Annotated in this window: 54 protein-coding genes, 1 pseudogene and 1 riboswitch (1 of these 56 running past the window's edge); of the genes and pseudogenes, 47 read left to right on the forward strand and 8 right to left on the reverse strand. The window is 54.5% G+C overall.

Features of this window, described 5'->3' with window-relative positions; all coding sequences use genetic code 11:
- The coding region (locus C230_RS20155) for an S-layer homology domain-containing protein (RefSeq protein WP_040393425.1) at positions 1 to 263 on the forward strand (263 nt) is incomplete at its 5' end.
- 123 nt (positions 264 to 386) lie between these two features.
- Here C230_RS20155 and C230_RS0111145 read toward each other — a convergent pair.
- Entirely contained in the window at positions 387 to 1,454 is a 1,068-nt protein-coding gene (locus C230_RS0111145) for an S-layer homology domain-containing protein (protein WP_018132117.1), read from the reverse strand.
- A gap of 197 nt (positions 1,455 to 1,651) precedes the next feature.
- Here C230_RS0111145 and C230_RS21395 point away from each other — a divergent pair, with 197 nt between their 5' ends.
- From C230_RS21395 to C230_RS0111170, 4 genes are all read left to right on the forward strand, one after another.
- The gene (locus tag C230_RS21395; RefSeq protein WP_018132118.1) at positions 1,652 to 3,514 is read left to right on the forward strand and encodes an S-layer homology domain-containing protein; all 1,863 of its coding nucleotides are present in this window, start codon (positions 1,652 to 1,654) and stop codon (positions 3,512 to 3,514) included.
- A 106-nt stretch (positions 3,515 to 3,620) separates the two neighbouring features.
- Positions 3,621 to 3,926 (forward strand): hypothetical protein, encoded by a 306-nt coding sequence (locus C230_RS0111160; protein ID WP_018132119.1) that lies wholly within the window; start codon positions 3,621 to 3,623, stop codon positions 3,924 to 3,926.
- Positions 3,927 to 3,963: 37 nt separating this feature from the next.
- On the forward strand, positions 3,964 to 4,962 hold the full coding sequence (locus tag C230_RS0111165) for a glycosyltransferase family 2 protein (RefSeq protein WP_018132120.1): 999 nt from the start codon (positions 3,964 to 3,966) through the stop codon (positions 4,960 to 4,962).
- Entirely contained in the window at positions 4,959 to 5,387 is a 429-nt protein-coding gene (locus tag C230_RS0111170) for a GtrA family protein (protein WP_018132121.1), read from the forward strand. The genes C230_RS0111165 and C230_RS0111170 overlap by 4 nt, the downstream gene beginning before the upstream one ends.
- Before the next feature lie 42 nt (positions 5,388 to 5,429).
- Here the strand turns inward: C230_RS0111170 and C230_RS0111175 are convergent, their stop codons facing one another.
- Positions 5,430 to 6,752, reverse strand: a complete 1,323-nt coding sequence (locus C230_RS0111175; protein ID WP_018132122.1) for a glycosyltransferase family 39 protein — start codon at positions 6,750 to 6,752, stop codon at positions 5,430 to 5,432.
- Between the two features lie 157 nt (positions 6,753 to 6,909).
- On the opposite strand from C230_RS0111175, the gene C230_RS22580 reads away from it, so the two are divergent.
- From C230_RS22580 to C230_RS21405, 3 genes are all read left to right on the forward strand, one after another.
- The gene (locus C230_RS22580) at positions 6,910 to 8,406 is read left to right on the forward strand and encodes a S41 family peptidase (protein WP_018132123.1); all 1,497 of its coding nucleotides are present in this window, start codon (positions 6,910 to 6,912) and stop codon (positions 8,404 to 8,406) included.
- 43 nt (positions 8,407 to 8,449) lie between these two features.
- Complete coding sequence (locus C230_RS0111185) at positions 8,450 to 9,793, forward strand: ArnT family glycosyltransferase (RefSeq protein ID WP_018132124.1); 1,344 nt, start codon at positions 8,450 to 8,452, stop codon at positions 9,791 to 9,793.
- Between the two features lie 215 nt (positions 9,794 to 10,008).
- The gene (locus C230_RS21405) at positions 10,009 to 11,634 is read left to right on the forward strand and encodes a stalk domain-containing protein (RefSeq protein ID WP_018132125.1); all 1,626 of its coding nucleotides are present in this window, start codon (positions 10,009 to 10,011) and stop codon (positions 11,632 to 11,634) included.
- Positions 11,635 to 11,681: 47 nt separating this feature from the next.
- On the opposite strand, the gene C230_RS0111195 is transcribed toward C230_RS21405, so the two are convergent.
- The 3 genes from C230_RS0111195 to mrdA all read right to left on the reverse strand — a co-directional run bounded on the left by C230_RS0111195 (position 11,682) and on the right by mrdA (position 15,868).
- Entirely contained in the window at positions 11,682 to 12,836 is a 1,155-nt protein-coding gene (locus C230_RS0111195; RefSeq protein ID WP_156807435.1) for a hypothetical protein, read from the reverse strand.
- Positions 12,837 to 12,921: 85 nt separating this feature from the next.
- On the reverse strand, positions 12,922 to 13,794 hold the full coding sequence (gene galU, locus C230_RS0111200) for a UTP--glucose-1-phosphate uridylyltransferase GalU (protein ID WP_018132127.1): 873 nt from the start codon (positions 13,792 to 13,794) through the stop codon (positions 12,922 to 12,924).
- 160 nt (positions 13,795 to 13,954) lie between these two features.
- The gene (gene mrdA, locus C230_RS0111205; protein WP_018132128.1) at positions 13,955 to 15,868 is read right to left on the reverse strand and encodes a penicillin-binding protein 2; all 1,914 of its coding nucleotides are present in this window, start codon (positions 15,866 to 15,868) and stop codon (positions 13,955 to 13,957) included.
- Positions 15,869 to 16,124: 256 nt separating this feature from the next.
- On the opposite strand from mrdA, the gene C230_RS0111210 reads away from it, so the two are divergent.
- From C230_RS0111210 to C230_RS22585, 15 genes and pseudogenes are all read left to right on the forward strand, one after another.
- Positions 16,125 to 17,741, forward strand: a complete 1,617-nt coding sequence (locus C230_RS0111210) for a CPBP family glutamic-type intramembrane protease (RefSeq protein ID WP_018132129.1) — start codon at positions 16,125 to 16,127, stop codon at positions 17,739 to 17,741.
- Between the two features lie 317 nt (positions 17,742 to 18,058).
- Positions 18,059 to 19,051, forward strand: coding sequence for a LacI family DNA-binding transcriptional regulator (locus C230_RS0111215; protein WP_018132130.1), 993 nt, complete (start codon positions 18,059 to 18,061; stop codon positions 19,049 to 19,051).
- Positions 19,052 to 19,255: 204 nt separating this feature from the next.
- Positions 19,256 to 20,545 (forward strand): ABC transporter substrate-binding protein, encoded by a 1,290-nt coding sequence (locus tag C230_RS0111220; protein WP_018132131.1) that lies wholly within the window; start codon positions 19,256 to 19,258, stop codon positions 20,543 to 20,545.
- A gap of 149 nt (positions 20,546 to 20,694) precedes the next feature.
- Positions 20,695 to 22,005 carry a carbohydrate ABC transporter permease gene (locus C230_RS0111225; RefSeq protein ID WP_018132132.1) on the forward strand — a complete coding sequence of 437 codons (1,311 nt, stop codon included), beginning with the start codon at positions 20,695 to 20,697 and terminating at the stop codon, positions 22,003 to 22,005.
- Between the two features lie 37 nt (positions 22,006 to 22,042).
- A complete protein-coding gene (locus C230_RS0111230; RefSeq protein ID WP_018132133.1) occupies positions 22,043 to 22,870 on the forward strand; it encodes a carbohydrate ABC transporter permease in 828 nt (275 codons plus the stop codon).
- Positions 22,871 to 22,921: 51 nt separating this feature from the next.
- Positions 22,922 to 23,944 (forward strand): Gfo/Idh/MocA family protein, encoded by a 1,023-nt coding sequence (locus tag C230_RS0111235; RefSeq protein WP_018132134.1) that lies wholly within the window; start codon positions 22,922 to 22,924, stop codon positions 23,942 to 23,944.
- A gap of 38 nt (positions 23,945 to 23,982) precedes the next feature.
- Positions 23,983 to 24,951: a sugar phosphate isomerase/epimerase family protein gene (locus C230_RS0111240; protein ID WP_018132135.1), complete on the forward strand. Its 969-nt coding sequence runs from the start codon at positions 23,983 to 23,985 to the stop codon at positions 24,949 to 24,951.
- Between the two features lie 166 nt (positions 24,952 to 25,117).
- Complete coding sequence (locus tag C230_RS0111245) at positions 25,118 to 26,209, forward strand: Gfo/Idh/MocA family protein (protein ID WP_018132136.1); 1,092 nt, start codon at positions 25,118 to 25,120, stop codon at positions 26,207 to 26,209.
- A gap of 638 nt (positions 26,210 to 26,847) precedes the next feature.
- Positions 26,848 to 27,249 (forward strand): hypothetical protein, encoded by a 402-nt coding sequence (locus C230_RS0111250; protein WP_018132137.1) that lies wholly within the window; start codon positions 26,848 to 26,850, stop codon positions 27,247 to 27,249.
- A 116-nt stretch (positions 27,250 to 27,365) separates the two neighbouring features.
- Positions 27,366 to 28,214: a hypothetical protein gene (locus tag C230_RS20175; RefSeq protein ID WP_018132138.1), complete on the forward strand. Its 849-nt coding sequence runs from the start codon at positions 27,366 to 27,368 to the stop codon at positions 28,212 to 28,214.
- Entirely contained in the window at positions 28,207 to 28,872 is a 666-nt protein-coding gene (locus C230_RS0111260) for an ABC transporter ATP-binding protein (protein ID WP_018132139.1), read from the forward strand. The genes C230_RS20175 and C230_RS0111260 overlap by 8 nt, the downstream gene beginning before the upstream one ends.
- Positions 28,873 to 28,947: 75 nt before the next feature.
- The gene (locus C230_RS0111265; RefSeq protein WP_156807436.1) at positions 28,948 to 29,739 is read left to right on the forward strand and encodes a hypothetical protein; all 792 of its coding nucleotides are present in this window, start codon (positions 28,948 to 28,950) and stop codon (positions 29,737 to 29,739) included.
- Positions 29,740 to 29,741: 2 nt separating this feature from the next.
- A complete protein-coding gene (locus tag C230_RS0111270; RefSeq protein WP_156807437.1) occupies positions 29,742 to 30,569 on the forward strand; it encodes a hypothetical protein in 828 nt (275 codons plus the stop codon).
- Positions 30,570 to 30,726: 157 nt separating this feature from the next.
- Entirely contained in the window at positions 30,727 to 32,373 is a 1,647-nt protein-coding gene (locus C230_RS0111275) for a putative polysaccharide biosynthesis protein (protein ID WP_169332845.1), read from the forward strand.
- Positions 32,370 to 32,465: pseudogene (locus tag C230_RS22585) on the forward strand (TIGR00266 family protein); the annotation flags it as partial. The gene C230_RS0111275 and the pseudogene C230_RS22585, both read left to right, overlap by 4 nt.
- Before the next feature lie 134 nt (positions 32,466 to 32,599).
- On the opposite strand, the gene C230_RS20185 reads toward C230_RS22585, so the two are convergent.
- On the reverse strand, positions 32,600 to 33,457 hold the full coding sequence (locus C230_RS20185; RefSeq protein WP_018132144.1) for a polysaccharide deacetylase family protein: 858 nt from the start codon (positions 33,455 to 33,457) through the stop codon (positions 32,600 to 32,602).
- A gap of 42 nt (positions 33,458 to 33,499) precedes the next feature.
- On the reverse strand, positions 33,500 to 34,597 hold the full coding sequence (csaB, locus tag C230_RS0111290) for a polysaccharide pyruvyl transferase CsaB (RefSeq protein ID WP_018132145.1): 1,098 nt from the start codon (positions 34,595 to 34,597) through the stop codon (positions 33,500 to 33,502).
- A gap of 236 nt (positions 34,598 to 34,833) precedes the next feature.
- Here csaB and C230_RS0111295 point away from each other — a divergent pair, with 236 nt between their 5' ends.
- The 9 genes from C230_RS0111295 to C230_RS0111335 all read left to right on the forward strand — a co-directional run bounded on the left by C230_RS0111295 (position 34,834) and on the right by C230_RS0111335 (position 43,480).
- Positions 34,834 to 35,562, forward strand: coding sequence for a WecB/TagA/CpsF family glycosyltransferase (locus tag C230_RS0111295; protein WP_018132146.1), 729 nt, complete (start codon positions 34,834 to 34,836; stop codon positions 35,560 to 35,562).
- Positions 35,563 to 35,657: 95 nt separating this feature from the next.
- Positions 35,658 to 35,885 carry an alpha/beta-type small acid-soluble spore protein gene (locus tag C230_RS0111300; protein ID WP_018132147.1) on the forward strand — a complete coding sequence of 76 codons (228 nt, stop codon included), beginning with the start codon at positions 35,658 to 35,660 and terminating at the stop codon, positions 35,883 to 35,885.
- Positions 35,886 to 36,081: 196 nt separating this feature from the next.
- Positions 36,082 to 37,278 (forward strand): methionine adenosyltransferase, encoded by a 1,197-nt coding sequence (gene metK / locus C230_RS0111305; protein ID WP_018132148.1) that lies wholly within the window; start codon positions 36,082 to 36,084, stop codon positions 37,276 to 37,278.
- A 239-nt stretch (positions 37,279 to 37,517) separates the two neighbouring features.
- Positions 37,518 to 38,675 carry a sensor histidine kinase gene (locus C230_RS0111310; protein ID WP_018132149.1) on the forward strand — a complete coding sequence of 386 codons (1,158 nt, stop codon included), beginning with the start codon at positions 37,518 to 37,520 and terminating at the stop codon, positions 38,673 to 38,675.
- 2 nt (positions 38,676 to 38,677) lie between these two features.
- Positions 38,678 to 39,382: a response regulator gene (locus C230_RS0111315; RefSeq protein ID WP_018132150.1), complete on the forward strand. Its 705-nt coding sequence runs from the start codon at positions 38,678 to 38,680 to the stop codon at positions 39,380 to 39,382.
- Positions 39,383 to 39,436: 54 nt separating this feature from the next.
- A complete protein-coding gene (locus tag C230_RS0111320; protein WP_018132151.1) occupies positions 39,437 to 39,868 on the forward strand; it encodes a glycosyltransferase in 432 nt (143 codons plus the stop codon).
- Positions 39,869 to 39,951: 83 nt separating this feature from the next.
- A riboswitch (cyclic di-GMP riboswitch) is annotated at positions 39,952 to 40,038 on the forward strand.
- 317 nt (positions 40,039 to 40,355) lie between these two features.
- A complete protein-coding gene (locus tag C230_RS0111325; protein ID WP_026174279.1) occupies positions 40,356 to 40,871 on the forward strand; it encodes a phosphatase PAP2 family protein in 516 nt (171 codons plus the stop codon).
- Between the two features lie 28 nt (positions 40,872 to 40,899).
- On the forward strand, positions 40,900 to 42,039 hold the full coding sequence (locus tag C230_RS0111330; protein WP_018132153.1) for an MGDG synthase family glycosyltransferase: 1,140 nt from the start codon (positions 40,900 to 40,902) through the stop codon (positions 42,037 to 42,039).
- A 67-nt stretch (positions 42,040 to 42,106) separates the two neighbouring features.
- A complete protein-coding gene (locus tag C230_RS0111335; protein ID WP_018132154.1) occupies positions 42,107 to 43,480 on the forward strand; it encodes a UDP-glucose dehydrogenase family protein in 1,374 nt (457 codons plus the stop codon).
- Between the two features lie 119 nt (positions 43,481 to 43,599).
- Here the strand turns inward: C230_RS0111335 and C230_RS20190 are convergent, their stop codons facing one another.
- Positions 43,600 to 44,493, reverse strand: a complete 894-nt coding sequence (locus C230_RS20190) for a patatin-like phospholipase family protein (protein WP_018132155.1) — start codon at positions 44,491 to 44,493, stop codon at positions 43,600 to 43,602.
- Between the two features lie 287 nt (positions 44,494 to 44,780).
- On the opposite strand from C230_RS20190, the gene C230_RS0111345 reads away from it, so the two are divergent.
- From C230_RS0111345 to C230_RS0111415, 15 genes are all read left to right on the forward strand, one after another.
- A complete protein-coding gene (locus tag C230_RS0111345) occupies positions 44,781 to 45,902 on the forward strand; it encodes an ABC transporter substrate-binding protein (protein ID WP_018132156.1) in 1,122 nt (373 codons plus the stop codon).
- A 10-nt stretch (positions 45,903 to 45,912) separates the two neighbouring features.
- Positions 45,913 to 46,752: an alkaline phosphatase family protein gene (locus C230_RS0111350; protein ID WP_018132157.1), complete on the forward strand. Its 840-nt coding sequence runs from the start codon at positions 45,913 to 45,915 to the stop codon at positions 46,750 to 46,752.
- Between the two features lie 13 nt (positions 46,753 to 46,765).
- Positions 46,766 to 47,617 carry an ABC transporter permease gene (locus C230_RS0111355; protein ID WP_018132158.1) on the forward strand — a complete coding sequence of 284 codons (852 nt, stop codon included), beginning with the start codon at positions 46,766 to 46,768 and terminating at the stop codon, positions 47,615 to 47,617.
- A complete protein-coding gene (locus C230_RS0111360) occupies positions 47,614 to 48,408 on the forward strand; it encodes an ABC transporter permease (protein WP_018132159.1) in 795 nt (264 codons plus the stop codon). Before C230_RS0111355 ends, C230_RS0111360 begins: the two co-directional genes overlap by 4 nt.
- Positions 48,405 to 49,442 (forward strand): ABC transporter ATP-binding protein, encoded by a 1,038-nt coding sequence (locus C230_RS0111365; RefSeq protein ID WP_018132160.1) that lies wholly within the window; start codon positions 48,405 to 48,407, stop codon positions 49,440 to 49,442. Before C230_RS0111360 ends, C230_RS0111365 begins: the two co-directional genes overlap by 4 nt.
- Positions 49,443 to 49,452: 10 nt before the next feature.
- A complete protein-coding gene (locus C230_RS0111370) occupies positions 49,453 to 50,253 on the forward strand; it encodes a DeoR/GlpR family DNA-binding transcription regulator (protein ID WP_018132161.1) in 801 nt (266 codons plus the stop codon).
- Positions 50,250 to 51,245, forward strand: a complete 996-nt coding sequence (locus C230_RS0111375; RefSeq protein ID WP_018132162.1) for a histidinol phosphate phosphatase domain-containing protein — start codon at positions 50,250 to 50,252, stop codon at positions 51,243 to 51,245. Before C230_RS0111370 ends, C230_RS0111375 begins: the two co-directional genes overlap by 4 nt.
- 104 nt (positions 51,246 to 51,349) lie before the next feature.
- Positions 51,350 to 52,237, forward strand: a complete 888-nt coding sequence (locus C230_RS0111380) for a phosphate ABC transporter substrate-binding protein (RefSeq protein WP_018132163.1) — start codon at positions 51,350 to 51,352, stop codon at positions 52,235 to 52,237.
- A gap of 186 nt (positions 52,238 to 52,423) precedes the next feature.
- Positions 52,424 to 53,260, forward strand: a complete 837-nt coding sequence (gene pstC, locus C230_RS0111385; RefSeq protein WP_407635579.1) for a phosphate ABC transporter permease subunit PstC — start codon at positions 52,424 to 52,426, stop codon at positions 53,258 to 53,260.
- Positions 53,257 to 54,114, forward strand: a complete 858-nt coding sequence (gene pstA / locus C230_RS0111390) for a phosphate ABC transporter permease PstA (protein ID WP_018132165.1) — start codon at positions 53,257 to 53,259, stop codon at positions 54,112 to 54,114. Before pstC ends, pstA begins: the two co-directional genes overlap by 4 nt.
- Complete coding sequence (gene pstB, locus C230_RS0111395; protein WP_018132166.1) at positions 54,114 to 54,878, forward strand: phosphate ABC transporter ATP-binding protein PstB; 765 nt, start codon at positions 54,114 to 54,116, stop codon at positions 54,876 to 54,878. Before pstA ends, pstB begins: the two co-directional genes overlap by 1 nt.
- A gap of 38 nt (positions 54,879 to 54,916) precedes the next feature.
- The gene (phoU, locus tag C230_RS0111400; RefSeq protein WP_018132167.1) at positions 54,917 to 55,576 is read left to right on the forward strand and encodes a phosphate signaling complex protein PhoU; all 660 of its coding nucleotides are present in this window, start codon (positions 54,917 to 54,919) and stop codon (positions 55,574 to 55,576) included.
- A 129-nt stretch (positions 55,577 to 55,705) separates the two neighbouring features.
- Positions 55,706 to 56,317, forward strand: a complete 612-nt coding sequence (locus tag C230_RS0111405) for a DUF47 domain-containing protein (RefSeq protein WP_018132168.1) — start codon at positions 55,706 to 55,708, stop codon at positions 56,315 to 56,317.
- Positions 56,318 to 56,330: 13 nt separating this feature from the next.
- Positions 56,331 to 57,317 carry an inorganic phosphate transporter gene (locus C230_RS0111410; protein ID WP_018132169.1) on the forward strand — a complete coding sequence of 329 codons (987 nt, stop codon included), beginning with the start codon at positions 56,331 to 56,333 and terminating at the stop codon, positions 57,315 to 57,317.
- Between the two features lie 33 nt (positions 57,318 to 57,350).
- Positions 57,351 to 57,671 carry the 5' portion of a response regulator transcription factor gene (locus tag C230_RS0111415; RefSeq protein WP_018132170.1) on the forward strand. The gene runs 375 nt beyond the window's last position, so the window shows 321 of its 696 coding nt (coding positions 1-321); its start codon is at positions 57,351 to 57,353; its stop codon lies off the right edge, out of view.

Genomic DNA, 57,671 nt, shown 5'->3' on the forward strand with positions numbered 1-57,671 from the left:
ATGAATTGATTCACGGGTACGGAGACGGATCGTTCAAGCCGGAACGGGTTCTCACTCGCGCCGAGGCTGCCGTACTGCTTGATAAATTGCAGGATAACGGCATTGTGATCGTGGGAGACCAAACCGGAACCAGCACTTCCGGCAACACTTCCGGCAACACTTCCGGCAACACTTCCGGCAACACTTCCGGCAACACTTCCGGCAACACTTCCGGCAACACTTCCGGCAACACCGTTTCCGGGCAGGCGAGCGGACAACAATAACCCACAACAACCAACAACCGGTTACTCGGTTGGAGAACCAAAAAAGGGCTGTGTCGCAAGTCGAAAGCAGACTGCCGCACAGCCCTTTCCTCCTTCATCCCCTTTAACCAGGAACCGGTAAGATTATTGCGGATTTGTGTGTTCCACGTTGTACATTTTCCATGTTCCTTCATCCGGCATCTTCTTCAGGAACACGGTGCCGCTCGAATCCTTGGTGATGGTTACGGACTCAGCACCTTTTGTTACGGTGACCTGATAAATGGCGCCTGTAAGCTCCACTGCGGCAAAGCGATTCGTCTTATTGAGTACATGGGCTGATAGTTGCCCTTTGAGGGTTGCCTCTACCGTATACCCTTCGGAAACCAAAGATTGAATGTCCTTGTTGCCCAACGCAACCCGTGCGTGGTAAAAACCGGTGTTGTAGTTTGCGTTCAGTTCATCCAGACGATTGTATTCCTTCTTTTGGAATGTGGACAGGCTTGCTTGTTCAAACCCAAGAACGACGTTTGTGAGTACTTGATCATCGGGAGCAGCGTTTTTCTCCATATTGAGGCCGTTTTTCAGCATTGCGACGGCTTCTGCGCGAGTGGCCGGGGCAAATGGTTTGAACTGTCCGTCGGGATATCCGCTTACGACGCCGGTGCTGGCCTTTTCAATATACGGTTTTGCCCAGTAATCAGGCACGTCGGTAAATGGTTTCGGCTGCCCATTAAAGGAAACGGAAGCAGAGAAAGCTTTTACCAGCAAAGTGGCCATCTCATCACGCTGAATCAGACGGTTTGGCTCAAAACGGGTGTCGCTGACTCCGCTCACAATACCCAGGGAGCTGGCGATGCGAACATATTCGGCATACCAGCTGCCGGCAGGTACGTCTTCAAACCTCTTTCCTGCCTGATCACTCTTCAAACCCAATGATTTCACCAGCAGGGTGACAAACTCCGCGCGAGTGATCGAGTTATTGGGTTTCACCTTAACGCTTCCGTCCGCCTCGGCATAACCGCTTACTACATCGGCGTACACGGCGTCATACAGCTTTTCCGTGGCCCAATGATTGTCGATGTCCACCGGGTGATATTTGGCCAGCAGATCTTCCGCCCCGATGGCATGTGCGGATGCGGCGGGGCCCAGAAAAAGGCATGCGGTCAAACATGTTTTCAACACTTTCTGAGTCAAACAACCGGATTTCTTCATTGGCAGCTCCTCTCCTATGTATGAGTCCATGCGGTCCACTAAAATTATAAAGGCAGATTTGCGAAATACAAGAATTTTACACAAAATAAATCATTGGTAATTGTTGGTGTGTTGAGAAATTTGTCATTTCAGACAGGATTTTGCCGCTTTCTTGCGAATCTATTAAGTCAGCAAATCCATTTGAGTGAGGTATGGAGATGGGAATCAAACGATCTTTGTATGTGTTTTCTCTGAGCGCCCTATTGGCCGGGGCCACCATTCAGGGTTCATTCGCCGGGAGTGTGTATGCGGCCGATTTTCGTCAGACGGTCGGAACGTTTCCGGCCGGGACGCAAGGAGTGATAACCGACACGGTCAACTTCCGCAGTGGCCCGGGGACCAGCTATTCCGTGCTATCCGTTTTGCAGCCGGGGATGGCTGTGAATGTGCTCAGCCGCAACGAGCAAAACTGGTACCAAATCCAGGTCGGAAATCAGACCGGCTGGGTGTTTGGCGACTACATCGCCCCCAAAACGCCGGATGATCCGAACATCTTTCGCATTACGCCGTATCCTGCTGAGCCCAATTTTTACGAAGTGAGAGACGGGGCGCTGTACCATGTGATCGGCACACCGGAAGCTCGCAGCGCCTCTTTCTATGTAGGGCCGGCTCCTGCGATGCTGCAGCCTGGCAATGTGTACGTCCGTGATGCGAACTACCAATTCTACCGTCGCGCGGCGGATGGGGACCTGCTGGTAGGCTCCTATACACCTCCCTACCTGACGCTCGATCTTCGCTTGCCAACCCGTGTACAGGCGGCAGACATTGATAATTTTATCCGCAGCGTTCGTCCTTCCAGCCCGTTGATTGGCAAGGGCCAGGCGTTTCTGGACGCGCAGGCGAAATACGGCGTGAATGCACACTATCTGGCGGCGCATGCCATCTTGGAAAGCGACTATGGCGAATCGATGATCGCAAAAGACAAAAACAACATATTCGGCTACATGGCATACGATTCCGATCCATATGGGTCGGCCGCTTATTTTGCCTCGATTGAGGACTGCATTAATTTTGTTGCCTATTTTGTTGCCACCCAGTATTTGAGTCCGACCGGAACTTGGTACGAAGGATCGACGCTGGCGGGTATGAACAAGCACTATGCGACCGATCCCTACTGGTCCGAAAAGATTGCCGGGATTATGGCGCGCATCCGCCCGTACAACGCAAACGACTATCAGGGAGTGAGCATTCTGCCCGTCACGGCACCGAAGCCGCCGGGCCCGATTCCGGCTCCGGTCAATACAACGCTGACTGAAACCTATCCGCAGGGAACGACCGCCGTTGTGACGGAAGATGTCAACTTTCGTACGCTGCCGTCGACGTCTGCGGGAAAATACGGGGTCTTGCCGCAAGGTACCACGCTGAACGTGCTGGGGAAAGGAATCGGCAACTGGTATAAAGTGCAATCCGGTTCCCAAACCGGGTGGGTGTACGGCGACTATATCAAGTTAGTGGAGCCGGGCGATCCGCTGCCCAGCCGGGGTGGCATGCCTGGCGGGAACCAGCCACTGTTTGCCGACATCCCGGCTGATCGCTGGTCGAAACCGTTTATCGAAGCGCTGGTCAACAAAAAGATTGTCAGCGGTTATCCGGACGGTACATTCAAACCGACCCAAAATATTACACGCGAACAAAGCGCAAAACTGTTGGTGAAGGCCCTGCAGTTGAACACGGGCAACCGACCCGCTCCGAATGTGACTGACCTGGATCCGAACAGCATCTATTACCAGGATATTGTGACCGTCCTGGCCGAGGGGATTTTTTCCGGGTATGACGGCAAGTTCCATCCGGGTGAATCGTTAACGCGCGGCCAGATGGCGTCCATCCTGGTCAAGGCATTCCGCCTGCAGGGGACAGGCAGTGACAAATTCAATGATGTAAAAGGCCACTGGGCGGCCAATGCGATCGGCATTCTGGCCGCGAACGGAATTGCCAGCGGGTATGGGGACGGGACATTCCGTCCCGACAATCCGATCACCCGCGAGGAGTTTGCCGCAATCCTGTCGAAACTGGTCAAGTGATCGTCCGAACGGGCAGGAAGATGCGCCAATAAGGGCTGACAACCGATAACCACCTGTGTAGCTGTCCGTGTGTTATAATAAATGAAAGTTACGGGGGGCGGTTGGGATGGACGAAACCAAAGTGCTGTTGAACAAAATTTTGGAACGGTTGGACATCCAAAGTGCCGAGATTAAGTCGTTGGAGGCCCGAATCAACGCGCGCTTTGAAGGGCAAAGTGACGCGATCAAGGCGTTGGAAGCCCGTATGAACGATCGATTTGAGGCGCTGGAGGACCGGATGAATGAGCGACTTGAGCAGCAAAACGCCGAGATCAAATCGCTCAGCGCGGAAATGAAGGCGATGGAGGAACGGCTTACAGATCGCTTGGATCAGCTGGAAGGAATGTGGAGTTTTCGGTTGTCTATGATATAGTTATAGGGGACGTGTAAAAGCAAGGGGTGAACGATGCATGAACACATATGAGGATGTACCTCCTGTCCTGACGATCGTGGTGCCCTGCTATAACGAAGAAGAGGTGCTGCCGGAAACGATCGGCCGGTTAAGCAAGGTGCTTGACGGACTGATCCGGGAACGCCTGATCGCCGAGGAAAGCACCGTCTTGTTTGTGGACGACGGGAGCCGGGACCGGACATGGGACATCATAGTGCAATACAACCAGTCCAATCCATATGTGACTGGACTTAAACTGGCTCACAATGCGGGCCATCAGAGCGCGCTGCTGGCCGGACTGATGAAGGCGAAACAGACGTCCGACTGCGTGATTTCGATCGACGCCGACCTGCAGGACGATGTCGATGTGATTCGCGAGTTTATCTTGAAGTTCCATGAAGGCTATGAGGTGGTGTACGGGGTTCGCAGAAGCCGTGCGACCGACACGGCGTTCAAGCGGTCCACCGCGTTGTGGTTTTACCGGTTGATGCAATGGATGGGCGTCGATATCGTGTACAACCATGCCGACTATCGGCTGACCAGCAAACGGGTGCTCGACAACCTGGAGAATTTTAAGGAAGTCAATTTGTTCCTGCGCGGCATCATCCCGTTGATCGGCTTCAAATCGACAGAGGTCTACTACGACCGGCATGAGCGGTTTGCCGGCGAGTCGAAGTACCCGCTGAAGAAAATGCTGTCGTTTGCGTTTGACGGAATCACGTCTTTCAGCGTGACACCGATTCGGCTGGTGACGGTTGCCGGCTTTCTGTTTTTCCTGATCAGCATTTTGGCTGGAGTGTACGTGCTGGTCGACAAGCTGCAGGGGGATACGGTGAGCGGATGGGCTTCCCTGATGATCTCGATCTGGTTTATCGGGGGAATTCAACTGTTGAGCCTTGGCTTGATCGGCGAATACATCGGAAAAATTTACAAGGAAGTGAAGCGGCGTCCTCTCTATATCGTGGAGGAAGAGCTGTCTTCCATTCGGAGTGCGGCACGGGAACGGGTTCGCGTATGAACCATTCGTTCGCTAGGTTTCTGTTGGTCGGCGTGTTGAATACGTTGGTGGGGCTGTCCTCCACGTACCTGCTGCTGAACGCGGTTGGATTGAACTATTGGTGGTCCACTTTTTTGGGGAACAGCATCGGGGCGGTCTGCAGTTATTTTCTCAACCGGAGCTTTACGTTTCGGTCGGATGTGAGCATCAAAAGCAGCTTTTGGAAGTTTGCTCTGGTGATTCTCACATGCTACGCCATTTCCTATTGGCTGGGATTGCTTCTGTCCTCACTCCTGCTCTCCGTGTTTGGCCGGACGGACAACAAAATCGTGGAAAATCTCGCCGTTCTCGTCAGCACCGGCGTTTATACGGTGACCAATTATCTGGGCCAACGATTTTTTGCGTTCCGACAGAAGCCGGGTGCAGCCGTTTTCGAGAAGAATTGACAACCAGAGTGGCGGAGTGTGCCTTTGCTCCGCCATTTTCCTTCAGGCCTGACTCCCGCTCTCCCTGGCCAAAACTCCGATGTACGAGACCGTTGCGATGATAAAAAACAGCAGCACCGGAAAATTGTAGCGGGGTTGTCCCTCCGTGACGAAATAGACGGCGGAGAAAAACGCGATGTTCAGCGTCACAACGGTCGTACCGAAGCCAATTGCGGATGATTTGCGAAACAGGCTTGCGGCAAGACGTTTCAAGTTTAGCAGCGTGTATACGAACCCGAACGAACTGAGCAGATACACGACCACGCTGCTGAACGACAGGAACAGATTGAGTGTTCGTTCGAACCGTACGCCGTGCGAAGGCTGCCGCAGCTGGTTCATGGTCCATTTTTCAATATCGGCCGCTCCATTGAAAAATGTATTTTTCAAACGGAGGGTCCCTAGCTGCAGGAACTCGATCGGATGGCTGAAAATCCACTGTTTGGCCGCTTCTTTATACAGCTCATCCGTCTGCGGCGGATGCTCGGGATAGGTGGTGCCTCTCTCCACAAACTTTTGTTTGAACTCGTCCGAAACTTGAATGTATTGCGGGTCCAGCCAGCCGCCGTGCCAGTTGTAGTCGTTGTTGTTGATAAACAGCACATAGCCGCCGTTGTGGGAGACAGGGATGAACAGGTGGAACGTCTGGTAATTGCGGTAGGTCCAGGGTGCAATCACGGCGGCCATCACGAGCGACACCGACAAAGTGGCGATTGCCGTTTCCCGCACCGATTTGCTGCGAATCCACTCGGCCGCCGCAAACGCGGCGGGGTAGGCGATGAAAAAAGGCCGTGTCAACGAGGCGAAAGCAATGAAAACACCGAGCAGCGGATATCGCAGACGTTTGTCAAAATTGGACAGCTGCAGCAGGAGTGTGACGGAAAGAAACAGGGTGAACAGGATTTCCGTCCCCACCACGCTTGTATAGGCAATGTAGTTCGGCAGCAGGGCGGTTGCAACATAGGCGGCATAGGTCCATTTTTTGTTTGGAAACAGCCGCCAATAAATGAAAAACAACACGGCCATCGTCAGGACGGACAAGGCCACGTTGAGATACTTTGCATAGATCAGTCCCGTTTGGCCGATCGCTTTAAAACACAGCCCCAGCACCAAAGGATACGCCATGCCTTGGAATGCAACCGGGTTTCCGTTCAAGCTGATGCCCTGGTCGTGGTAGACGCTTTCGGCGATTTTATAATACCCGAGAAAATCGGATTCCGGCACGTTCGGCACATGCACGATCCACAGATACCGCAGAATCGCGCCGATGGCTGTAATGAACGCGAAGCACATCGCGTCTGCTGCTTGCAACCGTGTTGTTGGTTTCATGGGTTCCCTCCTTCCGCTTTGCCACGCTAGATATGTATCATTATACTTTTTTTCCACTCTATGTATAAGGTCTTCAAACGAAAGGATAAAAGTCAGGGGATGTCGAATGTCCATAGGGAGATGGTACCAAAGCGTGGGGAGAGGAGACAGGAAGAGTATGTGGGAATGGTCATGGCGAAAGAAATGGACCGCGGCGGTGCTTGCAGCCGGCTTGGCAGTGCCGGCGGGAGCGGCCGTTTTCCCCGCATCGGTTCTGGCGGAAGAACAATCGATTAGCAAAAATGAGGCCACTCTGTTTCAGGTGTTCGAAACGCTGCGTGACCTGCACTGGTCGAATATCGGCGAGAACAAGCTGCTTCGGGGCGCTGTGCAGGGAATGCTGGATGCCCTGAACGATCCGTATTCGGAATATTTTACCGCGGAAGAATACCAAGAGTTCGTGAATGCGATTAACCAGAGTTACGCGGGGATCGGGATCCGGCTTGGACAGGACGAAAGCGGATACCTGGTCGATGAGGTATTCCCGTCGTCTCCCGCTGTATCGGCAGGATTGAAAAAAGGGGATCGGATTCTTGCGATCGACGGTCACGACACAAAGGGGAAACCGATCCAGGAAGTTTCCGGCTGGATCCGGGGGCAGGCGGGAAGTGCGGTCACGTTGACAATCGAACGGGCCGGACAAAACCCCTTTTCCGTAACGGTCACCCGGCGCGCGATCACACTTCCGGCGGTCACATCCACATTGTTGGACCCAGAGACCGGTTATATTCGCATCCTGTCTTTCAGCGAGTCGGCCGGGCAGGAGTTCGATCTCGCGCTGGCCGACCTGCAGCGCAAAGGCATCAAATCGCTGGTGCTGGATGTGCGGGGAAATGGCGGCGGACTGCTCGATTCGGCCGTGCATATTGCGGACCGCTTTTTGCGAGAGGGATTAATCGTTCAATTGAAGGAGCGGCAGTCGGAACAGCAAATCAACGCAGATTTGGAGGGCGTCGATCTGCCGGTGGCGGTGCTGGTTGATCAAGGGAGCGCCAGCGCATCCGAACTTTTGGCGGGCGCGTTGCAGGCAAACCACCGCGCAAAGCTGATCGGCCAGCGGACGTATGGCAAGGGGGTCATGCAGCGAGGGATGCAGTTGGCGAACGGCGATATTTTGAAGCTGACGGTCGGCCAGTTTTATTTTGCCGACGGCTCGTCGCCGCAAGGCAGCGGTCTCAAACCGGATCGATCGGTCGCCATCAAGGAACTGCAGGTGCCGGTTGCCCTGGAAACGCTTCATCCGGAGCGGAGCAAGGCGGTTCGATTTGATTTGACGAACCAGAAAACGTATGTGAATCAGGTTGAGGTGGCCGGTCAAAAGACGATCGTGAAAAATGGGAAACGGTACGTTCCGCTGCGTTTCGTGCTGGAGGCGTTGGGTTCGGAAGTCACATGGAATCCGCAGGAGCGGTCCATTTTGTTCCAATATAAAGGCCGGAATTACAAATTGTCGGTATCGAACGACGTGCTGTCGGTCAACGGCCAAGACCTGCAGATCAACACGCCGTTTTTCATAGAGTCGGGAGTTTCCTATCTGTCGATCGAGGCGGTTCAGGCTGCTTTGCAACCGAATCGTTTGAGCATTTCGCCGGATTCGATTGAGATTGCAGATTAAATCCCATCTCATGCGGGAGAACGCTAAAATGGGAGGTATAGTTTTGAAATTCTCGCGCTCCACGGCCTGCTTGTTGGCGATCCTGGCACTTGGCACAGGACTTCGCCTGCTGTGGATTTACTATGTGAACACGCAACCGGTATATGATTTCAAGCGGTATCATGATCTCGCGATGTCCCTGCTTCAGACTGGGCGTTATACACTGCCGGAAGGGCTTGATTATATCAAGTCCAACACCCTCTATATCCAGACAGGGGTTCATTATCCGACGGCGTTTCGGCCGCCGGGGTATCCATTTTTTCTGGCCGCGGTGTATGCGCTGCACCCTTCGATTTTGGCGGCCAAATTGGCAAATGTAGGGCTCAGCACGGTATGGATGGTTTGCATGTACCTGTTGGGGAGCAGGTTTTTCAGCGAACGGATTGGATTGTGGGCGGCGTTTCTGACGGCGATCTTTCCCCCCGCGATCAGCTACACCAGCGTGATCAGCACGGAGATTCTGTCTGCAGCCTTGCTGCTGGTCATCTTGTGCATTCATTTTTATCGGATCGGCCGGCCGTGGGTGAGACATCCGGTGCTCGGCTGCCTGATGGGTTTCCTGAGCCTCGTCAAACCGTATTTTATCGTGTTGCCGGCGATTTATGGCCTGCTGGTGTGGTGGCAGCAGCGGGAGCAGGACGCTGCGGCGACTATCAGGCGACGCATCGTCCGGATCGCAGTTCCGGTCCTGACGGTGACGCTGACGATGGCCGCCGTGATTTCTCCGTGGACGATTCGCAATTACCTGGTGTTCCACCGGTTTGTTCCGATTTCAACCAACGGCGATTTTGTACTGTATATCAACAACAATGACTTGAGCCAAGGCATCTATATGGATGTGATGAAAGTTCCGAATTCGATTTTCAAGACGGATCGCATTCTGAATGAGCAAGGAGAGTACAACGAGGCGGATGCGATGAAGCTGGCGCGGCAAGAGGCGATCCGCTGGATTCGGCTGCACCCGGACAAGTTCGTGCTGTTGGGGCTGACGCGGTTGGCCGTCAGTTATCTGAACGTGGGAGCCGAAATCTGGGAGTGGACCATGTCGCAAGCACAGTTGCGATTCGACCCCGTATGGATCCAGCCGCTGATTCAGGCGGAACGGGTATCCGGCCTGGTAGTGGTTGGAGGAGGGGCATTTTACAGCCTGGTGGTTCTCTTCAACTTGCTGCGCAGGCAGAAGATGAATCAACTGCATGTGATCAATCTTCTGTTTGTCGCTTTCTTTACGATGGTGATTTTCGCTTCTGAAGGACAGCCGCGCTATATGTTTGTGATGTTCCCGTTTTTTTTGCTGGGGATTGCGTGGATGGGGGCGCGGATGTCGGCCGCCCTGACAAACGACTGAGGTCCCTGGGGAGAATTTGCGAAGTGCTGCTATCACCCACGTTTCGTTCCTCCGCTTCGATGCCAGGAGTTGACAAAAACGTGATCAACGTGTCAGCAATTGACCGCTTTGCCTCAGCCAAAACAGGTACTGGGCGTTTGGCTGTCGAATGTATCCATTGTGGGTGGCAAGCCGACGGGCATCGCGCCAGGATACGGGGAAGAGGAGGACTGCTTATGAAGAATCGGTGGATACCCCTCAGGCTGAAACATTGGGTTGCTGGATTGGCGGTGATCGTCGGACTCTCTGCAGCGTCTCAGCCAACGCAGGCGGCAGGGCCGGATGTTGTGGTGTTATTGAACGGGAAGCCGCTCAGTTTTGACGTGCCGCCGCAGATCATTCAGGACCGGACGTTTGTCCCTTTCCGCGCATTGCTGGAAGCGTTGGGCGCCAATGTCTGGTGGGACGGGGCTACGAGAACCGCTTATGCGAATAAGGACGGGGTGACGGTCCGGATTCCCATCGGCAGCAAGCTGGTGTATCGCAACGGGCAGGCGATCCAAATGGATGTCGAGGCACAGCTGGTGCAAAACCGGACGCTGATTCCGTTGCGGTTTGTGTCAGAGGCGTTGGGAGCGCAAGTGGATTGGAAACCGGCGTCTGCCACCACGCCGTTGACCGTTTTCGTGCAAACCGCTTCCTCCGCGGCGAATGCGGAAACATCACCGCAGATCGAGGTGGTGAACGGGGACGGCAGGGTATCGCCGGACAAAATGCAACAGATTCAAAACTTGTTGCAAAACGGCCGTATCGGCCAGAAGGTCGCGCAAGCGTTTCGCCTGCGGTTCACGCAGCCGGTTCGTGTGTATCTGGCGGCCGACAAAGCAGGATACCGGCAAGTGATGCTCGCGCAACCCGCCCATCCCGTGAACGTGGACGAAGTGGCACAGTTTACTGATGGATTGGCCAAGGGGAATGACGTCTTCATTCCGTTATCGGAACATCCTGCGGAAAGCGATTTGAAAAATGTGCTGGCGCACGAATTGACACACGTTCTGTTTTTCCAAAACGGGCTGAACGTGATGCCGAGCTGGTTGAACGAAGGGCTCGCTTGGCACCAGGCGCTGCAGCTGGAATATGAAAATCTGCCCAATGTGGTGTCCGAAGGACGCAAGGCGGAGCTTAAGCAATATATACTAAAGGTGAAACAGGATGGCCGGCTGATCGGGTTGCTGAGCGATTCGGAGCAAACGATTGCCGCCCGCCCAGGCTACAATGTTGAGATCCAGGACTGGGCGGCAGTTGAGTACCTGATTGGGACCTACGGTTATGACAAGGTACTCGATTATTTGTCCCGTTCGAAACAATTGTGGCAGGATCCGTTTCGCTCTGTGTTTGGGCTGTCAGCCCAGAGTTTTGAAACAAACTTCAATGCGTATCTCGACAATCTGATCCAGCGAACTGACCGGGGAGTGCAAATCACATTCCGGGTGACGGATGAGTTCCACGGCCAATTCTTGCTTTTACCGAAAGGGCAGACGCAGTGGCGTGTGTATTCGCTGCCGCCCGGCGAGTATACGGTTACGGTATTACCGGATGGAACGGTCAGCGGTCTTAGCGGCGGCCAGCTGAGACAAGCGGCCGGCGCCGGCGAAATCGATGTGGTGTATGTGGGGCTTGCTCTGGAACAAGAGGTGGTGGAGCAGGGGAATGGGGTTCGTTTTGCCGGTTTTGCGATCCAGTACGGCTATGGGGAGTATTTTCTATTAAACGGGTGGAAGTCTTTCACAAACGGCTCCAACGATTACCTGGAAACCAATCGTCTATTAGGCATCGAAATCCTGCGAGTGCAATCGTTATAGCGAGCCGATGGGCAGGCCCTGCAAAAGTCATGCGGGGCCTTCCGTTGTTACGCCACCCAGCGATGCAGCGACCAGCTGTAAACGAACACCGTGAGCAGCAGCCCGAAAAGAAGGCAGAGGGCATAATACAGCCATCTATTTGCTTTGAAAAGTTCATACAGCCCCAAATAGAGCGGGAAAATCACCAAGGAATACCGCGTGTAACTGACGAAATAGTCGACCACTTGTCCTCTTGCGGGCGCGGATAAAGGAATCAGGAACAAAATCAACATCAAGATCCAATACGACAATCTCAGTTTGCGGAACGTGAACAACAGCACAACTGCGGTCAACAGAACGAACAAACCCTCCGCAAAAAAATAGATCCAGTACCAGTTAAAGGGATGCGTCAACAAATAGTTGAAGTTATAAGCGATCCCTTCGGTAAAAGTCAGCAACGGGTTGTAAAACCCTCTGCCAAACAGCGGCTGGGAGCGGGAGAACGCAAACGGATCGTGAAATTTCAACTGCAAATACGCCATATATGCAAAAAACGGAAGAAGCATGACCAACACGAGCAGAACCGACGCGCTCCGCTTGTTCAAAAATCGGCGAAATCCGCCGCGGAAGAACAGCCATACATCATTCCAGCTTTTCAGATTGAAATATTCCAGTGTATACGCAAGCGTTAAAAACACCCCCGTATTTCTTGTGATGCTCAGCAGCGAACCGCTCATTGCAGCTCTTGTCCACGAACTTGTTCGAATATAATAAAGCGTCATCAGCATCAGCATGAAATAGAGCGCTTCCGTATACACCGCCGAAAAAAAGAACGAAGTGGGGTAAACGGCAATCAACCACATGATTTTGCGAGTTTCCGTCTCGTCATAGTCGATTGCAATCAACTTGTAGGCAAAAAACAGCAGAACCAAAAAGCAACCGTTCGAAATCAGGACACCTGCTGCCGGAATGGACATAAAATGTTTGGCAGCAGCCAACAGGATCGGATAGAAAGGGAAAAATGCAGCGCTTTTCGGATCATAACCCCTCTCCGCAATCTGTCCGTACCAACCCGCATCCCAATAAAAGAAATTGTCGACCAATGCATAACGGAGACAGCCGGAAATCGAGAGTTCATCGATTCTGCCGCACGTTGCAAAAAAAGCGGGAATGACAACCAATAGTTTGTTGACGAAAAATACGAGAAGGATAAATGGAAACATGCGCAAAGATCCGCCCACTTCCTTTCAAATCGCTCCACATAGCGCGAACAGTCGGGTCTTCGTCAAACAAGGAACCTGACAGGCGTCAGATTCCTTGTTCGTTCAACAATCCCCGCAAATACTCCGCCAGCTTGTCTTTCATTTCGGACCGCTCTAGGGCAAATTCCAGATTCGCTTTCAGATAGCCGAGCTTGTCCCCGATGTCATACCGTTTGCCCGCGATCTCACATGCATACACTCGCCGGTGGCTGCACAGGGCGTCAATTGCATCGGTCAGCTGGATTTCGCCGCCGACGCCCGGTTCGGTCGCTTCCAGGTAGGCAAATACTTCCGGCTCAAGAATGTAACGTCCAATGATCGCAAGATTGGATGGCGGGTTGGAGATCGGCTTTTCCACCACGTGGCTGACCGGGAAGGCGCGATCCCCCTGGGCTGTCGGCGCCACAATTCCGTAACGATGCGTTTCCTCTGCAGGCACTTGTTGCACTCCGAGAACGCTGGCCTGATATTTTTCGTAAACGTCAATCAGCTGCCTCAGTGCGGGTGTGTGGCTGTTGACGATGTCATCCCCCAACAGCACCGCGAACGGCTCATTGCTGATGAAGTTCTTCGCGCAAAGCACGGCGTGTCCGAGACCGAGCGCCTCTTTCTGACGGATGTAATGGATGTTCGCCATATCGGAAATGTGGCGCGTTTCTTCCAGCAAATCCTTTTGATCTTTGCTTTCCAACAGCAGTTCCAGTTCGATGGAACGGTCAAAATGATCCTCGATCGCCCGTTTGTTGCGTCCCGTGATGATCAGAATGTCCTGGATGCCGGAAGCAACCGCTTCTTCCACAATATATTGAATGGTGGGCTTGTCCACGATCGGCAGCATCTCTTTCGGCTGTGCCTTGGTAGCAGGGAGAAACCGGGTTCCCAGTCCGGCAGCGGGTATGACCGCCTTGCGAATCGACATGAAAAATGACTCCTTTTTGATAGAGTGTTAAAAAGGTATTCGACAAAAAGTCAGGAATTCCTTTCTGGCAAAACAAGGACACCGGACAGCCGCCTCGCGGCAGCTCGAGCCACAAAACAGCAGCCATTGTGACCGGCGGTGCACAATGGCTGCTGCTTGATTATTCTTGCGGGGCGCTGGTCGGTTTCTTTTGATCCGGTTTGGTTTCCACGTTGAAATAAGCATCCAGCATCTTCTCGGCGATGGGCCCGGCCATTTCATACGAGTGCGCGTTGAGGGGCCCGTCGATCACGACGGTGGATACGACGATTTTCGGATTGTTGTACGGGGCGAATCCGACAAACCAATAGTTTTCCGTACCGCGGCCGGTTTCCGAGGTCCCCGTCTTGCCGGCTACGTCGTACGGTTTGTTCCCGAACGTATAGCTGGCAGTCCCGTAGGGGGCGTGCGTCACGTCCCGCATTCCGTCCCGTACGTATTGCAACAGTTCGGCCGGAAAAGACACGGTGTTCAATACTTCGGGCTGCGTTTCCTTGACGATTTTTCCGTTTGGATCCTTGATCTGCTTGACCAGATACGGTTTCATCCGCTTGCCGTTGTTCGCGATCGTGCTGACGTATTGTGCAATTTGCAGAGGCGTGAACGCCTCGTTCTGCCCGATCAACATAAACGGCAGGTTCACGGCTGTATCCTTGGCGTAATTGTAACGGCCGACGTCTTCGAACGGCAGATCGATGCCCGTTTTGACACCGAGACCGAATTCGTGCTGGTACTGCTTCAGTTTTTCAATTGCCGGCAGGTCATATTTTTGCGCCCAAGTTCCGACGCTCATCTGGGAAAGCAAATTCGTTTTGGCCAGCCGCATGCCAATGGTGTACATGTAGACGTCGCAAGACTCTGCAATCGCTTTTTTTCCATCGATCGAGCCATGCCCGCCCGGGTTCCAGTCGCCTGCCCTGTAGCTCGCAATGTTCAGGCTGCCGCCGCACCAGATCAGCTCGTTCGGCCGGATCACGCCTTCCTTGATTCCCATCAGGACGGACAGCATTTTGACGGTTGATCCCGGCTCAATGGGATATTCGGCCGCGTAGTTCCACTCGGCCTGTTGAAACAGCTTGTAGTTTTCGTCGGAAATCCCGTTTAACCAGTGGTTCGGATCGAACGGCGGGTAACTCGCCATTGCCAACACTTCTCCCGTGTTGGGATCCATGGCAACGGCAGCGGCGTGCTTCACGCCGCGCCCCTTCAGGGCATTGACCCGTTCCGCCAGCGCTTGTTCGGTTACTTGCTGCAGTTTTTTGTCGAGCGTCAGGACCAAATCGTCACCGGGTACCGGTTTCTCGATAAATTCGGCGCTGCCGCCCCGGTGCACCGGATCCCCGTAAATATTGACCTCGACCCGGGTCGCACCGTCTTTTCCGCGCAAGTAATCCTCATATTGCTTTTCCAACCCGGTGTAGCCGACCCGGTCGGTCATCCGGTAGCCCTTGTCTTTATACTCTTTCCACATTTCGGGTTTGATCGAGTTCAGGTAGCCAAAGACATGCGAGGCAAACGTTTTGTATCGATAGTCACGCAACGCTTCCGGAATCACGGTGATTCCGGGCAGTTCGTTCAGATGTTCCTTGACCCGGGCGACCTGCAGTTCGGTCGCGTTCACCTTCACCTTGCGCGGAGTCGACTTCGGCAGGTTGTCTTTCTTCCCTTGCATGATGGCGATCATTTCGTCTTTGCTGATTTTTTCCTTGTCATTCGGATCGTTCAGCAGTTGCACGAGCCGCTCGGCGATCGCCGGAATCTGTTTTTCCACCTGTTCGTCCGAATTGGTAAACTGAATCGTGAACGACGGTTTATTGGTAACCAGAATCTCGCCGTTGCGGTCCAAAAATTGACCGCGTGGAGCCGGCAGGACCTGCTGCACATAGCGGTTGGCTTCCGCCATCGCCGCATAATCTTTGCCTTTTCCCAGTTGGATGTAACTGAGACGCAACAGCAGCAGCACCAGCCCGATAAACAAAATCATAAACAGACTGTGCAAGCGTGCGCTGTGCTGCGACTGATTTTCCTTTTGCATCGGCAAGCCCCTTTCGATTCCGGATAGATGGACACGGTGACAATCCTATTCTACCAAGAGACCAGTGGATTTTGAACCGGATTTTGTGACAAAAAATGATAAAGTGTGAATGGTTGCCGGCGGAAATTAATAGAAAAAGTGCCGGGCGGCGGCCGAGGTGGCGGGAGAGACGGCGGATGTCCCGCTGTTCGCTGGAATTATCGGCCGAAATATGCTATATAATGCGGGAAGGCGATGAGCGAAAGGATTGGAGTCGATGCGGCGGATCAAGCACCCTGTGCTGTGGATTTTGGCTTTGCTTGGGTTGTCTGTGTTTGTTTGGATGTCAGGGCCGGATGAGACGCCGGTCGGCCAGGTTACGGTAACACGCGAAGCGGCCGGTTTGCAGGCTGCCGATTTTTTGCGGTCGAAAGGGGTTTCCGTCGAGCGGATGATGCAAACGGCTCTCTATGAGGGCGATTCGGAGATGGACGCCTACCTGAAACGGCACGGGCTGCATGGGGAATTCGCAAAGCAGGGCGGCCGCCGGCCCTTGGCCTATTGGGCTGTCACGTTCTTTCGGCCTGGGAAGGATTCCTATACGGTTTACGTGGATGAAACGAGTGGCCGGGTCTTGGGCTATGAGCTGATTCGCGAGGCGGGGCCGGATGAGCCGCTGCTGTCGGAACAGGAAGCGCTTGCTCTGGCGAAGCGGGAACTGGAACGGCACGGCGTTAAGACGGAGAAGCTGGTGCTTGCCGAAAGGGGCAGGGCAGCCTCGCGCGGCAATGATAGCGGTGCAGGGCAGTGGAGGGAGTATCAATTCGCATGGCGCGATACATCGTGGCACGTCGGGGATTCGCGGCTGATTTACGAAGTGGGGATTACGGGCGATCAGGTCACCGCCTATTGGACCGATTACGAGATTCCGAAAGCGGATCAGGAATGGTTTGCCAAACAGCGGACGCTCGGCGCGATTTTGACCGGGATCAGTCTCATCGGAACGATCCTATTGGTGATCTTTTCGTTGGTGGTGGCATTTGTGTATCCCAGACGGGAGGTCGATTGGCAGCGTGGTCTCGCGTCGGGGCTGGTTCTGCTGGGGGTTGCGGTGGCAACCGGCCTGAACGAGTGGCCGCAGGCGGCAACCGGCATTGTGGGACTTGATGTCCCGGTGGATGTGACGATGTGGCTGACGGCGGCCGGGATGACCGCGTTGGCTGTGCTGTCGAGCGGCAGCACTTATCTGACGGCTGTCGCCGGCGGGGTGCTGCAGGAACGGTTGTGGCCGGGAAAATGGTTGCGGTGGGGGGACGCCGGTTGGCCGCAACGGGTGCGCGCGGCCGCGCTGCGCGGGTACCTGCTGGCGCTTGTGTGGCTGGGGGTGCAGGCGATTTTTTATTGGGTGTCGGAAACCTATTTCGACGTATGGCAGGAGAACGATTTTACAATGACGCCGTGGAACTTCCTGGTGCCCGGTCTGTTCCCGCTGCTCGCGTGGACGGCCGGCATCGGCGAGGAAATCACGTTTCGCCTGCTGGGGATCGGACTGGTCAAGCGATATTGCCGCAGCACGTTCCTGGCGCTGCTGCTGCCCGCTATGGTTTGGGCGCTTGCGCACTCGCTTTATCCCGTGCATCCTTTCTACACGCGGTTTGTTGAATTGACGCTGCTCGGCATGTTGATCGGCTGGTGTTTTCTGCGTTACGACCTGGAGACGGTGATTTTTGCCCATGCGATTTTTGATACGGTGCTGATGTGTTTGCCTCTGCTGTTTGAGGGGACCTGGGCGGATCGCGCGTGGGCGGTCGGCTGGCTGCTGCTGCCAGCGCTGATCGGCCGCTACAGTCACCTGCTGCAGCCAAAATTGGTTCGGCAGCAGGCGGCAGCCTGACCGGAAGCGGGCCGCCCGGTGCGCCGACAGGTTCCGGTCAGACCGGAAATGTGCCGCCGGGTGGGCTTGTGATTTTTTTCGTTGGCACATCGGGTGATTCGGTTCAGCCCGTTTTCTTACTATTTTTGTTATTGACAGATGCCGTAAAACTATGGTTGATTTAGGTTGGGAGCCGGATAGACGAACATCATGCAGCATGCGAAACGTCTCGCATGCATATCTTGTAGTATTGGTGAAATCGTTTACAGTAATCGTTTACAGAAAACGATTACACCCGTATCTTGAGCAACAGCGTGAGGCCAGATGTGGAGGCGAACATGGCGACCATCAAAGATGTGGCAAGAATGGCGGGAGTGTCGACCGCAACAGTTTCGCGCGTACTGACCGGGAATGGCCCGTTTACGCCGGACACGCGGCGAAAGGTGATGGAAGCGATCGAAAAATTGAACTATCAGCCAAACGGACTGGGACGCTACCTGCGCAAGCAGGAGACGCGGACGGTGATCGTGGTGCTGCCGGACATCACAAACCCGTTCTTCTCGCAGATCATCCGCGGCATGGAAGATGAGGCACTGGCCCACGGATTCACGGTCATCCTTGGAAACACGGACAACCATGCGGACCGGCAGCGGAACTATGTGAAGCTGTTGGAAGAGCGGCGGGCCGACGGGATCATCCTGACCGCCGTCCGCAATCCGCAGCCGGAGATTGAAGCGATCCAAAAAATCGGCCCGGTCGTATTGGCCTGCGAGTACAGCTCCGGTATGTTTCAGTCGGTGGCGATCGATAACGAACAGGCCGCGTTTGAAGCGACGTCTCACCTGATTCGGTTGGGGCACAAGCGGATCGCCCATTTTGCCGGTCCTTCGGAGGTGGTGCTGAGCGGCGATCGCCTGCACGGGTACCAGCGGGCCCTGCGGGAGCACGGCATCGCGGAACAGTGGGTCGGCGAAGGAGATTTTTCGCTGGAATCGGGACGGCGCTTGATGCAGAAATTGCTGCAGGCGAATCCTCGTCCGACCGCGTTGTTTGCCGCCAGCGACAAGATGGCGATCGGGGCGATTCTGGAAGCGAAGTTGCACGGGCTGAAGGTGCCGGACGATTTGGCGGTCGTCGGATTCGATGATATTGAAATGGCGGAAGTCGTGGATCCGCCGCTGACGACGATCGTGCAGCCGAAGTATCAAATCGGCGTGGAAGCGATGCGCAAGCTGATCACGATGCTCGAGGGGCGCCCGGATCCGGCGCTGCAGACGATTTTGCCGCATACGTTGGTGATTCGACGTTCCTGCGGCGGCAGGCCGGAGTAATCCAGCCAACCGGGATTCCCATTTTGATCGAGACTGCCAGGAAAGGAGGGGGATGTCGGGATCGATTTCCATCCATGTTGCTAGAAAAATAGCTTTTGAGACACAACGATCAAACATCAGTAGAGGAAACTCGGCTAAAAGCGCCCGCGTCCGTGCGGGCAACACCGAGTTGATCGTCCGTGATCAAAAAAGGAGGTCAATCGAATGAAGTGGAAAAAAATCGCATTGCTGAATGCGGGACTTGCCATGTCGTTGGCGCTGACTGCTTGCTCTTCCGGGCAACAGGCGCAACCCCAACCAGGGGGAGACAAGCAAGGCGAAAAGGTGAAAATCGTGTTCGCTCGGGGCAAAGACGTGACCGGCGCGACGCAACAACTGGTCGAAGCGTTTAAAAAGACCCATCCGAACATCGACGTAGAAGTGCGGGAAATGCCGGCTGACACGGGGCAAAGTCATGACCAGTATGTGACGATGCTGAGTGCCAAATCGTCGGAGATCGATGTGTTTGACCTGGACGTGATCTGGCCTGCTGAATTCGCCCAGGCCGGCTACCTGCTGCCGCTCGACCGGTTTATCGAAGAAGACAAAATCAACCTGAAGGACTATATCCAGGGAGCGGTGGAAGCCGGCAACTTCGAGGGCAAGCAGTGGACAATGCCGAAATTTATCGATACCGGCCTGCTGTTTTACCGGAAAGATGTGGTCAAGCAGCCGCCGAAAACGTGGGATGAATTGATTCAGCAGGCAAAAAGCCTGAAAGGGCAGGGCGGAACGCAATTCGGCTATCTGATGCAGGCGAAACAGTACGAAGGGCTGGTCTGCAACTTCCTGGAGTTCATCTCTTCCTACGGCGGAAAAATTCTCGACGACCAGGGCAATGTCGTGGTCAACAGCCCGGAAACGATCAAGGGATTGAAGAAAATGATGGAAGTCGTCAAATCCGACTTCGTTCCGAAAAACATCACGACCTTCACCGAATTGGAGTCGCACACGGCGTTTATTGAAGGGCAGTCGCCGTTTATCCGTAACTGGCCGTATCAATGGGCACTCGCACAGGATCCGAAACAGTCGAAGATTGTGGATAAGGTCGGAGTGTCTCCGTTGCCGGCAGGGGACAAGGGTTCTGCTGCCACGCTGGGCGGTTGGATGTCGGGGATCAACAAGTACTCCAAGCATCCGAAAGAGGCTTGGGAGTTTCTGAAGTTTATGACCGGTCCGGAGGGGCAAAAAATCACGGCGGTCAAGGGTGGCAGCGCCCCCACCTATCTGCCTTTGTACGACGATTCGGAAGTGAAAAACGCGAGCCCGCTGTTTGCCAACAAGGATTTTGTGAAGGGCATCAGCGCGGCGGTTCCGCGTCCGACCTCGCCGGTGTATCCGAAGATTTCCGAGGTCATCCAGATCGAGGTGTCGAAGGCGCTGGCCGGACAACAAACGGCCGAGCAAGCGGTACAGAACATGGAAAAGAAAATCAAGGAAGTCGTCGGCAAGTAAACAGCATTTGAAGTTGCCCAATACCATGGGGGCTCCCGGGGGAGGCGGTGGGCGGCTCCTTTCGGGAATGCCCGACATGGTATTTTTCACTTGGCGGATGCGGGGTGGGCGGATGTTTTGGCCTGAAACGAAAGAAAGTGGGTGAGCGAATGAAAAAGCGCAAGGGCAGCGGCCTGTCGGAAAAACAGGCCGGGTATCTGTTGGTGTTTCCCGCCTTGTTGGTGATCCTGGTGATCGCGATCTGGCCGGTCGTTCGCTCTTTTTGGCTCAGTTTGCATGACATACGGCTGAATGACCCGACGAAAACGGAAACCCATGCGTCATACGGAATCGATCTGGAGCGGTATGTCAACACGATGCCGTATTTGCTGAAATCGCTGGACAAGGAAGTGCAGCAGGCGCAGGGAGGCACCCGACAACAGCTGGCGGATATTCGGGCACGGCTGGAAAACGCCCAGGCTGCAATCGGCGAAGAAAAGCAGGTGAAGGACCGTTACCAGCAGGTGAGCGATCTGCTGTATGATTTCAAACCGGTTCCGGCCCAGCTGAAATACGTGGACATCAGTGACGGGAAAGCGAAGCAGCTGAAAGAGACGGCGGAGCAGGCCGACAAACAGCTGGCGGAACTCGCTGCTGCCAAACAGCTGAAACGGCCGAACGACGTGACAGGACTTGTCAAGGGACTGGAGCTGTCCGTCATTGAGCCGAATTTTGTGGGATTGTCCTACTACAAGCAGTTTTTGACGGAAAAGCGCATGTGGCTGTCCCTGTTCAATACGGCTGTATTTACGGCGATTTCGGTTGCGGCCGAACTGCTCTTGGGGTTGTGGATTGCCGTTCTGATCAATAAACAGTTCCGGGGCAGGGGGCTGGTGCGCGCGGCCGTGCTGATTCCATGGGCGATTCCGACCGTCATTTCCGCCTTGATGTGGAAATTCCTGTATGACGGCCAAAACGGAATCGTCGCCAAAGCGTTTGCGACGGTCGGCCTGATCTCCGATATGAGCACGCTTCTGACCACCAAGTGGGGTGCTATGTTTTCGGTGATTTTTGCCGATGTGTGGAAAACCACTCCGTTTATGGCACTGCTCATTTTTGCCGGTTTGCAGACGATTCCGGATTCACTGTACGAGGCTGCCGACATCGACGGAGCCACGAAGTGGCAGCAGTTTTTCCGCATCACCTTGCCGCTGTTGAAGCCGGCGATTCTGGTCGCGCTTTTGTTCCGTACGCTGGATGCGTTCCGCGTATTCGACCTGATCTACGTGTTGACCGGCGGCGGTCCGGCGAATTCGACGGAGACCATCTCCATTTACGCGTACAAAACGATGTTTGCGCAGTTGAATTTTGGAGCCGGTTCCGCTCTTTCGGTGATCGTATTCGTGTGTGTGGCCCTGATCAGCATCGGGTTTATCAAAATTTTGGGCGCGGATCTGCTCGGGGACAGCAGAGCCCGGTAAACCGGATGCCTGGTACTCGGAAGGAGCGTGAGAAACGATGCAAAAAAAGGCGGGGCCGCTGTTTTACGTTTTCTTGGCCGGTTTCCTGTTTGTCGTGATGTTCCCGTTTCTGTGGATGCTGATCGCTTCGTTGAAGCCACCCAACGAACTGTTTGGCGCACGCGCATTTGATGCCTGGATCCAGCATCCAACCCTGGTCAACTATATCCGGGTATTTACGCAGCGGCCGTTTGGCACTTATTTGTGGAACAGTACAGTGGTCGCCGTGCTCACCACCTTGTACAGCATCATCATCGCTTCGATTGCGGCATACGCGATCGCCTGGTTGAAGTTCAGGGGAAAAACGGTCATTTTGGGGATTGTGCTGGCGGTCTCGATGTTTCCGCAAATCGCCACCATCTCGCCGATTTTCCTGTTCATGCAGTCAGTGGGACTGACCAATAGTTATCTGGGATTGATCATTCCCTACACCACGTTCGCTTTGCCGCTGGCAATTTGGAACCTGACCGTGTTTTTCCGCAAAATTCCCTACGATCTGGCGGAAGCTGCGAAAGTGGATGGGGCCAGCATCTTGCAAACGCTCATCCGGGTCTTTTTCCCGGTCGCGCTGCCGGGGGTTTTCACCACCGCCATTCTGGTGTTTATTGCGGCATGGAATGAATTTTTGTTTGCTCTGACGATCAACACGGAGGAAGCGATGAAAACGGTGCCGGTCGGCATCGCGATGTTCCAGGGGCAATACACGATGCCCTGGGGGGAAATTTCGGCAGCGTCGATTATCGTGACGGTTCCATTGATCATTATGGTTTTGATTTTCCAGCGGCGGATCATTTCCGGCTTGACGTCCGGCGCTGTCAAGGAGTAATTGAGCGGGTACGACTGTTTCAGCGCAAAAAACATTGGGGAGGAATGTTTCGTGGCAAAGCTGAAAATCGGGGTTATTGGCTGCGGCAGCATTGCGCAACACCGGCATTTGCCGGAATATGCGGCCAACCTGAACGCCGAAATCGTGGCGGTTTGTGATAAGGATCGCGAGCGGGTGCAGGAGGTGGCGGAAACATACGGGGCCAAGGCCTACACGGATTATCGGGAGTTGCTGCAGAATGAGGGATTGGACGCGGTGAGCGTCTGCACCCCGAACGCGCTGCATGCACCGATCAGCATCGCGGCTTTGGACGCGGGCAAGCACGTACTGTGCGAAAAGCCGATGGCCACCTCGCATGAGGAGGCGCTGGCGATGATCGCGGCGGCCGAAAAAAGCGGCAAGTTTTTGATGATCGGCCACAACCAGCGATTGATGCCGCCGCACAAGAAGGCGAAAGAGATCCTGGACAGCGGCGTGCTGGGACGGGTGTTGACGTTCCGCACGACATTCGGTCATGCCGGGCCTGAGATGTGGAGCGTGGAAGGAGCGGGCGGCTGGTTTTTCCAGAAACAGCAGGCATTTATCGGTGCAATGGGCGACCTCGGGGTGCACAAAGCCGATTTGCTACGCTTCCTCCTCGGCGAAGAGATTGTGGAGGTCGGGGCGTTTGTCGGAACGCTTGCCAAGCAAAACACGGATGTGGATGACAACGCGGTGTGTATTGTGAAAACGGAAAGCGGAGCGATCGGGACGCTGGTGGCCAGCTGGACGTATCAACCGAAGGAGGACAACAGCACTGTCTTTTATTGCGAGAAGGGGACACTGCGGTTGGCGGAAGATCCGACATACGGCGTCATCGTCGAGTTTGCAAACGGTGAACGGGCGCTGTATCAGGTGGGTGCTGTGGCGACCAACGAAAAACAAACGACCAGCGGTGTGATCGATGCGTTTATCGAGCATATCTTGACCGGCACCCGGCCTGCCATTTCGGGAGAGGAAGGATACAAGTCGCTGAAAGTGATTTTGGCGGCGTTGGAGTCGGCTGAAACGGGCCGGATCGTGCGGGTGGAGTAATTCATTGTGGAAGAGCTACTGGAAGGAGGCAATCGAAGATGAAACTCGGTGTATTTACTGTGTTGTTTCAAAACATGCCGTTTGAAGAAATGCTGGATCATGTCAAGGCGCACGGGTTGGACGCGGTCGAGATCGGAACGGGCAATTATCCGGGCGATGCGCATTGCAAGCCCGATGTGCTGTTGGAAGATGCGGACGCCCGCCGAAAATGGAAAAAAGCGATCGAGGACCGGGGCCTGATGATTTCCGCCCTGAGCTGTCACGGCAACCCGCTGCACCCGAACAAGGAGATTGCCAAAGGATTCCATGAAACGTATGTGAAAACGGTCAAACTTGCTCAATTGCTGGAAGTTCCGGTGGTCAACGTATTCTCGGGCTGCCCGGGCGACCATGAGGGGGCGAAGTACCCGAACTGGCCGGTCTCCGCCTGGCCGCACGACTATACGGAAGTGCTCGAGTGGCAATGGCGCGAAAAAGTGATTCCCTATTGGCGGGAATGGGGCAGCTTTGCGGCACAGCACGGTGTCAAGCTGGCGTTTGAAATGCACGGCGGATTTTCGGTGCATTCGCCGGCCACCCTGCTTCGTTTGCGCGACGCGGTTGGGGAAGTGATCGGGGCCAATTTCGACCCAAGCCACATGTACTGGCAGGGGATCGATCCGATCCAGGCGATTCGCGTGCTCGGCAAAGTAAATGCGATCCATCATTTCCACGCGAAGGATACGGCAATCGATACGTCCAATGTCAACATGCACGGCCTGCTGGACACGCAAAGTTTCACCCGGGTGCAAAACCGGTCATGGATGTTCCGGACGGTGGGCTACGGGCATGATCTGAAACATTGGGCGGATATCGTATCGGCATTGCGGCTGGTGGGGTATGACTATGTGTTGAGCATTGAGCACGAAGATGCGTTGATGTCGGTTGAAGAAGGGTTCAGCAAAGGGGTTGCCAACCTCAAGCAGGTGATCCTGCGGGATCCGGTCGCAGAAGCCTGGTGGGCGTAGGTGATTTGACCACCATTCTTGAGGGAAACCTGCATATCATAAGTAACGATGCGTTCAGGTAGCTGGATGGGGGGAGCGGGCCGGCCCACATTGTCCTGGGTCGCCGTACCCGGGCCCCTGTCTGAATCAGCGCTATTTTGGTGCCATTGAATATGGAGGCTTTTCTATGGCAGACACTTTACGGATTGGACTGATCGGGGCGGGGGGGATCGCCCGCCAGCGGCATCTTCCGGGTTGTGCCGCTTTGCCGGAGACGGAGATCGTGGCGGTATTCGATGCGGTGGAGGCGACTGCAAGGCAAGCGGCTTCCGATTTTCACATCCCGGTAGTGCACACCGATTACCGCCAGATGCTGGAGCAAAACGATATCGATGCGGTGATCATCACCACCCCCAACGCGTACCACGCGCCGATTGCGATCGATGCGATGCAGGCGGGCAAGCATGTTTTGTGCGAAAAACCGATGGCCGCCAGCCTGCAAGAAGCGAAAGCAATGGTTCGTGTACAGCGGGAAACTGGGTGCACGCTGATGATCGCCCTGAACAACCGGTTCCGGTCCGATTCGCAGTGGATCAAGCAACTGGTGTACGAGGGAGAGCTTGGCGACATCTATCATGCGAAAACCGGCTGGCTGCGGCGGGCGGGAATTCCCGGATGGGGAGGCTGGTTTACCAGCAAACGGCTGTCGGGCGGCGGCCCGCTGATCGATTTGGGCGTGCATATGCTCGATTTGGCTTTGTGGCTGATGGGCAGTCCGGAACCGGTCGCGGTCAGCGGCGTCACCTACCGAAAATTTGGCGACCGGCCGGATCACCAGGTTCGCACGTGGAATGTGGCGAATCCGCAAGGCGTGTTTGATGTGGAGGATCTCGCCAGTGCTTTTATCCGTTGCGCGGACGGTTCCACCCTGACGCTCGATGTCAGTTGGGCGGCCAACATTGAAAAAGAACGCCGTTTCCTACACCTGCTCGGTGTCACGGGAGGCGTCCAACTGGAAAATGATGCGGTGATGTATTACGGGGAGCGCGGGGGGCAGCTTGTGGATGTCGCACCGCAATTTCCACAAGTTCCTGGCGCGGGTCCCCACTCTGTGCTGGAAAAAGACGGCTCTCTGGCGATGCTCCGTGAATTTGCCCGCGCCGTTCGCACCGGCACACCCCCGCTTTGCTCCGCGGAAGAAGGGTTACGCGTGGCGCGGATTCTCGATGCGTTGTATCGCTCGGCCGAGGCGGGCCGCGAGATTCGGTTGGATGGGTAACCGTAGGGCAAAACCAAATTCTCAGATTGGTTTCTGAGAAAGTGATTGTGACGATTCGCTCAAAGAGCCGATTAGGAAGAATCCGCTCGGGTGACGGGGTTCTTCCTTTTTTTTTTGTACGAACGTACAAGAAGAACATATCTTTGAGCCGATTAAAGTCCGAGCCTAACTCTCTTGTAAACGGTGATTGCATTGTTGAATCGTCGGTGTTGAAGGAACGATAGGTCTTTGAAATCGCAAACGGTCGGAAGGGAGTATGGAGAATCACTCGAATATTTGAGTTGCACAAATTGCTCGGAAACACCTAAATCTTGTCAAGGTTGGCGAACCGCCTAATGCTGTATGCTAGGTGAGAGGCTGGGAATTAGCAGTCACTCTTACTAGATAAGTGTATTTTTCGATGAGTTTTATAGTTGACAGATAGCTTTGGTAATTATAATATAATAGACATAAAGATAAATTCTGATTCCGAAATAGGGAGATAATAAAAAAGAAAAACATTCTTTTACTGTGGAAGAAGCATGTCAGTTTACGGGAGGTGTTTGTGTAAACAAAAAAAGTAGCTGTGGATTTGGCGAAAGAGTTTGAATCGTTTGTCTTCAGCTAGTTCAAAAATCTTTTTAAAGGAGGAATCGGTTATGTCTGTTAGGATGAAGCTGTCCAAAATTACGATTTTGACTGCGTTGGTTTTTGGACTGTTGATGTCGGTTGGAGCAGTGTTGGCCTATAATGGTCCGTACCAATACGATGCCATTGTTCCTAGCTTCGGGACCCCGAATTGGTATAGCGAGCCGCAAACAGCATCGGGGAGTGCTCAGAAAAGCTATGTATCTTCTATTGGTGGAGGGTATGATGGGGATATCAATGGATGGATCTCCAATGATAACGGCAGTGCCATCTCTTCCTCCTATGATTTGTATTCCGGAAAAACGTATTACTACAACACTAGTGCAACTTCAGGCTCGAAGGTTGAATGGTCTATGGACACGCATTTTTGGGTACCAGTTAATGTTGAAGTAAAAGGTTCGTGGTGGTCCTAAGAATTTCAAGTACGGCACTCTGGCACTATGTGCAGTCTGGGGTGCCGTACTTGAAAAAGCATAATTTTTCTTAATTCTAGTAAATTTATTAAAAATCAGAATGGGTGAAGGCTCAGATGATTTTTGCAGAAGGATATCGATTGGTGCGTCGCTGGCAAGTACTTTTGGCGATGATCGCTTTGATTGGTTTTATGGTGCAAGGATTTTTCTATTATCATAGTAAACCGACTTATTTTTCAGGTTATTATAGTGCGTATATGGCTTACATTTCTGCATTAGGAACCGGTAGTGGTGCTTTTTGGATTGCGGTTTTACCGTTGATAGCATGTCTTGTGGCAGGTGATAGTGTGGCATGGGACCGAAGAACCGGATTCATTCGTTTTATGCTCATACGGTTATCAAGAAAGGAATACATATTGAATAAACTTCTGTCCACCAGTCTTTTTATCGTTTTGTTTTTTGCTGTTGGACTTGTTATTTCTTTCTTAATTGTATCGATTTGGCTTCCATTAAAACTACCACCTTGGCATTTCGTTAATGGAATTGCGACTTTTTCTCTACCGGGAGTCCCGGAAGATGAAGTTTTTTTATTTCCAACTTTTATGCATAATTTGTTTTTTAAGCACCCTTTTGCTTATATTGTTGTGGTTTCTGGCATCGTGATCCTGTCAGCCGTGGCTTGGACCAATATTGCCATTTTGGTGTCTTTATTTACGACCAATATCTATCTCGTATTGGGTGTACCTTGGTTGATATATATTATTGTGTCTTTTATCATGATGATTCCCTTGGTTGGGTTGCCTCACTACTCTCCTTTGGTCCTGTCAGGACCATTCATGGAAAGTGGTCCGGGTACGGGGCCTTCGGCACCGTGGATTCCGATTTTCTGGATTATATTGATTCTGTTATTGAACATGGCTGCCTATATGATTTTTCTTCGTAAGGGGGAGAAAATCCTTGACTAGTTTTTCTGCTCATGCAATTCAGGCTACGGGAATAGAGAAGAGACTCGGTAAAATTGAAATTCTAAAAGGAGTTGATTTTAGTATTTCGTATGGTGAGATTGTCTCGATTGTTGGAGCGAATGGTTCCGGAAAATCGTTGTTCCTTCGCATATTAGCGGGACTTGTTTATCCGGACAAAGGAAATATTACGATTGGTGGAAAACCGTTGCGTCCGGGATTAATCGGTCCTCTTGCTGATGTGGGGTTATTAATTGAGACACCTGGTTTCCTTCCTTATCTTTCCGGATTGGACAATTTAAAATTGCTTGCCATGCTCCGACGGCGGATCAAAGAACAAGACATAGTAGATACTTTGAGGGCAGTTGGACTAGATCCCGCCGATGTTCGCCCAGTACGTACCTATTCTTTGGGAATGAGACAACGTTTGGGTATCGCCCAAGCGCTAATGGAAGGACAAAAAATCCTTTTGCTTGATGAACCAACCAATGCGTTGGATCCTGAATTTCACGATAAATTTTTGGAGATGCTGACTGAATTGCGATCGAATGGAGTTGCAATCGTTATGACATCTCATAATTTACAAGAGGTTGAGAGACTTGCGGACAAAGTCCTCCTTATGAAGAATGGCGTACTCACCGAATGGAGCATAACCACATAAAGCGCAATTATCTAACTTAGATTGTTTGGCTCAACGTGAGGAGGGACTGGTTCATTGTTTTGGCGGATACTTTGGATGAACTTGTTAACGATTTTAAGCAACGCACGCTGGCGTTTGGTACCGCTTTTTGCCATCGCAATCTGTGGGATCTCTATTTCCGATATTCTAAAATACGGGGAATTGTATGCGGCGAATCAATGGGATATTCTGCTAGAAACTTTCAATGATCCTTTCAAGGTTGCTGTGCTTATCCCTGCTTTCTTCTTCACTATGATTGTTGATACAGTTACAAGAGACCTGAATGGATGGGGTTATATGATTTGGAATCGGGGGATGTCAAGAGCTCAATGGTGGTGGAGTAAGTTGGGGGCCCTTTTTGTGACTGCGTTCATTTACGTCAGCATCTTTTGGATACTAGCGATCATGATTAGCTTGTTCGTTGTTCAGTTTCAACCATATTGGAGCAAACTTGTTTTTTTGTCACATTGGGCTTATCAAGGCGGTCTAACCATTCACCAGTTACAAGTCCCCCCGCCCATCATCTTTCTTAAGGTATGGGGATTAGTCACGGTTGGAATTTATGCTCTTGCTGCTTGCGTGGTTTTGTTCGCTTTTGTTCTGGGGAATGCCGGCATCGCATGGATGATCGGGGCAGCAACCTGTATGATTTCATATGGGATATGGGTTATTGCCCCACAGAATGCTGTATGGGGGCCCACCTTGCATTTGGTACTCTTAACTCATCATGACATTTTTTCCAAATCCCCTTCTTACTATACGACAGTTTTTTCTGTTATCGGGGGATTGCTTATTATCGCTGCTGTTGGTTGTATTGGACACTGGATGGTTTTAAGAAGGGATTTTTAGAATTGGGAGAGATTCGATTGCGTATGGCGTGTTGGAAATTCCTTGCCATTGAATTTTTTTCTGGCCTATGGCGCAAGAGATGGGTTCTCATTTTTTTGTTGATGGGAGTCAATATATTTCTCACCGAAAAAAACTTTGTTTATCTATCTGACGACCATCATACTTCGTTAAATTACTGGCAATTGGCGCAAGCTGTTTTATCAGGGCCATCGCTTCACCCCCCAACTTATGAAATTTTGGGTTGGTTGTTCTTACCGACTCTTTTTATTTTGGGAATTGGAGAACCGTTTTCATTACTCCAGAGGCAGTGGATGAAAATGCTGTTATCTCGAATCCCATCAAGATTAAATTACTGGTGGTGCAGATTAGTAGCTTGGTTTGTTTTGGGATTTTTGTTTGCCGCTTTTGTAGTGCTCGTAAGCCTGCTACTAAGCGGACTGATCACCTCATCCCATGATTGGGGAATTCCCCCAATCCTTATTTTAAACGGAAAGGGCCAGCCTTTTTCAATTGTTTTTTTGTGGCTTTTCGTTAACTTTCTAATGACAATATGGTGGTATACAACAATTCTTTTTACATGCTCGGCCTTATTTTCTCGACCCGGGATAGCCACCATCGTGACCTTGTACACCGGTTACATTTTAACTTATTTAGGAACCCACTATCAATCATTTTCACCGTATTTGCGTCCTTTGTTGGGAGGCGAACAGAACGCTTTTCTATATCCTATTCTCGTAAAGTCTTCTTTTCTGAGTGTCGCTATCAGCTCTTTTGGCTGGTTTCTATTGAATATTCTCGGTTACGTTATTTTTCATCGCAAAGATTTGTGATCAAAAACCCACATTGTTTAGCGAGGAAGCGATAATAAGAATGGGTATTCTTTGTTTTCAACCAGACGGGCCTTCCACGGAAGGCGCTTTTTTCATTGGAACCACCACAAAAATCGTGTATATTGAGGAGAGTGGACAGAAGCACGCGGGAGGAAGCATGAGCACAACAAAGAGTCAAACGTTTGTCAGAGGCGCGTTTTTCATGGCGGCGGCCGGTATCGTTTCCAAGATCCTGGGGGTTGTGTATGTCGTGCCGTTGCAGAACATGATCGGAAATTACGGCATGGGCCTGTACCAGCTCGCCTACGCGCTGTATGTGGTGATGCTCTATATTGCGCTGGCAGGGTTTCCATTGGCGCTGTCGAAGGCGGTGGCCGAACGCACCGTCGTCAACGATTATGATGGCGCGGAACAGACATTCAGGGTGTCGGTGCGGCTGATGGGCATCACTGGAGTGGTGTCCTTTTTGCTGATGTATGCGGGCGCTCCCCTGTTCGCAACAATCGGCGGCAACCAGGACGCCACTCTGGCGATCCGGGCGCTGTCGTTTGCCGTGTTGGTGGTGCCCGTGTTGGCCGCGTTTCGCGGCTACCTGCAAGGCCACCAACAGATGGCGCCATCCGGCACCTCGCAAGTGGTCGAGCAACTGGTGCGGGTCGGGGTGATTCTGGTCGGCACCTACCTGGTCCTGCAATCCGGGCGGGGCGTCTCGTTTGGCGCCGCCACTGCAACGTTTGGCGGTGCGGTCGGGGCATTGGCCAGCCTGATTTTGGTCGCGTATTCGGTGCAAAAAATGCGACGGCGTTTTCGGCACAGGCTGACCGGCCGCAACACGGAAGACGACCGGGCGGTCCGGCGCAAACTGATCCGCTACGCGATCCCCATTTCGCTGGCCAGCCTGGTGCTGCCGATCGCCCAACTGGTCGACTACTCGACGGTCATCAATCTACTGAAATGGATAGGCTGGACGGAGTATGACGCAACCGGAGCATACGGCGTCCTGACCAACGACGGGTATCGGTTGATCCAACTGCCTGTGACGTTGGCGACGGCGATCGGGACTTCCCTGCTGCCCGCCGTTTCGGAAGCGATCAGCGCGCGGAACGACCGGCTGCTGCGGGAGCGGATCGACATCTCGTTCCGGCTGATGAGCCTCACCCTGTTTCCGGCCACGGCCGTGTTGTTTCTGTTGGCGGAGCCGATCGACATCATGCTGTTTCGCCATACGGACGGGGTGCAGGTGATGCGGATCGTGTCGTTCATGGGCATCTTTATGTCGTTTGAGATCATCACCACCTACATGCTGCAAGGGATCGGCCGGATGTATTTACCGGTTCGCAACATGTTGACCGGCACCGCTTGCAAGCTGGTGATAAATGTGGCGCTGATTCCGCTCCTTGGCATCGAGGGAGCGGCGATTTCCGCCGCGCTTGCGTACGTGGTATCCGCCTGGCTCAACCTGCGCAGCGTATTCAGCATCACCGGTGTCCGGCTCAACCTCGGCATGATGCTGACGCGTCCGCTGGCGGCCACGGTACTCACCGGTCTGCCGCTGTGGGGCGGCTACCGTTTGCTGCACGCGCTGTTGCAGGGGACGATCGCTTCCGAGCGGTTGCTGGCGACTGTCGAGCTGGCGATCGTGTTGCCGCTGAGCGTCCTCTTTTACGGAATTCTGACGCTTTTGATCGGGAGCGTCTCGCTCACCGAACTGTTGTACATTCCAAAAATCGGCTCCCGGATCAACCGCTTGCTTGCGCGGTTTCCATGGTTGGTCAAAGAGGAAAAAAGGAGGAAACGTCCATGAATGCGCATCAAATCGGTTACCGGATTTACGGCGACGACATGCAATTTGTCGAAATCGAGCAGGATCCGCAGGAAAGCGTGATCGCCGAAGCGCCGCAAGCAGGCGGCAGCCGTCGGGAAGAAGGGAGCATCCTCGGCGGTCTCGGGGACCTGCTTGACGGAGATGAATCCCATGTTTTTATGAAGAATCCCCCTGCGTGCGGCCGGCGCAGGAGGATTTTGATTTTTTATGGCAGCATCTGCTTGAACTGATCCAGCGGCAGGTCGCCGTTTATCCGCACGCGGTGTAACAGCAACACGCCCTGCGACAGTTCCGCATACCCGGGGCGGGTGGTGACGGCAAAGTGGTAGCCCGCTTTTTCCACGTAATTGACCGTTTTTTCGTTCAGTCGGCCGGCCGGGTAACAGAACGCGGTGACAGGTGTACCGAGCAGCGTTTCCAGTTCCGCTTTCGACTGGAAAATTTCGCTGCGCAGCCGATCCTCCGGCAGTGTGGTCAGATCTGCGTGCGACCGGGTGTGCGAGCCGAACTCGATCAGTCCGTCGGCCGCCATCTCTTTGACCATTTCTTCCGTTAGAAACTGTTTCTGGTTCAAAAATCCGGTCACCAGAAAAACCGTAGCTTTCAGGTGAAGCCGCTTGAGCACGGGATAGGCATTCGTGTAGTTGTCCCGGTACCCGTCATCCAGCGTGATCAACACAGGTTTGACGGGCAGCGGTTTGCCCGCTTTCCAATCCTCCAGATCTTTAAAGGAGATCGAGTGGTATCCCGCCTGTTTGAGGTATTCCATTTGCTCGGCGAAGCGGGTCGGTGCCAGGCACAAACGGTTCTGCGGATTGTCCGAGATCGAGTGATACATGAGGACCGGGATTTTGGTTGCGACTGCTTTCTCCACCGTCTCCTGCTTCGCGTGAGCGGCCGGCAAAGCAATGCCGGCAGTCAGGGCTGCGTCTGTTGCATGCAAAGGACCTTCTGAGCGGGCAGGAGGAAGAACCGATTGCGAATGGCCGGATACATAAGCATTCGACGCACCCCCGGTGACCAGCAGCAGAACTCCGCACAAAATCCATGTCAAAACACGCATCGAACGTCTCCACTCCCCGTACAGAAAGGATTCGTCAAGTCGTCAACGGGTTAAAAACTGAACCGCATATTCGCCGCTTTTTTCCGCTTCCCGCCGCAGGAGCCTCATCGGTTCGCGGATTTGCCCGATGATTTGCTCGCGGTTTTGTTCGACCCTTTGTATCTGCTGATTTAAACTTTCAAACGTCACGCTGGTCACCCGCTCTCCTGGCGGCAAGCCAAGCCGGTGAACAAACCGTTCGATTTTCGGGTCATAGGATAACGATACAAAAGGCACTTCGAACAGGGCTGCCAAGATCAGTGAATGCAAGCGCATGCCGACGATCAGATCCATGCTGGCGATGATGCTAGAAATATCGCGGAAGGAAAACTGGCGGTCGAGAAGCACCGCAGGTTCCTGCATCTGCGAGATCACCTGTTGCGATACATGAACGTCTCCCGGGTACTGCATGGGAATAAACACCACTTGCCAGCCGCGCCGGTGCAACTCGTCGCAAGTCCTTGCCAACACCTCCAGGTAGGGGTGTGAGGTATGCCAGTTGCGGATGGCAATTCCGACTAACGGCCTGCTCTCCGGCAGCACATTGAATTGTTTGAGAATCGCAATCCCGTTTTCCTTGGGAAAAAGAGAGGTGTCGATTGCCAGAGCCGGATCGGCTGTTACATGAATGGGCGGTTTGTGCACACCCAATTTTTTTAAATCATCGTAGGATTTGTCATCCCGGACGGTAATCAGATCAACCTTGTTCACAATACGGCGGATCAATTGTTTCGAGAATTTTTTGTTAATCGGTCCGATCCCCTGTGCGTAAAACACAACAGGTTTTCCCAACGTTTTCGCCAGTGCAGCGATGCCGAGATAATAGACCACACTGCGAGGACTGCTGACATCTTGCAGAAGCGAACCGCCCCCCATCACGAGCAGGTTCGAACGGTGCAGTTCCCGTGCGATCACCGGTACACTCCAACGATTGAATGCAGGGATTCCGAACAGTTCCCGCGTTCGTTTCGGTTGGTTCGAGAGAACCGCGAGTTCCACATCGGGACGCAGTTTGCGGATGGATGACAGAATGCCGAACAAAACCGTATCATCCCCTAAATTGTCAAATCCGTAATATCCGGAAATGAGAATCCTCGGCATGCTTGTCCTCCTTCCGACCATGCTCGACATCGCCTCTGCGGATGCGACTTATGTCGATTCTGCACGAAAAATACAGATTTAGTATATCAATTCGATTCAAATCTGGAAAGCTTAGAAACGGTCAATGGGGTGAACAAGGTGGCGCCTCGGGACAGACTGTGGTATTTTTTTGTTAAAAAGGACGAGCAGGAGCGGCTTCACCAGTTGCTTGCCGAGTGGTTACGGGGGAATTCCGCATGAAAGATACGATCAACATCCTCGGGGTGCCGTTCAGCACCCTTTCCTTTGCTGACACGATCCAGTTGATTCAATCCTGGATGGCAGGTTCCACGCCGCGTCAGGTGGTGACCGCCAACCCGGAATTTGTCATGTTTGTGCGGGAAAACCGGGAAATGCAGGCCATCGTGCGGCAGGCCGATTTGATCACTCCGGACGGAATCGGCATCGTCTATGCGGCCAGGCTGCTGGGAAACAGGCGGATCGAGCGGGTGACCGGGGCGGACATGCTGCCTTTGCTGTTTGAGAAGGCAAATCAACAGGGATGGCCGGTCTATCTGTTGGGGGCGAGCGCCGAATCGAACCGGTTGGCGAGGCAGACGCTCTCCCGCTTGTATCCGAACATTCCGCTTGCCGGCAGGGATGGATTTTTTTCAAAAGCGGAAGTGCCGGGCATCATTGCCGACATTCGCAGCCGCCAGCCGCGGCTGTTGCTGGTGGGCCTTGGGTCGGGCAAGCAGGAGAAATTTATTGCCGATCACTTGCAGGAATTGCGGGTGCCGGTGTCAATTGGAGTCGGCGGCTGCATCGACATTTATGCCGGGACGGTCAAACGGGCTCCCCTTTTGTGGCGAAAACTGCATTTGGAATGGCTTTACCGCTTGCTGAAACAACCCAGCCGCTGGCGCCGGCAATTGGCGCTGCCGCGGTTTGCTTGGACGGTTGTGCGGGAACGTTTCGGAAAATAGTCCCCGTTTCACCATCAATTGAAGAGGGTAACTTGCTGTCATCCGAGCAGACTAAAGGTACCGGGTGACAAAATGGTGGCGAGGGGGCGAGCAACGTGGCATTAGGATCAGGCAGAAAAGGCGATCAACTGGTTCCTGCAGCCCATAAGGCGCTGGATGACATGAAGTACGAAATCGCCGCCGAGATGGGGCTGCCCGTGCATCAAGGCAGCGAAGACTACTGGGGGCATATCGCGACCCGCGATGCAGGGGCTGTCGGCGGAAAAATGGTGCAGCGGCTGGTCGCTTTTTCCCAGCAGCAGCTGGCTAGAACGGTCAAATAACCGAAATATTGCCGGAAACCGGGGCACTCACGCGAGTGTCCCTTTTATTGGTTCCTCGTTTTTTCTGTTTGTATGCAGCGCATATCTTGACCCGCGATGATAAACGCTAACGGAAAGATTGACAGCCTACCCGATTTAGGATAATATAGCTTATTGACTTAAAATATATTTTTTTGCCAAAACAGGGGGGATACCTGTGACGAAACGTCGTTACTTGTTTACATCGGAGTCCGTGACAGAAGGACATCCCGATAAAATATGCGACCAGATTTCCGATTCGGTATTGGATGCGATCCTTGCGAAAGACCCGAATGCCCGCGTTGCCTGCGAGACTTCGGTAACGACCGGTCTTGTCCTGGTAGCCGGTGAAATCACGACCAATACATACGTTGACATCCCGAAAGTGGTTCGCGATACGATTCGCGAAATCGGATACACCCGGGCAAAATACGGTTTTGACGCCGATACGTGCGCGGTGATCACGTCGATTGACGAGCAGTCGCCCGATATCGCGATGGGCGTCAACCGGGCGCTGGAAGCGCGGGAAGGCCAGATGACCGAGGAAGAAATCGAAGCGATCGGCGCCGGTGACCAAGGCTTGATGTTCGGCTTTGCGGTGAATGAAACGGAAGAATTGATGCCGCTGCCGATTTCGCTCGCACACAAGCTGGCCCGCCGGCTGAGTGAAGTCCGAAAAAACGGAACGCTCGATTACCTTCGCCCCGACGGAAAAACCCAGGTGACGGTCGAGTATGAAGGGGACAAGCCGGTCCGCATCGATACGATCGTCATCTCGACGCAGCACGCGGAAGACGCATCGCGTGAGCAAATCGAGAAAGATTTGCATGAACATGTCATCAAACCGGTTGTCCCGGCTCATTTGCTGAGTGGCGATACAAAATATTTCATCAACCCGACCGGTCGCTTTGTGATCGGCGGACCGCAAGGGGATGCCGGCCTCACCGGCCGCAAAATCATCGTCGACACCTACGGCGGATACGCACGCCACGGCGGCGGTGCATTCTCGGGTAAGGACCCGACAAAAGTGGACCGCTCCGCAGCGTACGCCGCCCGTTACGTTGCCAAAAACATCGTGGCGGCCGGCCTGGCGGACAAGTGCGAGGTTCAGTTGGCCTACGCGATCGGCGTTGCCCGCCCCGTTTCGATCATGGTCGATACGTTCGGCACTGGCAAGGTGGCGGAAGACCTGATCGTCCGGCTCGTGCAGGAGCACTTCGATCTGCGGCCGGCGGGTATTATCAGGGAACTGGATCTGCGGCGTCCGATCTATCGGCAAACGGCGGCGTACGGACATTTCGGTCGGAGCGATCTCGATTTGCCCTGGGAAAGAACGGACAAAGCGGACATCCTCCGCGCGAAAGCCGGTCTGTAGCCAGCTGTTGTTGATACGCGGTTGCTTGGAAGCGGTCAAAAAATTTTTTGGGACACCCCCAAATACGGTCAGGCGCTTGCGAACCGTATAATGTATCACCCTTACCCCATTGCATTTGAGGGCACGGCTTCCACCGTGTCCTCAGTTTTTTGTGCGCCAAAAAAATACATCCAGTCAGCAGGAAAATAGGTCTTGTTTATGGAATACATAGGTCAAAAGAATTAGAGGAGGTTCGGTACGTGTCTGTCGCTCTTGACACCCGGATCCTCGATCATGCGATTTCGTCGACTTTGCGGGCGATCGAGCAAAGCAAGCACCAGATCTATGAAATCGCGGAAGCGTCGCGCAAGGAATACCAGGCATTGGAGCGGGACGTGGCGGCGGTGCAGATGCAGGTGTACGAAACGGTGCAGGAAGTCGATCGTCTCGAGTCGGCGTTGCGTAAAGCGAAGCAGCGTTTGGTGCTGGTCAGCAAGAGCTTTGCGAAATATTCCGACCGCCAGATCAAGGAAGTGTATGACGAAGCGCAGCGGCTGCAAACCGAACTCCTGGTCGTGCGGGAACGGGAAACGCAACTGCGTGTCAGGCGGGACGATCTGTCCCAGCGTTTGAAAAATTTGGGGGAGTTGGTCAAAAAGGCCGAAGGTCTGATCACCCAGTTGAGCGTTGCGTTCAACTATCTGTCGGGAGAGCAGCAGGAAATCGGGGCCATGCTGCAAACGATGGAGGAAAAACAGTACCTTGGCATCCGCGTCATCCAGGCGCAGGAAGAAGAACGCCGGCGCGTGGCACGGGAGATTCACGACGGCCCGGCCCAGATGATGGCGAACGTCGTGTTGCGATCGGAAATCGCTGAAAAGATGATCGATCGAGACATCGACCGGGTTCGCAGCGAGCTGGCCGAACTGAAGGGGATGGTGCGCGACTGCCTCGCGGAGGTTCGTCAGATTATTTTTGATCTTCGCCCAATGGAGCTGGACGATTTGGGACTGGCTCCCACCTTGCGTCGCTATCTTGCAAAATTCCAGGAAAAACACGGCATCCAGACGGATTTCGTGTTGATCGGAGAGGAGCGGAGGTTGCCCGCCCCGTTGGAGGTGGCGATTTTTCGTTCCGTGCAGGAAGCGCTGAATAATATATGGAAACATGCGGAAGCTTCTGTTGCCACTGTCAAGCTGGAAACCGACCAGCCGCATGTGATCGTCCACATTCTGGACAATGGAAAAGGGTTTGACATGAATCAGACGCGCGGCAAGCGGGAGCAGGGCCATTATGGGCTGTTGGGGATCCAAGAAAGGATTCAACTGCTTGGGGGGCAGGTGGAGTTCCGGTCAAAAGTCGGTGAGGGAACCAAGGTGATCATTACTCTGCCGATATCAAATCAAGGAGGCAAGTAAAGTTGAGTCCTCGGAGTCCGATCAAGGTCGTTCTTGCAGACGATCACACACTGTTTCGCCAGGGATTGAGGCGGATTTTTGAACTGGAAGAAGATTTTCAAATTATCGGTGAAGCGACCGATGGGAAACAGGCCATTTTGCTGGCTGCCACTTTGTCGCCGGATGTGATCCTGATGGATATCAACATGCCGGAGAAAAGCGGTGTGGAAGCGACCCGGTTGGTGAAAGAAGCGAACCCTGGAGTGAAGGTTCTTATTTTGTCCATTCATGATGACGAAGCATATATTTTTGAAGCGATTCGCGCCGGCGCCAACGGGTATCTGCTGAAGGACGTAGAGTCGGAAGTGTTGGTCGAAGCGGTTCGCCAGGTGGCCAACGGCACCGCCTTTATCCACCCGCAAGTTACCACCAAATTGCTGGACGAATTTAAACGGTTAAGCCACAAAATGGTTGAGGGGCCGGTCTTACATAACGAAACGGCGGCGGCTTTGGAACAAGATTCCTGGCAGGAGCTGCTGACGCAACGGGAGATGGAAATCCTTCGCCTGATGGCGGAAGGGAAGAGCAACCGGTTGATTGGGGAGACGCTCTTCATTTCGGAAAAAACGGTGAAAAATCACGTCTCCTCGATCCTGGGCAAGCTGGGTGTTGATGACCGGACACAAGCGGTCATCATGGCGGCCCGGCGCGGCTGGGTGCGGCTTTGATGAACGACTGCACAGGGGCGCGCATATATTGACACCACCAAGGAGGTGTCGATCATGCTCGCCCTTTTGATTTGGACGCTTGCTGCTTACGGCTTCGTTGTCGGCCTGTGCAAGTTGGTTCGGTATGTGTATGCACGGTCTTCGTTCGACCGAAGTCTTACCTTGGTGCTGATGGTCTGCAACGCGGAAGGTTACGTGGAAGGAATTATTCGCTTGATTGCATACAAATCCTTTATGTCGCGAAAAGAATTGCGCCTGGTGGTGGTTGACACCGGTTCACAGGACGCGACTTGCGAAATCGTTCGCCGCATGCAGGAAAAAGACGGGAGAATCGAACTGATCGAGACGAAAAACCAGTTCGACACGCAGATTGTGGCCGAGGTTTGGTCGGACACCGGGCCGGAGAATCCTTTCATCCTGTTCGATCTGCGCGGATGGCGGAATCCGCGGAAGGTCGTCCCTGGTTTGGTGTCGATTGTCGAATGAAGTCGGATCAGGTCGAAAAATAGTCCCTAGGTCCTATGTACGACTTCGTCGAACGGTGTAAAATGAGAGTCAAGGAATGAGTCAATCATCAAGGGCAAACCTGTCGAAAGGCAGGGACGCAAAGCTATGGGTCTAACGCCTTTGCAGGCTATGACCGCCAGGCTGCTGATTGTTCCGGGTGTATTGCTCAATCCCACAAAAGGTTTCCTCATTGGCCCTTTTGGAATCCCCCTACCCCACTTGTAAGAGGCCCCTCTTCCCGGAGGGGCCTCTTGGTCCTTGTAGGCACGTGATTGCATGGTTTTCCCTGCAGGAGCGGCTTGCCTATCCGAATGGGCTCCACTCGGCATTTCCCTTCTTGGAAAAATTTTTGTTGGAAAAATTTCACATACCGGTTTTTTTATCCGGCTTTCATATAGCCTTTATCAAATCTTCATATTTGGCTGGTACGGTAAAAGGAGAAAGCAAGAGAGAGGGGGCAAACAGGATGCAGAGGGTGGCCGAATGGATCCGCGGCGGGGACGTCACGACGTTTTTCTGGATGAATCATTCGTTAAGGTTTCCCTTGCTCGATCGGGTCATGCCGCTGATTACCCACCTTGGGGGAGCCGTCTGGTGCATCGGGTTCACTCTGATTTTGCTTGTCGGAGGGGGTGTGCGCTGGCAGCAGACGGGCATCCATCTGGCGCTGAGTTTGCTAATCAGTCATCTGATCGTTGCCGTTTGCAAAAAAATCTTGCCGAGGCCCAGGCCGTATCAAGTGCTGGAAGATGTCTGCACTGGCCGCAAACTGTTGCGTGATGCATCGTTTCCTTCCGGACACGCGACGGCCGCTTTTTGTATGGCGACCGTTTTATCGGTTGCGCTCCCCGCATGTATCCTTGTTTTTTACAGTTTGGCTGCGGCCGTTGCCGTTTCCCGGGTGTATCTGGGATTGCATTATCCGTCCGATGTCACGATCGGGGCCGCGTTGGGGATCGGCACCGCCTGGATGCTCGTGTAGCGCCAAATCTGCTCTTGGGGGAGAGCCGATGCCGCATATCGTATTGTTGTCCGAATCGATTGGAACGGGACATGAAAGGGCTGCGTGCGCCATTGAAGAGGCATTGTTGTCCGCGTATCCGAACGTGCACGTTACGAGACTGAATCTGCTGGATACGTTTCGCCCGCGCACGGCCAAAGTGACCCGCACCCTGTATCTGGAAACTTTGGCGCACCGACCTGGCTGGTGGGGCAAGTGGTATGAGTGGCAACGGGAAAAACGGATCAATCGTTTCGGCCGGTTCATTGTCTACACGGTATTGCGAAAAGATGTCATCGCCTGGCTGCGCCGGCTGGCACCGGATGCCGTCGTATGTACACATCCTTTGCCTGCCTGCTTGCTGGCGGAGATGAAACGAAAAGGGTTTTCCATTCCATTGTGTACCGTGTTGACCGATTTCGATCTGCACGGGTATTGGACGCATCCGGGGATTGACCTGTATTGCACGCCCGTGCAAACGGTCGCGGAAGCACTAGGGGAGCGGCTGAAAGGAAGCAGCGAAGTGCGAGTGACAGGCATCCCGATCGCAAACTCGTTTGTCGAGCGGTTATCGGGGCCGACACCTGGCCTGTTCGCACCTGCCAAACGCGTGTTGATCATGGGGGGCGGACTCGGGATCGGCTTGCTGCCGATGGTGGAACGGATTATCGAGTCGGACGGAGGCCATGAGATTACGGTGATATCCGGATATAACCGGTCGCTTCGCCGGGAGCTGCGAAATCGGCATGGCAATCGGGCCAATCTGAGGATCCTCGGTTATACGCGGCAGGTGGCGGAGCTGATGGCGACGAGCGATCTGCTTGTGACCAAACCGGGAGGTCTGACGATCGCGGAAGCGTTGGCGATGAAGCTGCCGATGGTGCTGTATACGCCGATTCCGGGGCAGGAACGGCGCAACGGGCAATTGATGTCAGAGTTGGGAGTGGCGGTGACGGTCGGGACTCCGGAAGAGGGGGCGGAACAGGTGCGCGATCTGCTAGAAAACGATTCGCGGAGACAAAACATGCGACAGCAAATGGAATCCGTCAGGCGTCCGTTTGCCGCAGCCGAGGTCGCGGAAGCGGTAATGGAGAAAGCTTTGCAGCATTCGCCGCGACACATTCCGATCCGGATGGCATCGCAACGCTGAGAGAATCCTGCATTCCCAAGATGTGGCAGAATGTCTTTGTTTCATCCTGGTAGGAGACGGCCCGCCGATGTCGAAGATGAATGAACAGCACATAACGACGGGCGGGATGAAAATGCGGATGAAAATAGGCATCGTAGGAGCTGGTTATGTCGGTCTGGTGTCGGCGGCAGTGTTTGCCGATTGGGGGCATGACGTCGTGTGCGTCGACCATGACGCGGAGAAAATCGGCCGCATCCGGGCGGGCGATCTGCCTGTATACGAGCCGGGGCTGGCGGACATGGTGGAACGCAACAGACAAGCGGGACGATTGCGGTTCACAACCGATCTGTCGCGGACAGCCGGCGAACTCGACTTGCTGATCATCGCGGTCGGCACACCTGCCGCGGATGATGGACATCCGGACCTGACCGCTCTCTGGAATGTGGTCCATTCGTTGAAACAATGTGTAAAAGGCGATCTGACGGTGGCGATCAAAAGCACCGTGCCGATTGGGACGTGCCAGGCGGTATCCCGTTTTCTGAACGGGCATCCAGGCAGCCGGTTCGATGTTGTAGCCGCCCCCGAATTTTTGCGGCAGGGGACGGCGATCGCCGATTTTCTCTCGCCGGACCGGGTGGTGATCGGCTGCCGGACGGAAGCGGCCAAGCGAAAGATGCAGCAACTGTTCGCACCGCTCGCATGCCCGCTGCTGTTTACGGACTGGCAGAGCGCCGAGATGATCAAATATGCGGCCAACGCGTTTTTGGCGATGAAAATTTCGTATATCAACACGATCGCCAATCTGTGCGAGCAAGTGGGGGCCGATATTCAGCAGGTGGCGCTCGGGATCGGGCTCGACCGCCGGATTGGTCCTGCCTATCTGCAGCCGGGCATCGGCTTTGGCGGCTCCTGCCTGCCGAAGGATACGCAAGCGATCGTGGCGCTTGGGAAGGATTACGGTGTCGATGTGTCGCTATTTCGCGAGGTGCTTCGCGTCAACCGGGAACAGCGCGGACGAATCGTGCAAAAATTGGCGGATCGGCTGGGGGGTGTGCAGGGCAAAACAATCGCCGTGCTGGGATTGGCGTTCAAGGCGAATACAAACGATGTGAGGGAAGCTCCCGCTTTGGACATCATCACCCGGATCGTGCAGGCGGGCGGGGAAGTGGTTGCATATGATCCGGCGGTCAATATGGAATCCTTAAAAAATGATTTTTGCTTTACGCCCGCGGCAGATGCGTATCAGGCGGTAACCGGGGCGGATGCAGTTGTCATCCTGACCGAGTGGGAGGAATTCCACGGGCTCGACCTGCAACAGATCAGAAGTCTGATGCGCCATCCGCTGGTGATTGACGGCCGAAATTTGTATGCTCCGCACATGATGAAACAGCACGGGTTTCACTACGTTCCGGTTGGCGTCCCGGAACAAGAAGTGGCGGAAGCAGCGGCGACAACGGTGTGAGGGGGCTAGCCACCCCTTTCTGCCTTATTACAAGTGAACCGGCTTTCCCGTGTGCCCCTTTTTCAAAATGGGTCCTGATCACCCCCGCTCTGTGCAGGGGCGTGAAGTGTGGTGTGTGATTACACCGGCAGCAAACGGGAGGCGCTTGCAACGGGCGGATGCGGATCCGGCGTATCAAGCGCTTTTTTTATTTCTTCAATGCGTTGACGGGTATGTTCGTACCCGCATTCCATGCAGTGGAACAGTTTGGAAAAATCGAACAAGCCGATCGAGCGCACATCCGGCCGCAGCACGATGTCCGCCTGCCGGGTGGCGGAAGCCGATCTGGCAGCCAGGTTGATGTGGATGACACGGGTCAGGATCGATTGGAGAGAGTCAAACGGTCGATTGACCGGGTCGGCAAACACCAGATCAACCGCAATCACCTTTTCCGCTCCCAGCGCCCGCACGGCGGACACCGGACAATTGTCCAACAGGCCGCCGTCAATGTACACCCTGTCTTTGTAAAAAACGGGCCGAAACGCGACAGGAATCGAAAGGCTCGCCTGAACGGCGTCGGCGACCGGAATCTCGTGAATCAGATCGACACCGTCGTGCGGCCTCGCCAACGGCCGCGAGACAAAGAGCACCTGTTTGGCCCGCGTTAAATCGGTGGCTGTGATGGAGACCGGCATTTTCAAGTCGGTCATCCGGGCCTGCCGGGTCTTGTCTGCAATCAGCCGGTGAATCCGTTCCCCCTTGATCAGGCCCAGCAGCTTGGTGCGAGGCCAAAGCAAGCGCAGGAGAATCGTTTTGTAATCATAATCGAGAAACCGCTTGTTGATGGAAGGAACCATATCGATCAGCTGCGACGGAGAATAGCCCCATCCGTACAATGCGGCGACGATCGCCCCGCAACTGCTGCCTGCGATGCAGTCGATCTGGATGCCCGCTTCTGCCAACGCATGCAAAACGCCGATGTGTGCGCTGCCCGTGATGCCGCCACCGCTCAGCGCAAGCCCCACTTTTGCCATGGCCGACTACCTTTCCGCTTCCCTGATTTTGTCTTACTGATCGGGCATAGTATCTGCCGCCGACCGCCTGACGATTCTTGTCGCCCAGTTGTTTCCGGCCATTTTCATGGTTTTGCAGCGAATATCTTTTCGGTTGCGGACATAAGTGTGTTGTAGGGCGGTCTTCATAATTTGTTTACATCGCTGACACATTGTGTTTACAGACCGCCTGTACACTAAACTTGTCCAACAAATCACAACAACAAAGCAAAAACCAAATCATGCCGCACAGAGCGGGGGGATGACAGGTGAGCAATTGGAAACGGAAGGCAAGCAGGGCGTTGCAGATCGGACTTGTCGGATGCGTGATGGTCGGAGTGACCGCGTGCGGTACAACGGCGACCCCGAAGCAAACCGATGCAGATCCGGCACAGGGCGGCAAACCGCTGGCGTTGGCCGACATTGAAAAACTGGCCAAACAGGAAGGGGCGGTCGTCAGCGTCGGAATGCCGGATTCCTGGGCCAACTGGAAGGACACATGGAAAGATCTGGAGCAAAAATACGGTCTGAAGCATACGGACACCGACATGTCGAGCGCCGAGGAAATCGCCAAATTCGAAGCGGAGAAGAACCGTCCGACCGCCGATATCGGCGACGTCGGGATCGCCTTCGGGCCGGTGGCGGTCGCAAAAGGCGTGACGCAGCCGTACAAGACGTCGTATTGGGACGAGATTCCGAAATGGGCGAAAGACGAGCAGGGGCATTGGGTGGTCGGCTATCAGGGCACCATCGCATTTTTGACCAATAAAAAGCTGGTCAGCCATCCACCGACAAGTTGGAATGATTTGCTGAAAGGCGATTACAAGGTGGCGATTGGGGATGTCACGAAAGCGGCTCAGGCGCAGATGGCCGTGCTGGCAGCTGCGATCGCGCATGGCGGGGACGAGAAGAACATCCAGCCGGGCATCGATTTCTTCGCGCAACTGGCGAAACAGGGCCGTTTGTCGCTGGCCGACGTGAAGGTGGCGAATTTTGAAAAAGGGGAAATCGCCGTCGGGCTGCTGTGGGACTTCAACGCGTTGGGCTACCGCGAGCAAATCGACCCCACCCGGTTTGAAGTGACGATTCCGGCGGAAGGCAGCGTCGTCAGCGGCTATGCGACGATCATCAACAAGTACGCTCCGCATCCGCATGCGGCGATGCTCGCCCGGGAATACATCCTGAGCGATGCGGGGCAGATCAACCTGGCGAAGGGGTATGCCCGGCCGATTCGCGACAGTGTGAAGCTGCCGGAGGAAGTCGCCAAAAAACTGGTGCCGAAGGAGCAGTACAAGAATGCGAAGCCGATCCAGGACTATACCGCCTGGGAAGCGACCGCCAAAAAATTGCCGCAGCTGTGGCAAGAACAAGTTTTGGTGAATGTGAAGTAGTGTGGTAGGAATGGCAGACAAAGTAATCCTGGTGGTCGTGGATGGTTTGCAGTACGAGGCTGCGTGTTCACAGATGGGCTATCTCAATCACCTGGTAGAGGTCAACTGGGCGGCTCGGTTTCTCGTCAAGTCGGAGCTGCCCAGCCTCTCCCGGCCGCTCTACGAGGTGTTGCTGACCGGGACGCCCAGTTCCGTCAACGGAATAACTTCCAATCAGGCGGTGCGGTTGTCGGCACAAAAAAGCTTGTTTCATCTGGCAAAAGAGAACGGGTTGCGAAACGCGGCAGCCGCTTACTATTGGGTGAGCGAATTGTATAACCGTTGCCCGTTTGATCCGTTGCTTGACCGTTGGCAAGAAGACGAACGAAACGCCATTCAATACGGGAGTTTCTATTTTGAGGATGCGTATCCCGATTCCCATTTGCTGCTCGATGCGGAAGTGCTTCGCCGCAAGTATGATCCGCATTTTTTGTACATCCATCCGATGGGGGTGGATCACGCCGGGCATCAGTTCGGTTCGGACAGCAAGCAGTACCGGGAAAAAGTGATCACGATGGACAGCATCCTGGCCAATTTTCTGCCGATCTGGATGGAAGACGGGTATCAAATCCTGATCACGTCCGACCACGGGATGAATCCGGACGGGCTGCACGGAGGCACCGGCAAAGACGAGCGGGATGTGCCGCTCTATTGTATCGGTTCCGCGTTCGTCCCAGGTATCTATCACGACGTCATCCCCCAGTTGGCGATCGCGCCGCTCGTTTGCAAGCTGCTCGGCATCGCTCCGGCGGAAGCGATGATTTCCTGTACCCTTCCGGCGTTGAAACAGCGCCAAGCCGATCATCTGTGAGGAGGGATGGGGGGTGAAGTCGATCAGGCGGAACCGGTTGTTGCTGCTGTTTTTGCTGCCGTTCGCTTTGCTCGTTTTGGGATTTGAGCTGCTGCCCCTGGTCGGCATGACGGTGGACAGCCTGCACGATGGGGACACGGGGCAATGGTCATGGGTCCAGTATGCGACGGCGCTTGGTAGCAAATTTTATCTGCAGGCATTGCAAAACAGCGTGCTCATTTCCTTTTGTTCCAGTTTGGTTGGCATTCTGGTGGCGATTGTGGCCGCCTATTCAATCACCCGGCTGTCGCCGGGGACGCGAGACATCATACTGATGCTGTCGAACATGACATCCAATTTCGCCGGGGTTCCGCTGGCGTTTGCCTATATGATCCTGCTCGGCAACAACGGTATTTTTACACTTCTGCTGCACAAATGGGGCTGGGATGTGTTCGCCTCTTTCAATCTTTACAGTTGGATCGGGCTCACGCTGGTCTACGTCTACTTCCAAATTCCGCTGGCGATCTTGCTGTTGTATCCGGCTTATTATGGCATCCAGCGGCAATGGAAGGAAGCGGCCTTGCTGCTTGGCGCTTCGCCCCTCCGGTTTTGGCTCCATATCGGGATTCCGGTGATATTGCCGGGGGTTGTCGGCACGTTCAGCATTTTGTTTGCGAATGCGATGGGCGCATATGCCACCGCCTACGCGTTGGTGGGAAGCAATTACAACCTGCTGGCGGTTCGCATCGGGGCGCTGGTGTCGGGCGATGTGGTAAGCCAGCCACAATTGGCCAGTGCGCTTGCGGTGATTCTGGCAGTGACGATGGTCGGCGCGATGTGGATCAATGAACGGATGATGCGGCGGGTCAGGAGGGATTTGCAGTGAGATCAGGCAAATGGTTCCATGTTTCGGTCGTTTTTCTGGTGCTCGTCTATCTGTTTGTCCCGTTGCTCGCCACCTTTCTGTATTCGATCGCGACTGACTGGTACCGGACGATCCTGCCGGAAGGGTTCACGCTCGCCTGGTATCGCGACCTGTTGCTCGATCCCCGGTTTGTTGACGCGGCAGGGCGGACGATATTTGTCTGCACGGCCGCGATTTTGATCAGTGTGGCCGTGATGGTGCCGACAATTTTTCTGGTCACCGTCTACTTTCCAAAATGGGAGCGTCTGTTGCAGGCGTTGACGATGTTGCCGTATGCAGTGCCGGGCGTGGTGGCGGCGGTGGCTCTGATCCGCATGTACTCGGACGGGCCGCTGGTGTTGGCGGGCACCGTTTGGCTGCTGATCGGCGCTTATTTTGTCAGCATCCTGCCGTTCATGTACCAGGGGATTCGCAACAGCCTGCGGACCATCGATGCCATCCGGCTGACGGATGCGGCGGAACTGCTGGGCGCCAGCAAATGGCAGGCGTTCCGCCTCGTCGTGCTGCCGAATATTTTGCCCGGCGTGATTGTATCGATTCTGTTATCGTTCTCGATGCTGTTCGGGGAGTTTGTGCTGGCCAATCTGCTGATCGGCGGACACTATGAGCTGCTGCAGGTGTATCTGATGCGCCGGATGAGCGAAAGCGGCCACTTGTCCAGCGCGATCGTCGTCGCGTATTTTGTGTTGATCCTGATCATGTCCGGGATGGTGCTGAAATTCAGCAGATCGGCAAAGGGGGCCAAATTATGAGCTATGTGGAGATCCGGAACGTATCCAAACGGTTTCAGGCTACACCGGCGCTCAACGGCATCTCTCTTTCGATCGAGAAAGGGGAACTGGTGACGCTGCTCGGGCCGAGCGGCTGCGGCAAAAGCACGCTGCTTCGCTGCATCGCCGGGCTGGAACCGGTTGAAGCGGGCGGCCGGATCATCGTGGATGGGGCGGATATCACTCACCTTTCGCCCAAGCGACGGGGAATCGGCATGGTGTTTCAATCATACGCCCTGTTTCCGAATCTGACCGTCTATCAAAATATCGCGTTTGGTCTGAAGATGAAAGGCGTCGACAAACGGGAAACCGCATCGCGTGTGAAAAAAATGATGGAACTGGTCGATTTGACAGGCAAACAGGATGCGTATCCGCATCAATTGTCGGGCGGCCAGCAGCAACGGGTGGCGCTGGCCCGGTCGCTGGTGACCGAACCGAAAATTTTGCTGTTGGATGAACCGCTCAGCGCGCTGGATGCAAAAATCCGCAAGAACCTGCAGAACGAACTACGGCGCATTCAACAGGAATTGTCGATCACGACCGTATTGGTGACGCACGACCAGGAGGAAGCGCTGACCGTCTCCGACCGCATTTTCGTCATGGACCGGGGAACGGTTGTGCAATCCGGCACTCCGGAGCAAATTTATGCGCATCCGGCCAACGAATTTGTCGCCCGGTTCATCGGCCATTACAATGTGCTGACGCGGGCGCAACTGCAGCAACTGGCGGACGGGTGTGCTGGAGCGGTGGCTGCCGGGGCGCATTTTGCCATTCGCCCGGAATTGATCCAACTGCTGCCGCAGGAAACCGATCTTGCATGCGCTGAAACGGATTGGGTGGTGGCAGGAACGGTCCGTACGGTCACCGTAACAGGCAACGTGCTTCGTTACCAGGTGGAAGCGAGGGGACTCATGTTGCAGGTAGACCGTCTGAATACGCCTGACATGCTTTGGATTCAAAAAGATATGCAAGTGAAAATCCGAATTCCTGTGGATGCTTGCGTCGTTCTGCAGTGAGGTGGGAAGCGTGTCTGTTTTGTCGGAGGAACGAAAACGGGTTATTCTGGATCAGTTGGACCGCTACGGCAAGGTGAAGGTGGAGCCGCTGGCAAGGCAATTGCAGGTGTCACACGAAACGATCCGCCGCGATCTGGACAGTTTGGAACGGCTTGGCAAACTGAAACGGGTGTATGGGGGAGCGGTCAAACAATCGTATCAGACAGGCGAGCCTCCCTATCTGCAAAGGCAGAGCTTGCATCAGGCGGAAAAACAGCGGATCGGCAAACTGGCGGCTGAACTGCTGCGGGACGGCGAAACGGTGGTGATCGACACGGGCACGACCACGTTGGAGTTGGCTCGTTCGATCCGGGGCAGAAAGCGGTTGACCGTATTGACCAATTCGTTGCCGGTGGCCAGTTTGTTGACCGATTCTTTGAATCAGGGGCTGTTCACCGGCAAAATCATCCTGCTGGGAGGGGAACTGAACCCCGAGCAGCAGTCGATCAGCGGCCCGTTATGCGAAAAAATGCTGCAAACTTTCCACATCGATAAGGCGTTCATCTCGGTGGGCGGCGTTTCTCTCGACTCCGGTATCAGCGATTATGACATTCAGGAAGCGACGGTCTCGCGAGTGATGATATCGGTATCGAAGGAGTCGATCGTGTTGGCCGACCAGTCAAAAATCGGCGTGCAAGCGTTTTGCAGAATCGCTTCGCTGGAGGAAATCGACGTGATTGTATCGGACGTGGAGATGCCCGCCTCGTGGAAGGCCGAACTGGGGGCGACTGGAATTACATGGATGACGGCAAAGGAGAGGGAGACGGTATGAACGTGGATTATCATGTGCACCTGGAAGAGGGGCCGTATTCGATCCGCTGGTGGAACCGGACGGCGGAAGCGCTGCTGGCGTTTGCCAGTTGGCGGGAGGACAAGCATTCGCGGGATTGGATCGGCAAATTATCGTCGGCGATGGCCAGGCGGGTGGAAGCGGGCGCCTTTTCACCGGAATGGCTGGACCTCTATCGGGTGCGGGCGAAACAGCAGGGTTTGCGAGAGGTCGGGATCGTCGACCATCTATACCGGTTTCGCGAGTACAAGCCGTATTATGAACGGCATATTCATCTCGGGAATGACGATTTGGGGCGGCTGCAGCGGCGCTGGCTGGATCAGGTGTGCGTCGCTTCGGTCGCCGACTTTTGCGATTTTCTAGAGCAGCAGAAGGAAAGATGGGCGGCCGACGGCATCCGTCTGCGGGTGGGTGTGGAGGCTGACTATTTCGCCGGCGGGGAGACGGAACTGGCCGGGATTTTGCGCCAGCATGCCTGGGACCATGTGATCGGATCGGTCCATTTTGTCGACGGGTGGGGATTTGACAATCCGGACACGCGGGAACGGTTTCAGCGGGAGAATCTGCTCGATCTGTACGATCATTTTTTTCAGTTGATGGAACGCGCAGTCGCATCCGGGTTGTTTGATATCCTGGCACATCCGGACAACATCAAGGTGTTTGGCTATCGGCCCGACGAGACAGCGCTGATTCCTTTTTACAGGCGGATTGCGCAGGCGTTGAAACGGCATGATGTTGCAACAGAGATCAACACCGGGCTCTACTACCGCTACCCGGTGCGAGAAATGTGCCCCAGTCCCGGCTTTCTGCAGGTCCTGGCGGAGTATGAGGTGCCGGTCACAACCTCCTCGGACGCCCATTTTCCAGATCATGTGGGCCATCACCTGCCGCAGGCGAGACAGCAACTGAAAGCGGCCGGCTACAAAACGATCGCAACGTTCGAACGCCGGGTGCGCAAGGAAGTGGAGCTGTAAATCCCCCATCTTTACACTCTCTTAACATTCCCCACACAAAGCGTTTACATTGGGACAGTACAATGAAAACGAACTTAAGTTAAACCTGAAGGGGGATTTAACTCGTGTTTCATCCGATGTCGAAAAAAGCGTTCAGCCTGGCGATGGTCGCAACATTGAGCCTGGGGGTCTTGGCCGGTTGCGGATCTGCCGGCACACAGAAAGAAACTCAACCGGGCGGCGGTGCGGCTCCCGCAAATGATCAACTGTCCGGCACCGTGACAGCTTCTGGTTCGACCGCGCTGCAGCCGCTGGTGCAGCAAGCGGCGAAAGAATTCATGGAAAAACATCCGAACGTCCAAATCCAGGTATCCGGCGGCGGATCGGGCACCGGTCTGAAAAACGTGGCGGAGGGCACGTCCGACATCGGCAACTCCGACGTGAAAGCGGGCGACGAGTTTAAAGATAAAAACCTGAAAGAACACATTGTGGCGATCGCTCCGTTCGCGTTGATCGTCAACAAGGACGTCAATGTGGACAACCTGACGAAGCAGCAGGCGGCCGATATTCTGACCGGCAAGATCACCAACTGGAAAGAGGTCGGCGGCAAAGACCAGAAGATCGTCGTCGTCACCCGGCCGGACAGCTCCGGTTCGCGCAAGCTGGTGAAGCAAATCGTGCTCGACGGCAAAGACATCACCAAAGATGCGGTCGTGCAGGAGTCGAGCGGCGCGATGGTAACGGCCGTCAGCACCACCGCGGGCGCGATCGGCTATGTAGACACCGCGTACGTGAAGGACGGCGTGAAAGCCCTCAAGTTCGACGGTGTCGAGTACAGCAAGGAGAACATCAAAAACGGCAAATACAAACTGTACGGTGAAGAGCGCATGTACACGAAAGGCGAGCCGAAAGGCGCGGTCAAAGCGTTTCTCGATTATATCCTGAGCGACGAGTTCCAGAACAAGCGCGTGGAAGAACTGAAATTCCTTCCCGCCAGCCTGTTGAAGCAATAACGCTGTTGCGGAGAAGTAGGCGGATCGACCAGGGACGGTATTTCTACCGTCCTGATGTCGTTTTCGCACACCGGAAAAAAGGGGGGCATTCCATTGGCTTCACTGGGGGCCGTGCAACGTGTGAAACAGTCTGAGCAATCGGCTGCCGAAAATTGGTCGAAGGCGCAGCGCCAGACAGATCGGGTCATGCGCTGGCTTTTTGCCGGCAGCGCGGTGCTTGTGTCAGCCGTGATTTTTTCGATCATGCTGTTTGTCGGGATTCAGGGGATGCAAACGTTTCAGGGCGTGTCGCCGCTGACGTTCTTTTTCTCGACCGATTGGGCGCCTGCAGACGGAAGGTTTGGCGCGTTTCCGTTTCTTTTCAGCACGTTTGCCCTGACATTGCTTGCGATCGCCCTGTCTGTGCCGGTTGCCGTGTCGGGTGCGGTGTTTATGGCCAAAATCGCCCCGAAATGGATGCGGGAAATCCTGCGGCCGGCGACCGACCTGTTCGTCGGAATTCCCTCGGTCGTCTACGGGCTGATCGGGCTGACGGTGTTGGTTCCGTACCTGGCCAAACTGACGGGTGAGACCGGGTATGGATTGCTGCCGGCGGCTGTCATCTTGGCGATCATGATTTTGCCGACGATCCTGTCGATTTCGGAGGACGCCATCCGGTCGCTGCCGAGAAGCCTGGAAGAAGCGTCACTGGCGCTCGGCGCCACCCGTTGGCAGACGATCTGGCGAGTCTTGCTGCCGGCGGCCCGTCCGGGCATCCTGACCGGTGTGATTCTCGGCATGGGCCGGGCGATCGGCGAAACAATGGCGGTGTTTATGGTGATCGGGAATGCGCCGCAAATGCCGAAATCGCTGCTCGATTCGACAACCGTCCTGACGACGGCGATCGTCAAGGATATGCCGAACACGTTTTACGGCACAACCTGGAATCATGCGCTTTATTTGATGGCGCTTCTTTTGCTGTTGATCTCGATGTTTCTGATTCTGGTCATCCGGGTCGTTGCGCGAAGGAGGGAACTGAAATGAGCCGCAGGCTGGCGGACCGGCTGGCAACCGCTTATTTTTGGGCGACCGGCGTTTTGATCGTGTTGATACTCGCATGGTTTTTGCTACGTATTCTGAGCGACGGGCTGCCGCACCTGTCCTGGAAGTTTATCACCGGCAAGCCGGAGGAAATTCTTGCGGGCGGCGGCGTCGGACCGCAATTGTTCAATTCGTTCTATATCCTGTTTTTATCGCTCTTGTTCTCCCTGCCGATCGGCATGGGGGCCGGCATTTATCTGGCGGAGTTCGCGAAACGCAACCGGTTTACCGAGTTGATTCGCTTGTCGGTGGAGTCGCTGTCCTCGGTTCCTTCCATCGTCTTCGGTTTGTTTGGTTTGCTGGTGTTCGTCACGCTGCTCGGGTTTAAGTTTTCGATCCTGGCCGGTTCTTTGACGCTGGCGTTGATGAATCTGCCGGTGCTGGTCCGGGTGACGGAAGAGTCGCTGCGGGCGCTTCCCGGTTCGTATCGGGAAGCGTCGCTCGCTCTCGGTTCGACAAAATGGCAGGCGATCCGCAAAGTGATCCTGCCGGCGGCGCTGCCCAATCTGATCACCGGCCTGACGCTGGTGGCCGGCCGGGCATTGGGCGAATCGGCGCTCCTGATCTACACGTCCGGGCTGTCGGTGTCGCGCTTTTATCCGGACTTCAATCCGTTGGCCGCCGGGGAAACGCTGTCCGTTCACCTGTGGTATGTGCAATCGGCGGCGATCGTGCCCGACGCCAAACAAATCGCGCAGGGCAGCGCGGCGCTCTTGATCATCGTGGTGTTGCTGTTTAACCTGCTGGTAGCCATTCCAAGCCGTTTGCTGCAGAAACGACTCTCGGGGGGATCCTAATGAACGCGGCAGCAGAGAAAATTCGCGTCGAAAAATTGAACCTGTTCTACGGGCAAAACCAGGCCCTGTTTGACATCGATTTCACTGTCAAAAGCAACTCGGTGACCGCATTGATCGGGCCGTCCGGCTGTGGCAAATCCACTTTTTTGCGGACGCTGAACCGGATGAACGACCTGATCGACGGCGTGAAAATCAGCGGCCGCGTGTTTGTCGACGGCGAGAATGTGTACGCCCCGGAGACAGATATCGTCTCGCTTCGCAAGCGGGTCGGCATGGTGTTTCAGCGGCCGAACCCGTTTCCGATGAGCATCTATGACAACATCGCGTACGGGCCGCGGATTCACGGAATTAAGAAAAAATCGCTGCTCGACGAGATCGTCGAACAAAGCCTGATGCAAGCGGCACTCTGGGACGAAGTGAAAGACCGGCTGCACAAGTCGGCGCTCGGCTTGTCTGGCGGACAGCAGCAGCGGCTGTGCATCGCCCGGCTGCTGGCTGTTGAGCCGGAAGTGCTGCTGATGGATGAACCGACGTCCGCGCTCGACCCGATCTCGACACTGAAAGTGGAAGAGCTGACGCAGACACTGAAAGAACATTATACGATCATCATCGTCACCCACAATATGCAACAGGCGGCGCGAATTTCCGATGTGACGGCGTTTTTCCTGAACGGATACCTGATTGAAGCAGGTGAGACGGATCAAATTTTCACAGCGCCGGCCGATCAGCGCACGGAGGACTACATCACCGGCCGCTTCGGGTGACCGATCAACCGATTGCAAACAAGGAGTGAACCGCTCTGATGGATACACGTTCGAATTTTCACCAATCGCTGGATGAATTGCAGGCCGATCTGTTGAAGATGGGCACGCTGGTAGAAGAAGCGATCTACCAGGCGGTCAAATCGCTGGCAAAAATGGATGTGAAGCTGGCCCAGTCGACGATCGACCAGGACGACCGGATCGACCGCATGATGCTGTTGGTCGAGGAGCGCTGCCTGCGGCTGATCGCCCTGCAGCAGCCGATGGCAAGCGACCTGCGGACGATCGGCATGGCGATGAAAATCGTCACCGACCTGGAACGGATCGCGGACCACGCCGTCGATATCGCGAAAACCACCATCCGCCTGTCGGGCGAACAACTGGTCAAGCCGCTGGTCGACATCCCGCGCATGGCCGATATGGCGAAGGAGATGCTGCGCGATGCGCTCAATTCGTTTATCGGGCGGGATGTGGCGCTGGCGGAAGGGTTGGCCGCCAAAGATGATCAGGTAGACCAGCTGTATGCGGCGATTTTTCAGGAGATTCTCGGCCTGATGGGCAGCGACCTGGCGACCAACCGGCAGCTGACCCACCTGTTGATGGTCGCCCGCTATCTGGAACGGGTGGCCGACCATGCAACCAATATCGGAGAATGGGTCATTTATATGCTGACGGGCCGACGGCAGGACCTGAATCTGTAGCGGTTCACTTGCACCCCCGTGGGTAGGAATCGAAATCTTAACAAAAACTTTACAAAAAGCGTCTTGCGAAATCCATTATAATAACAATGGTTCGACATCATTTCACGATTCCCACGGGGGGTACTATTTGTGTTCAAAAAGCAAAACCAGTTTTTTGACATGTTGGTGCAAGTGACGGAGAACATCTCGGCTGCCGCGGCCGCTTTTCAAAAAGGGCTGGAATCCTACCATTCCGGCGAGCAGTTGTACGCAGTGATCAAACCGTTTGAAGACAACGGCGATGAGTTGACCCACCAGATCATCCGGGCGTTGAACGCCGCCTACATGACACCGATCGACCGGGAAGACATTCTGGCGCTCGCCACAACGCTGGATGATATTCTGGATGGTCTGGAAGCTGCTTCCAACCGGTTCGATATGTTTCACATCGAGGCGGTCGACAGCTTCATGCTCGATTTTGCGGCCAATATCGTGGAATGTTCCGTGCAGTTGGAGCAGGCCATGAAAGCGTTGAATAAAAAGAAAATGCTGGAGATCCGCCAATACACGGTGCGGTTGAACGAGTTGGAAAACGTCGGGGACAAGCTGATGCGGGACTCCGTCAAATCGCTGTTCGCCCGCACGACAGACCCCGTGGAAATTATCCGGCTCAAAGAAGTGTACGAGATGCTTGAAGGAGTGTCCGACAGTTGCGAGGACGTGGCGGACATCCTGGAATCGATCGTCATGACAAACGCGTAAGGAGGATTTTGTCATGACGCTGATCATCCTGATTGTGATACTGGCACTTGTATTTGATTTTATCAACGGGTTTCACGATACGGCCAACGCGATCGCCACATCCGTCTCGACAAAGGCTTTGCCACCCCGCATTGCGGTAATTTACGCGGCCGTGTTGAACTTTGTCGGAGCGCTTTTCTTCACCGGCGTGGCGAAATCGATCGGCGGCAAAATCGCCGATCCGTCGAAAATCGCAAACGGCGTGGAAATCGTGATCGCTACCCTGATCGCGGCGATCGCCTGGAACCTGATTACCTGGTACTATGGGATTCCTTCTTCTTCCTCGCACGCGCTGATCGGCTCCCTGACCGGAGCGGTGCTTGCGGGGGCCGGTTTGCACGGCGTGAACTGGGGAGGATTTTCGTCGATTTTGCAAGCTCTCGTGTTGTCGCCGATCCTGGCTTTTGCAGTCGGCTTTGTCATCATGAACGTTTTAAAGTTGATCGTGCAAAATCTGTCCCCGCACCGGATTAACAAATGGTTTCGGGTGCTACAGATTTTTGCCGCAGGCATGCAGTCGTTCTCGCATGGCGGCAACGACGCCCAGAAAGCGATGGGGATCATCGTGTTTGCCCTGGTCGCGGGCGGATTCCAGTCGACGCTGGATGTTCCGCTTTGGGTAAAAATCTTGGCGGCGCTGGCGATGGGACTCGGCACATCGGTCGGCGGCTGGCGGATTATCAAGACGGTCGGCTCGAAGATTATCCGTATGGAGCCGGTCAACGGATTTGCGGCTGACCTGACATCGTCCATCGTGATTCAAGGCGCGACCGCTTTGACGCTGCCGGTTTCGACCACGCACGTCGTATCCTCGGCGGTGATGGGTACGGGTGCGGCGAAACAATTCCGCGCGGTGAAATGGGAAGTGGCCGGGCGCATCGTTCTCACCTGGCTGATCACGATTCCGATTTGCGCCGTGCTGGCGGGCGTTTGTTACAAATTGATCGACATTTTCATGTAAGGGCGAAAACCTCTCATTCTGGAGGTGGAGCGGATGCCCCAGCGCGTCCTGGTGGTGGATGACGAACAATCGATCCAAAAATTGGTTGAGTACAATCTGCGGCAGGCAGGCTACGAGGTGTCGACGGCTGACAATGGCATGCAAGCCCTCGAACTGATCCGCGCCGACCGGCCGGATTTGGTGATTCTCGACCTGATGCTGCCGGGCCTCGGCGGAATGGAAGTATGCCAGCAGCTGCGCAAAGACGGAATTTCCATCCCGATCATCATGCTGACTGCAAGGGATGACGAAGTTGACCGGATTCTCGGGCTGGAGATGGGGGCGGACGATTATGTGACCAAACCGTTTTCGCCG

The sequence above is a fragment of the Effusibacillus pohliae DSM 22757 genome (genome assembly GCF_000376225.1).
Classification (GTDB): Bacteria; Bacillota; Bacilli; order Tumebacillales; family Effusibacillaceae; genus Effusibacillus; species Effusibacillus pohliae.

Bases quoted from the DNA above. Each gene is read 5' to 3' on its own strand.
- C230_RS0111145 (WP_018132117.1), bottom strand. From the start codon at position 1,454: ATGAAGAAATCCGGTTGTTTGACTCAGAAAGTGTTGAAAACATGTTTG.
- C230_RS21395 (WP_018132118.1), top strand. From the start codon at position 1,652: ATGGGAATCAAACGATCTTTGTATGTGTTTTCTCTGAGCGCCCTATTG.
- C230_RS0111160 (WP_018132119.1), top strand. From the start codon at position 3,621: ATGGACGAAACCAAAGTGCTGTTGAACAAAATTTTGGAACGGTTGGAC.
- C230_RS0111165 (WP_018132120.1), top strand. From the start codon at position 3,964: ATGAACACATATGAGGATGTACCTCCTGTCCTGACGATCGTGGTGCCC.
- C230_RS0111170 (WP_018132121.1), top strand. From the start codon at position 4,959: ATGAACCATTCGTTCGCTAGGTTTCTGTTGGTCGGCGTGTTGAATACG.
- C230_RS0111175 (WP_018132122.1), bottom strand. From the start codon at position 6,752: ATGAAACCAACAACACGGTTGCAAGCAGCAGACGCGATGTGCTTCGCG.
- C230_RS22580 (WP_018132123.1), top strand. From the start codon at position 6,910: ATGTGGGAATGGTCATGGCGAAAGAAATGGACCGCGGCGGTGCTTGCA.
- C230_RS21405 (WP_018132125.1), top strand. From the start codon at position 10,009: ATGAAGAATCGGTGGATACCCCTCAGGCTGAAACATTGGGTTGCTGGA.
- C230_RS0111195 (WP_156807435.1), bottom strand. From the start codon at position 12,836: ATGTTTCCATTTATCCTTCTCGTATTTTTCGTCAACAAACTATTGGTT.
- galU (WP_018132127.1), bottom strand. From the start codon at position 13,794: ATGTCGATTCGCAAGGCGGTCATACCCGCTGCCGGACTGGGAACCCGG.
- mrdA (WP_018132128.1), bottom strand. From the start codon at position 15,868: ATGCAAAAGGAAAATCAGTCGCAGCACAGCGCACGCTTGCACAGTCTG.
- C230_RS0111210 (WP_018132129.1), top strand. From the start codon at position 16,125: ATGCGGCGGATCAAGCACCCTGTGCTGTGGATTTTGGCTTTGCTTGGG.
- C230_RS0111215 (WP_018132130.1), top strand. From the start codon at position 18,059: ATGGCGACCATCAAAGATGTGGCAAGAATGGCGGGAGTGTCGACCGCA.
- C230_RS0111220 (WP_018132131.1), top strand. From the start codon at position 19,256: ATGAAGTGGAAAAAAATCGCATTGCTGAATGCGGGACTTGCCATGTCG.
- C230_RS0111225 (WP_018132132.1), top strand. From the start codon at position 20,695: ATGAAAAAGCGCAAGGGCAGCGGCCTGTCGGAAAAACAGGCCGGGTAT.
- C230_RS0111230 (WP_018132133.1), top strand. From the start codon at position 22,043: ATGCAAAAAAAGGCGGGGCCGCTGTTTTACGTTTTCTTGGCCGGTTTC.
- C230_RS0111240 (WP_018132135.1), top strand. From the start codon at position 23,983: ATGAAACTCGGTGTATTTACTGTGTTGTTTCAAAACATGCCGTTTGAA.
- C230_RS0111245 (WP_018132136.1), top strand. From the start codon at position 25,118: ATGGCAGACACTTTACGGATTGGACTGATCGGGGCGGGGGGGATCGCC.
- C230_RS0111250 (WP_018132137.1), top strand. From the start codon at position 26,848: ATGTCTGTTAGGATGAAGCTGTCCAAAATTACGATTTTGACTGCGTTG.
- C230_RS20175 (WP_018132138.1), top strand. From the start codon at position 27,366: ATGATTTTTGCAGAAGGATATCGATTGGTGCGTCGCTGGCAAGTACTT.
- C230_RS0111265 (WP_156807436.1), top strand. From the start codon at position 28,948: ATGAACTTGTTAACGATTTTAAGCAACGCACGCTGGCGTTTGGTACCG.
- C230_RS0111275 (WP_169332845.1), top strand. From the start codon at position 30,727: ATGAGCACAACAAAGAGTCAAACGTTTGTCAGAGGCGCGTTTTTCATG.
- C230_RS20185 (WP_018132144.1), bottom strand. From the start codon at position 33,457: ATGCGTGTTTTGACATGGATTTTGTGCGGAGTTCTGCTGCTGGTCACC.
- csaB (WP_018132145.1), bottom strand. From the start codon at position 34,597: ATGCCGAGGATTCTCATTTCCGGATATTACGGATTTGACAATTTAGGG.
- C230_RS0111295 (WP_018132146.1), top strand. From the start codon at position 34,834: ATGAAAGATACGATCAACATCCTCGGGGTGCCGTTCAGCACCCTTTCC.
- C230_RS0111320 (WP_018132151.1), top strand. From the start codon at position 39,437: ATGCTCGCCCTTTTGATTTGGACGCTTGCTGCTTACGGCTTCGTTGTC.
- C230_RS0111325 (WP_026174279.1), top strand. From the start codon at position 40,356: ATGCAGAGGGTGGCCGAATGGATCCGCGGCGGGGACGTCACGACGTTT.
- C230_RS0111330 (WP_018132153.1), top strand. From the start codon at position 40,900: ATGCCGCATATCGTATTGTTGTCCGAATCGATTGGAACGGGACATGAA.
- C230_RS0111335 (WP_018132154.1), top strand. From the start codon at position 42,107: ATGTCGAAGATGAATGAACAGCACATAACGACGGGCGGGATGAAAATG.
- C230_RS20190 (WP_018132155.1), bottom strand. From the start codon at position 44,493: ATGGCAAAAGTGGGGCTTGCGCTGAGCGGTGGCGGCATCACGGGCAGC.
- C230_RS0111350 (WP_018132157.1), top strand. From the start codon at position 45,913: ATGGCAGACAAAGTAATCCTGGTGGTCGTGGATGGTTTGCAGTACGAG.
- C230_RS0111365 (WP_018132160.1), top strand. From the start codon at position 48,405: ATGAGCTATGTGGAGATCCGGAACGTATCCAAACGGTTTCAGGCTACA.
- C230_RS0111375 (WP_018132162.1), top strand. From the start codon at position 50,250: ATGAACGTGGATTATCATGTGCACCTGGAAGAGGGGCCGTATTCGATC.
- pstC (WP_407635579.1), top strand. From the start codon at position 52,424: ATGCGCTGGCTTTTTGCCGGCAGCGCGGTGCTTGTGTCAGCCGTGATT.
- pstA (WP_018132165.1), top strand. From the start codon at position 53,257: ATGAGCCGCAGGCTGGCGGACCGGCTGGCAACCGCTTATTTTTGGGCG.
- pstB (WP_018132166.1), top strand. From the start codon at position 54,114: ATGAACGCGGCAGCAGAGAAAATTCGCGTCGAAAAATTGAACCTGTTC.
- phoU (WP_018132167.1), top strand. From the start codon at position 54,917: ATGGATACACGTTCGAATTTTCACCAATCGCTGGATGAATTGCAGGCC.
- C230_RS0111410 (WP_018132169.1), top strand. From the start codon at position 56,331: ATGACGCTGATCATCCTGATTGTGATACTGGCACTTGTATTTGATTTT.